Origin of the sequence: Companilactobacillus keshanensis, from assembly GCF_003946205.1 — a bacterium.
Taxonomy (GTDB): Bacteria; Bacillota; Bacilli; order Lactobacillales; family Lactobacillaceae; genus Companilactobacillus; species Companilactobacillus keshanensis.
Window position 1 is genome coordinate 173,015 of the sequence record NZ_RHOS01000002.1, and the last position, 57,671, is coordinate 230,685.

The 57,671-nt window shown below is 35.5% G+C and carries 56 protein-coding genes and 1 pseudogene (2 of these 57 running past the window's edge); 11 read left to right on the plus strand and 46 right to left on the minus strand.

Translation table 11 applies throughout. The features are described 5' to 3' along the window. From EKM64_RS02130 to EKM64_RS02210, 17 genes are all read right to left on the minus strand, one after another. Positions 1-464: the 5' portion of a helix-turn-helix domain-containing protein gene (locus EKM64_RS02130; RefSeq protein WP_125675100.1), read on the minus strand. It extends 400 nt beyond the left edge of the window; 464 of the gene's 864 nt are visible here — the first part of the coding sequence; it begins with the start codon at positions 462-464; its stop codon lies off the left edge, out of view. A 226-nt stretch (positions 465-690) separates the two neighbouring features. Next, the gene (locus EKM64_RS02135) at positions 691-1,551 is read right to left on the minus strand and encodes a glycine betaine ABC transporter substrate-binding protein (RefSeq protein WP_377769372.1); all 861 of its coding nucleotides are present in this window, start codon (positions 1,549-1,551) and stop codon (positions 691-693) included. A gap of 58 nt (positions 1,552-1,609) precedes the next feature. Then, entirely contained in the window at positions 1,610-2,455 is an 846-nt protein-coding gene (locus EKM64_RS02140) for an ABC transporter permease (protein WP_125675103.1), read from the minus strand. Further along, positions 2,448-3,647, minus strand: coding sequence for a quaternary amine ABC transporter ATP-binding protein (locus EKM64_RS02145; RefSeq protein WP_125675105.1), 1,200 nt, complete (start codon positions 3,645-3,647; stop codon positions 2,448-2,450). Before EKM64_RS02145 ends, EKM64_RS02140 begins: the two co-directional genes overlap by 8 nt. Positions 3,648-3,917: 270 nt before the next feature. Beyond that, entirely contained in the window at positions 3,918-4,892 is a 975-nt protein-coding gene (locus tag EKM64_RS02150; RefSeq protein WP_125675107.1) for an electron transfer flavoprotein subunit alpha/FixB family protein, read from the minus strand. Continuing rightward, on the minus strand, positions 4,893-5,690 hold the full coding sequence (locus tag EKM64_RS02155) for an electron transfer flavoprotein subunit beta/FixA family protein (protein ID WP_125675109.1): 798 nt from the start codon (positions 5,688-5,690) through the stop codon (positions 4,893-4,895). Positions 5,691-5,699: 9 nt separating this feature from the next. Further along, the gene (locus tag EKM64_RS02160; protein WP_125675111.1) at positions 5,700-6,824 is read right to left on the minus strand and encodes an acyl-CoA dehydrogenase family protein; all 1,125 of its coding nucleotides are present in this window, start codon (positions 6,822-6,824) and stop codon (positions 5,700-5,702) included. A gap of 279 nt (positions 6,825-7,103) precedes the next feature. Then, the gene (gene dltD, locus EKM64_RS02165; protein ID WP_125675113.1) at positions 7,104-8,360 is read right to left on the minus strand and encodes a D-alanyl-lipoteichoic acid biosynthesis protein DltD; all 1,257 of its coding nucleotides are present in this window, start codon (positions 8,358-8,360) and stop codon (positions 7,104-7,106) included. A 3-nt stretch (positions 8,361-8,363) separates the two neighbouring features. After that, a complete protein-coding gene (gene dltC / locus EKM64_RS02170; protein WP_125675115.1) occupies positions 8,364-8,603 on the minus strand; it encodes a D-alanine--poly(phosphoribitol) ligase subunit DltC in 240 nt (79 codons plus the stop codon). Between the two features lie 14 nt (positions 8,604-8,617). After that, on the minus strand, positions 8,618-9,835 hold the full coding sequence (gene dltB / locus EKM64_RS02175; protein WP_125675117.1) for a D-alanyl-lipoteichoic acid biosynthesis protein DltB: 1,218 nt from the start codon (positions 9,833-9,835) through the stop codon (positions 8,618-8,620). After that, positions 9,828-11,348: a D-alanine--poly(phosphoribitol) ligase subunit DltA gene (gene dltA / locus EKM64_RS02180; RefSeq protein WP_125675119.1), complete on the minus strand. Its 1,521-nt coding sequence runs from the start codon at positions 11,346-11,348 to the stop codon at positions 9,828-9,830. Before dltA ends, dltB begins: the two co-directional genes overlap by 8 nt. A 20-nt stretch (positions 11,349-11,368) precedes the next feature. Next, entirely contained in the window at positions 11,369-11,518 is a 150-nt protein-coding gene (locus EKM64_RS02185; protein WP_125675121.1) for a teichoic acid D-Ala incorporation-associated protein DltX, read from the minus strand. Between the two features lie 673 nt (positions 11,519-12,191). Next, positions 12,192-12,623 (minus strand): RbsD/FucU family protein, encoded by a 432-nt coding sequence (locus EKM64_RS02190; RefSeq protein WP_125593216.1) that lies wholly within the window; start codon positions 12,621-12,623, stop codon positions 12,192-12,194. 3 nt (positions 12,624-12,626) lie between these two features. Continuing rightward, positions 12,627-13,967, minus strand: coding sequence for a sugar porter family MFS transporter (locus EKM64_RS02195; protein ID WP_164505268.1), 1,341 nt, complete (start codon positions 13,965-13,967; stop codon positions 12,627-12,629). A 12-nt stretch (positions 13,968-13,979) separates the two neighbouring features. Next, the gene (locus tag EKM64_RS02200) at positions 13,980-15,482 is read right to left on the minus strand and encodes a rhamnulokinase (RefSeq protein WP_225420931.1); all 1,503 of its coding nucleotides are present in this window, start codon (positions 15,480-15,482) and stop codon (positions 13,980-13,982) included. 20 nt (positions 15,483-15,502) lie between these two features. Next, on the minus strand, positions 15,503-17,290 hold the full coding sequence (locus tag EKM64_RS02205; RefSeq protein WP_125675125.1) for an L-fucose isomerase: 1,788 nt from the start codon (positions 17,288-17,290) through the stop codon (positions 15,503-15,505). A 174-nt stretch (positions 17,291-17,464) separates the two neighbouring features. Next, a complete protein-coding gene (locus EKM64_RS02210; RefSeq protein WP_125675127.1) occupies positions 17,465-18,220 on the minus strand; it encodes a DeoR/GlpR family DNA-binding transcription regulator in 756 nt (251 codons plus the stop codon). A 188-nt stretch (positions 18,221-18,408) separates the two neighbouring features. Between EKM64_RS02210 and EKM64_RS02215 the strand changes: the two genes are divergently transcribed. After that, a complete protein-coding gene (locus EKM64_RS02215) occupies positions 18,409-19,182 on the plus strand; it encodes a class II aldolase/adducin family protein (protein ID WP_125675129.1) in 774 nt (257 codons plus the stop codon). 579 nt (positions 19,183-19,761) lie between these two features. Here the strand turns inward: EKM64_RS02215 and EKM64_RS02220 are convergent. The 4 genes from EKM64_RS02220 to EKM64_RS02235 all read right to left on the minus strand — a co-directional run bounded on the left by EKM64_RS02220 (position 19,762) and on the right by EKM64_RS02235 (position 22,318). Beyond that, positions 19,762-20,271: an SLAP domain-containing protein gene (locus EKM64_RS02220; protein WP_125675131.1), complete on the minus strand. Its 510-nt coding sequence runs from the start codon at positions 20,269-20,271 to the stop codon at positions 19,762-19,764. Positions 20,272-20,578: 307 nt separating this feature from the next. After that, positions 20,579-20,848 carry a 30S ribosomal protein S14 gene (rpsN, locus tag EKM64_RS02225; RefSeq protein ID WP_125675133.1) on the minus strand — a complete coding sequence of 90 codons (270 nt, stop codon included), beginning with the start codon at positions 20,846-20,848 and terminating at the stop codon, positions 20,579-20,581. A 105-nt stretch (positions 20,849-20,953) separates the two neighbouring features. Next, positions 20,954-21,577 (minus strand): GyrI-like domain-containing protein, encoded by a 624-nt coding sequence (locus EKM64_RS02230; RefSeq protein WP_125675135.1) that lies wholly within the window; start codon positions 21,575-21,577, stop codon positions 20,954-20,956. Positions 21,578-21,586: 9 nt separating this feature from the next. Next, positions 21,587-22,318: a GntR family transcriptional regulator gene (locus EKM64_RS02235; RefSeq protein ID WP_125675137.1), complete on the minus strand. Its 732-nt coding sequence runs from the start codon at positions 22,316-22,318 to the stop codon at positions 21,587-21,589. A 189-nt stretch (positions 22,319-22,507) separates the two neighbouring features. Here EKM64_RS02235 and EKM64_RS02240 point away from each other — a divergent pair, with 189 nt between their 5' ends. Then, on the plus strand, positions 22,508-24,373 hold the full coding sequence (locus EKM64_RS02240; protein ID WP_125675139.1) for a glucose PTS transporter subunit IIA: 1,866 nt from the start codon (positions 22,508-22,510) through the stop codon (positions 24,371-24,373). Between the two features lie 5 nt (positions 24,374-24,378). Further along, positions 24,379-25,494, plus strand: a complete 1,116-nt coding sequence (locus tag EKM64_RS02245; RefSeq protein ID WP_125675141.1) for an SGNH/GDSL hydrolase family protein — start codon at positions 24,379-24,381, stop codon at positions 25,492-25,494. Between the two features lie 96 nt (positions 25,495-25,590). Here the strand turns inward: EKM64_RS02245 and EKM64_RS02250 are convergent, their stop codons facing one another. The 9 genes from EKM64_RS02250 to EKM64_RS02285 form a co-directional block, all read right to left on the minus strand. Beyond that, a complete protein-coding gene (locus EKM64_RS02250) occupies positions 25,591-26,433 on the minus strand; it encodes a DNA/RNA non-specific endonuclease (RefSeq protein WP_377769374.1) in 843 nt (280 codons plus the stop codon). Continuing rightward, on the minus strand, positions 26,433-27,074 hold the full coding sequence (locus tag EKM64_RS02255) for a sunset domain-containing protein (protein WP_125675145.1): 642 nt from the start codon (positions 27,072-27,074) through the stop codon (positions 26,433-26,435). Before EKM64_RS02255 ends, EKM64_RS02250 begins: the two co-directional genes overlap by 1 nt. Positions 27,075-27,086: 12 nt before the next feature. Then, on the minus strand, positions 27,087-27,536 hold the full coding sequence (locus EKM64_RS02260; protein WP_125675146.1) for a threonine/serine exporter family protein: 450 nt from the start codon (positions 27,534-27,536) through the stop codon (positions 27,087-27,089). Positions 27,537-27,545: 9 nt separating this feature from the next. Continuing rightward, entirely contained in the window at positions 27,546-28,310 is a 765-nt protein-coding gene (locus EKM64_RS02265) for a threonine/serine exporter family protein (protein WP_125675148.1), read from the minus strand. A 143-nt stretch (positions 28,311-28,453) separates the two neighbouring features. Next, complete coding sequence (locus EKM64_RS02270; RefSeq protein ID WP_164505269.1) at positions 28,454-29,419, minus strand: DMT family transporter; 966 nt, start codon at positions 29,417-29,419, stop codon at positions 28,454-28,456. Positions 29,420-29,554: 135 nt separating this feature from the next. Next, entirely contained in the window at positions 29,555-29,719 is a 165-nt protein-coding gene (locus tag EKM64_RS11355) for a hypothetical protein (RefSeq protein ID WP_164505270.1), read from the minus strand. Between the two features lie 175 nt (positions 29,720-29,894). Next, positions 29,895-30,728: a hypothetical protein gene (locus tag EKM64_RS02275; RefSeq protein WP_125675160.1), complete on the minus strand. Its 834-nt coding sequence runs from the start codon at positions 30,726-30,728 to the stop codon at positions 29,895-29,897. A 505-nt stretch (positions 30,729-31,233) separates the two neighbouring features. Continuing rightward, entirely contained in the window at positions 31,234-31,674 is a 441-nt protein-coding gene (locus EKM64_RS02280) for a universal stress protein (RefSeq protein ID WP_125675162.1), read from the minus strand. Between the two features lie 456 nt (positions 31,675-32,130). Continuing rightward, on the minus strand, positions 32,131-34,032 hold the full coding sequence (locus EKM64_RS02285) for a heavy metal translocating P-type ATPase (RefSeq protein WP_125675164.1): 1,902 nt from the start codon (positions 34,030-34,032) through the stop codon (positions 32,131-32,133). A 118-nt stretch (positions 34,033-34,150) separates the two neighbouring features. Here EKM64_RS02285 and EKM64_RS02290 point away from each other — a divergent pair, with 118 nt between their 5' ends. Continuing rightward, a complete protein-coding gene (locus EKM64_RS02290) occupies positions 34,151-34,510 on the plus strand; it encodes an ArsR/SmtB family transcription factor (RefSeq protein ID WP_125675166.1) in 360 nt (119 codons plus the stop codon). 171 nt (positions 34,511-34,681) lie between these two features. On the opposite strand, the gene pgtP is transcribed toward EKM64_RS02290, so the two are convergent. The 3 genes from pgtP to EKM64_RS02305 form a co-directional block, all read right to left on the minus strand. Continuing rightward, on the minus strand, positions 34,682-36,031 hold the full coding sequence (gene pgtP / locus EKM64_RS02295) for a phosphoglycerate transporter protein PgtP (protein ID WP_125675168.1): 1,350 nt from the start codon (positions 36,029-36,031) through the stop codon (positions 34,682-34,684). Between the two features lie 90 nt (positions 36,032-36,121). After that, complete coding sequence (locus EKM64_RS02300) at positions 36,122-36,928, minus strand: glycosyltransferase family 8 protein (protein ID WP_125675170.1); 807 nt, start codon at positions 36,926-36,928, stop codon at positions 36,122-36,124. Between the two features lie 66 nt (positions 36,929-36,994). Continuing rightward, a complete protein-coding gene (locus EKM64_RS02305; RefSeq protein WP_125675172.1) occupies positions 36,995-37,585 on the minus strand; it encodes an NADPH-dependent FMN reductase in 591 nt (196 codons plus the stop codon). Positions 37,586-37,732: 147 nt separating this feature from the next. Between EKM64_RS02305 and EKM64_RS02310 the strand changes: the two genes are divergently transcribed. Next, entirely contained in the window at positions 37,733-38,143 is a 411-nt protein-coding gene (locus EKM64_RS02310; protein ID WP_125675174.1) for a peptide deformylase, read from the plus strand. A 323-nt stretch (positions 38,144-38,466) separates the two neighbouring features. Here EKM64_RS02310 and EKM64_RS02315 read toward each other — a convergent pair whose 3' ends face one another. Beyond that, positions 38,467-38,892, minus strand: a complete 426-nt coding sequence (locus EKM64_RS02315; RefSeq protein WP_125675177.1) for a MarR family winged helix-turn-helix transcriptional regulator — start codon at positions 38,890-38,892, stop codon at positions 38,467-38,469. A 103-nt stretch (positions 38,893-38,995) separates the two neighbouring features. Here EKM64_RS02315 and alsS point away from each other — a divergent pair, with 103 nt between their 5' ends. Both alsS and budA read left to right on the plus strand, forming a co-directional pair. Continuing rightward, the gene (alsS, locus tag EKM64_RS02320) at positions 38,996-40,672 is read left to right on the plus strand and encodes an acetolactate synthase AlsS (protein ID WP_125675179.1); all 1,677 of its coding nucleotides are present in this window, start codon (positions 38,996-38,998) and stop codon (positions 40,670-40,672) included. Positions 40,673-40,688: 16 nt separating this feature from the next. Further along, on the plus strand, positions 40,689-41,402 hold the full coding sequence (gene budA / locus EKM64_RS02325) for an acetolactate decarboxylase (protein ID WP_125675181.1): 714 nt from the start codon (positions 40,689-40,691) through the stop codon (positions 41,400-41,402). An 84-nt stretch (positions 41,403-41,486) separates the two neighbouring features. Here the strand turns inward: budA and EKM64_RS02330 are convergent, their stop codons facing one another. After that, positions 41,487-41,957 (minus strand): glutathione peroxidase, encoded by a 471-nt coding sequence (locus EKM64_RS02330; RefSeq protein WP_125675183.1) that lies wholly within the window; start codon positions 41,955-41,957, stop codon positions 41,487-41,489. Positions 41,958-42,464: 507 nt separating this feature from the next. Here EKM64_RS02330 and EKM64_RS02335 point away from each other — a divergent pair. Further along, a complete protein-coding gene (locus EKM64_RS02335; protein WP_125675185.1) occupies positions 42,465-45,647 on the plus strand; it encodes an LPXTG cell wall anchor domain-containing protein in 3,183 nt (1,060 codons plus the stop codon). Between the two features lie 164 nt (positions 45,648-45,811). On the opposite strand, the gene EKM64_RS02340 is transcribed toward EKM64_RS02335, so the two are convergent. From EKM64_RS02340 to EKM64_RS11360, 5 genes are all read right to left on the minus strand, one after another. Next, positions 45,812-46,591 (minus strand): hypothetical protein, encoded by a 780-nt coding sequence (locus EKM64_RS02340; protein WP_125675187.1) that lies wholly within the window; start codon positions 46,589-46,591, stop codon positions 45,812-45,814. Continuing rightward, the gene (locus tag EKM64_RS02345) at positions 46,584-47,294 is read right to left on the minus strand and encodes an ATP-binding cassette domain-containing protein (protein ID WP_125675189.1); all 711 of its coding nucleotides are present in this window, start codon (positions 47,292-47,294) and stop codon (positions 46,584-46,586) included. Before EKM64_RS02345 ends, EKM64_RS02340 begins: the two co-directional genes overlap by 8 nt. After that, positions 47,287-47,661 (minus strand): GntR family transcriptional regulator, encoded by a 375-nt coding sequence (locus EKM64_RS02350; protein ID WP_125675191.1) that lies wholly within the window; start codon positions 47,659-47,661, stop codon positions 47,287-47,289. The genes EKM64_RS02345 and EKM64_RS02350 overlap by 8 nt, the downstream gene beginning before the upstream one ends. 168 nt (positions 47,662-47,829) lie before the next feature. Next, positions 47,830-48,312, minus strand: coding sequence for a hypothetical protein (locus tag EKM64_RS02355; RefSeq protein WP_125675193.1), 483 nt, complete (start codon positions 48,310-48,312; stop codon positions 47,830-47,832). 108 nt (positions 48,313-48,420) lie between these two features. Continuing rightward, positions 48,421-48,615, minus strand: coding sequence for a hypothetical protein (locus tag EKM64_RS11360; protein WP_164505271.1), 195 nt, complete (start codon positions 48,613-48,615; stop codon positions 48,421-48,423). A 76-nt stretch (positions 48,616-48,691) separates the two neighbouring features. On the opposite strand from EKM64_RS11360, the gene EKM64_RS11725 reads away from it, so the two are divergent. From EKM64_RS11725 to EKM64_RS02370, 3 genes are all read left to right on the plus strand, one after another. Further along, the gene (locus tag EKM64_RS11725) at positions 48,692-48,871 is read left to right on the plus strand and encodes an LPXTG cell wall anchor domain-containing protein (RefSeq protein ID WP_125675251.1); all 180 of its coding nucleotides are present in this window, start codon (positions 48,692-48,694) and stop codon (positions 48,869-48,871) included. Between the two features lie 299 nt (positions 48,872-49,170). Next, positions 49,171-49,683, plus strand: a complete 513-nt coding sequence (locus EKM64_RS02365; RefSeq protein WP_125675195.1) for a hypothetical protein — start codon at positions 49,171-49,173, stop codon at positions 49,681-49,683. Continuing rightward, on the plus strand, positions 49,677-50,978 hold the full coding sequence (locus EKM64_RS02370) for a glycosyltransferase (protein WP_377769376.1): 1,302 nt from the start codon (positions 49,677-49,679) through the stop codon (positions 50,976-50,978). The genes EKM64_RS02365 and EKM64_RS02370 overlap by 7 nt, the downstream gene beginning before the upstream one ends. Before the next feature lie 107 nt (positions 50,979-51,085). Here the strand turns inward: EKM64_RS02370 and EKM64_RS02375 are convergent, their stop codons facing one another. The 6 genes and pseudogenes from EKM64_RS02375 to yaaA all read right to left on the minus strand — a co-directional run. Further along, a complete protein-coding gene (locus tag EKM64_RS02375) occupies positions 51,086-51,976 on the minus strand; it encodes a DMT family transporter (protein WP_125675199.1) in 891 nt (296 codons plus the stop codon). A gap of 38 nt (positions 51,977-52,014) precedes the next feature. Further along, the gene (locus EKM64_RS02380) at positions 52,015-53,223 is read right to left on the minus strand and encodes a GGDEF domain-containing protein (RefSeq protein ID WP_125675201.1); all 1,209 of its coding nucleotides are present in this window, start codon (positions 53,221-53,223) and stop codon (positions 52,015-52,017) included. A gap of 274 nt (positions 53,224-53,497) precedes the next feature. Continuing rightward, the gene (locus EKM64_RS02385; RefSeq protein WP_125675204.1) at positions 53,498-53,761 is read right to left on the minus strand and encodes a helix-turn-helix domain-containing protein; all 264 of its coding nucleotides are present in this window, start codon (positions 53,759-53,761) and stop codon (positions 53,498-53,500) included. Between the two features lie 27 nt (positions 53,762-53,788). Further along, positions 53,789-55,774 (minus strand): annotated as a pseudogene (locus EKM64_RS02390) (glucose PTS transporter subunit IIA). 153 nt (positions 55,775-55,927) lie between these two features. Further along, complete coding sequence (locus tag EKM64_RS02395) at positions 55,928-57,058, minus strand: GGDEF domain-containing protein (protein WP_125675206.1); 1,131 nt, start codon at positions 57,056-57,058, stop codon at positions 55,928-55,930. 111 nt (positions 57,059-57,169) lie between these two features. Beyond that, positions 57,170-57,671 carry the 3' portion of a peroxide stress protein YaaA gene (gene yaaA, locus EKM64_RS02400; RefSeq protein ID WP_125675253.1) on the minus strand. 248 nt of this gene lie beyond the right edge of the window, so only the last 502 of its 750 coding nucleotides appear in the window; its start codon lies off the right edge, out of view; its stop codon occupies positions 57,170-57,172.

The window sequence follows — 57,671 nt, forward strand, 5'->3', positions numbered from 1 at the left end:
GTATACGCTAAAAAAGTAAAGATCGTCTTGCCATCAGGGTCGAGGTCGGTCAAGATCTGGTTAAAATCAAAGACAGCCTCAAAGAGATCACCGTTTTTATCAAGGATATTTAAAAACCCTTTCAAGTAGTAGTATTGCATTAAAGCGTCCTTATCATCCTTTAAAAGCTGAGCATCAATCCTTTTCATGATCTCCCAAGACTTAGTGAACTCACTTATAATCAAATTGAATTCAACTTCATTCATCGAAGTAACCAATTTTTTAGAAGCACTGTCGCTGATCCCCATGATATCATCTAAAGAAATATCCAAACGATTGCATAGCTGAATCAAAATTCTTAATGATGGTATCTGTCCGTTGTTTTCAAACTTACTCAAAGTTGCTTGGGTACAAACACCGTCACTAAGGTTTCTTTGCGATAGTCCTAATTTTTTTCTTCTATCTACAAAATACTGTATGTTCATTCGGCGAACACCTCTATATAAAATTATAATATCCTCATATCTAGAATTATATACTCATCGGTAATCGCTTACCATATTCATTTGAGTAATTTTTTAAATATACATTTTATATATCATACAGTCATATTTAATATTCCATATATATGTAAAAAGGTCATGATACAATTATTAAACATACGACAAAACATAGCTTTTGTCTTAATGCTCGAAAGTTGATCATATTTTACTATTTATTTTTTAAATCTTCGATTGAATTAATATTCTTCATATATTTTGGTACGGCCAAACCTACTTTAGCACCCTTCAAATTTGGTCCTAAATCATCAAATCGACCCTTATAGTCTTTATAGTAAAGACCGGATGTTTTGGGCAACCAAGCGCTAACTTGTGCATCAGCCGCCTTTGTAGCAATTGCAGCCCAAGTTGGCTGTTGCTCCATGGCTTGAATAGTTACCTTATACCCTTGATCACGTAATACTTGTGCGATCACATTGGTTGAAGCAATTTCAGAATCCCAAGCAACGTAAGTCATTTTTAAAGATTTCCCATGAACTTTTTTAACACCCTTAGTCCATTCATTGACTGATTCTGGATTGGCCTTGATCCACTCTTTAGCAGCCTTTTGAGGATCCATCCCATTATTTACTTTCAGCATAACTTCTGACATTTGAGCTGGTTTCCAATGGAAACGATCTAAGATCGTATATGCTTCTGGCTTATCTGATTTTAGACCTTTACGAACGATCGTATGAATACTTTCAGATTTACCAAACACATTTTTAGGATCTTTTAAGAATTTTATAGGATACTTAGTAAACATCCAATGTGGTTGCCAACCAGTAACAACAATGGGACGTTTATCTTTAATAGCTTTATCCAAAGTACTAGTCATAGCAGCAGTGGAACTAGTTTGCAATTGCCAGTTTTTATCCTCTAATCCATACGCTTTCAAAGCCTTTTGTGTTGAAGACATGATACCAGCTCCAGCATCGATCCCTGTGACCGTATAATTTATTTGCGCACCTAGTTTTTCCTTACTATTGTATGGTTTAGTCTGAGAACTACAGGCCGTGATCACTGGAATAATCAGTAATGTTACAAAGAAAAGACTTAAAAATTTTAATTTTTTCTTCAAACGATCCCTCCTATCCTCTATGATCTCTAGTTAATGATTGTGTCAATCTATCTAGGATAATTGCCAAGATAACTATAGCTAATCCAGCAGCAAAGCCACCACCAGCATCATTTCTACCAACGGCAAAATAAACTTTAGTTCCAAGTCCCATCGCACCGATCATAGAAGCAATAACAACCATCGATAGTGATAGCATCATACTTTGGTTAACTCCAGCCATCAAACTTGTTTTGGCAATTGGAAGTTCAACCTTAAATAGCTTCTGCCATTCAGTTGATCCAAAAGAATCAGCGGCCTCGATCAATTCTTCTGGAACTTCACGAATACCCATGTTTGTCATTCTAACTGTTGGAGGCATTGCAAAAATAACTGAGGCTACAATACCAGGTACCATCCCAATACCAAACAGTGCAACCGCCGGTATCAGATAAACAAAAGCTGGCATTGTCTGCATGAAATCAAGAACAGGTTTCAAAATAATTTCAGCAATGTGACTCTTAGCCATCAAAATTCCCAAAGGAATACCGATAACTAATGCGATCAAACTAGAAGTCAAAACTAATGTCAAAGTTTGTGTCATATCACGCCAGAAATCCAAATTCCAAATCAACAATAAACCTAATAATTCAAAAATCAGTAAACTCCAACGCTGATCTTTTCGATTAACATAAAATGTTAAAGCTAAGATTAAAATAATGAAGAGCCAAATTGGTATTAGATCAAAAATCCATTGAAAGGCATTATTTATTCCACCAATAAAATTGGTTATAGCATTGAAAAATCCTGTAAATTGTACCAACCAATTGACGAAACTATCGATCCAATCAGCTAATGGTAATTGTGGAATACTACTCAAATTCACTCACCTCATTTCCTGCAAGAGCACCAAGTACGGCACCACGAACAATAATTCCTTTGAGTTGTCCTTTGTCATTAGTTACGGCAAATGGAATACCTGTCTGTGAAATATCATCCATCAAACCAGAAATAGGAGTTTCTTCATTAGTAGTAGGAACATCGGTCTTAACTACCGAACGAAGATCACTACTATCATGTCTAACCAAATCAATAACATCATTGGCATCAACAATACCGACCAGTTTACGTTTGTTATCGACAACATAAGCGGTTGAAACTTCATTATTCTTCATACGTTTCAAGGTAAGTCTAGGACCGGCCTTGTCAATATTGATCGTTACAGGACGGATCATAACGTTACCAGCGGTTAGGACCTTGCTACGGTCAACATTCTCAATAAACTCTTCCACGTAATCATTGGCAGGATGTGTCAATATATCTTCTGGTGTCCCGGTTTGGATAACCTCCCCATCACGCATTATCATAATGTGATCACCAAGCTTTAATGCCTCGTTCAAATCATGACTAATAAAGATGATTGTTTTCTTCAAGCCTTCTTGAATATCCAATAACTGATCCTGCATATCTGTTCTGTTCAATGGATCAAGCGCTGAGAATGCTTCGTCCATCAAAAGTATCTGTGGATCATTAGCTAAGGCACGGGCAAGACCAACACGTTGCTGCATTCCACCAGATAGTTGATCTGGATATTCATCGTTATAACCAGTTATACCGACTTGTTCCAAAGCCTTCTGTGCTCTTTTACGACGTTCCTCTTTATCAACACCTTGAATCTCTAACCCATATTCAGCATTTTCCATAATGGTCCTATTAGGTAATAATCCAAAATTTTGAAAAACCATACTCATTTTCTTACGGCGAACTTCTCGAAGGGTCTTCTTATCCATCCCCATTAGATTCTCACCATCAATTAATACTTCACCATCAGTTGGTTCGATCAAACGGTTGATCATACGAACTAATGTAGATTTACCACTACCTGAAAGTCCCATGATAACGAAAATTTCACCATCTTCAATTTCAAAGTTGGCTTGATCCACTCCCACGGTGGCTCCAGTTTCTTTCAGAATTTCCGATTTAGATTTACCTTGCTTGATAAGCTCCTTGGCACGACCAACATGCTTACCAAAAATCTTAGTTAAATTCTTAACTTCAACTTTCTTACTCATTAAATCCTTCTTCCCTATTCTGTTATATACCGTTATGAATAAAATTAGCCCTCAATAATGAGAGCTATTTGGTCATAATCTTGTTCATTTAAAACTCAAAACAAGTTTCATAAGTTATTATTCTATGTAATAAAATTGCTATTATCTATAAGTTATAAATAATAGCAGCACAATATCACGATAACAAATATGAATTTCTTTTGCAAATATTAGATATTATATAAACTAAATAAAGCGATTCCCATCAAATGATGAAAACCGCTTTATTTATTATTGGAGTACCTTTTCTAATGCCTTAGAAAATTCTTCAGCATTTCCGACAAAGTAATAATCAGAATACTCAAAAATTGGAGCATCTTTATCAGTATTGGCGGATACAATAGTTTTGGCATTAGAAATGCCAGCTGTATATTGAACCGCTCCGGAAATTCCTAGATTTATCAAAATATCTGGTGAAACACTCTGACCACTCTGACCTATCTGATCATTAATATTGAACTCTTCAAGATCAGTCAATGGGCGAGTAACTCCGATCACCGCATGTAATTTATCAGCTAATCTCTTCGCATTTGTTAAGTTTTCTTCGGTTTTGTCACCACGACCTACAGCAACGATACGTTTTGCATCATTAATACTTTCTGCGTTCTCCTGTGGCAAAGTCTTACTTGAGATCGTCAGTTGCCGATCAGAAATAACTTTTAAATTAGTAATATTAATTACCTTAAGCATTGGATTATTTAATTTTTTAGCTTCAAAAACATTTGAACGAACCGTTGCCATTTGTGGACGATGGTTAGGTACTACAATTTCACACATAATATTGTCACCGTATGAAGGTTTTGTTTGTATCAACGTATTATCATCTTCAAAATGGAGATCTAAACAATCAGCTGTCAAACCTGTTCTCAATCTGGCTTGTAGTCTGGGTGCAAGTGAACGACCAACTACTGTTGCAGCAAAAACGAAACTATTAGGACGACCAGTTTTTTCTATTAAAGTATCTAAAGCATTCGTCATCTCTAAATCATTACCTTGAGCAAGTTGATCATTTTTAATGATAATGATCTTGTCAGGGCCATATTCTTTAATTTCATCTTCTAAATTTTCAGAAGTACTCTCAATGAGGACCACCGTAACAGGTAAATTACTAATTTGATTCATTTTAGTAATTAATTGGTAAGTTATCGGATTAACTTTATTTAAATCTACTTCAGCAAAAATCCAATTTTCTTTTAACAATTCCATTTATTTGTCCTCCATTAAGATATTTTTCTCTTTTAAGATCTTAACTAATTCATCGGCAGCATCCTGAGGATTGTCAGCCAACTTATGATTATCTTTTGCGACGGCCTTAGGGGAAGAGATACTCCTAACAATTGAAGGAGATCCGGCTTGACCGACACGGTCGTCATCAAGATTCAAGTCAGTAGCATGCCATGTTATAACTGGCTTTTCAAAACTCTTAGTAATTTCTACTACATTTACGTATTTGGGATCATTAGCTTGGTCTGTAACAGTCAACAATAATGGTAATTTAGCGGTAATATCTTGCTCGACCGTTTCAAGATAGCGTTTAATATGAAGAGCTCCGTCGGCAATATCTATCTTACTAGCATAGGTAACTTGTGAAATATCTAAAAACTCTGCAACAATTGGACCCATTTGACCAGTGTCAGCATCAACCGATTGTTGTCCCAGAATAACTAGATCTACGTCATTTATTTTTTGAATGGCTTTACTCAAAACATAGCCAGTTGCCAAAGTGTCAGCACCCGCAAAAGCACGATCAGATAAAAGTACAGCTGAATCTGCACCTAGTGCTAGAGCTTCTTGCAATGAAACTACAAAGTCATCTGGACCCATAGTCATGACAATAACTTCTGCATTAGTTTTAGCCTTTATTTCAAAAGCAGCTTCCAAAGCGTGACGGTCATATTGATTGATCACACCATTAATGCCGCGACGGTCAATATTTTTAGTCTTCTCATTTATTTTAACGTTAGTTGTTTCTGGTACTTGTTTGATTCCTACGACTATTTTCATAATATCCTCCTAAGCGCGACTTTCTGCTTCTTTTAGTGCAATTGCGGTTCTCATTTTCTCAACAGTTCCTTCAGCAATCTCCATTGCACGAGCATCTCTGATCAAATGTTCAATTGGATAATCCAAGCTGTATCCATATCCTCCAAGAATCTGTAATGAATCATCTCCAGCCTTAACGGCACTTCTTGATCCATACGCCTTAGCCATTGCAGCTTCCTCTTCATAATCTTGACCATGATCTTTCATCCAAGCGGCTTTTTGATAAAGTAATTTCGTTGTTTCTTTTGAGATGGCGATGTCAGCAACTTTTCTTTGAATACCCTGCATTTGAATAATTGGTGTATCGATAGCCTTTCGATGAGTGGCATAATCAGTAACTAGGTCAAGTTCATGTTCCATTATCCCAGTTAAAACGGCTCCCATTAATACACGAGCGTCATCATGAGCACTATCACCAATCTCTTTTCCCATACCAACTTTTCCGAGTAAGTGGGAATCGTCAACTTCGATATTATTCATAACGATTTCGCCAACTGGAACACCCGTCAGTCCTAGGAAATTCTCTTGTTTACCATATTCAAAGCCTTCCATTTCATTATCAACTACAAAAATTGACAATTCAGTTGGGGCTGTTTTGACTAGTACACAATAAATTTCAGCCAAACCACCGTTAGTGATCATAATTTTATCACCATTGATGATCCATTTATCTCCGTGCTTTTCAGCATGTGAATTAATTCCCATCGGATTGGATCCACCACTTGGTTCTGTCATCGAAAAGGCTACGATACGATTTTTAGCCTGTGGCAAGTATTCATTTTTTAACTCATCATTACCATATTTCACAATCTGGTCGATCGACTTAAAATGGCCCTCTAAAGTAACGGCCAAACTAGCGTTACCTTTAGCGATCTCATTAATTACTTTAGCAGTTGTACGTCCATCAAAACCGGCACCACCATATTCTTTGGGCAACATCAGACTCAAAAAATCATTTTGTCTAACTTTTGCTAATAGGTCATTCACGTAAGAACGTGTGTGATCTATTTCCATATCATATGGAGCCACTTCATTTTTTACGAATGATTTAACCATTCTTAGCAAAATTTCCTGGCTGATTGTTTTTTGGTCCATAGTAACTCTCCTTTTTGTTAATTTTTTCACATATATAGGTAAAAAAATATTTGTTTTCCTTAATGGTTTCTGAATTCCACTTTATGGAGTTCATCATATAACATATATTATCAAAAGTAAATAAAAATAATATATTATTCTATATTCTTAAAATATATCGCAGAGAACACTAAAAAGGCCTCCAAAATTTTTTGGAGGTCTCGGATACATTGCTTGAGGGGAAACACAGTATCCAGTTATTGCGGGCTTTACTTCCCTCACCTGCCAGGTTTGGGAAGTTTAAAACTTCGTATTATTGGCCCATGTATCCGTCAAGAAATAATTATTCATTTGATAGTTTGTCTGACTTGGATCAGCATTTTTATCTTTATAGAAGTTCTTCAAATGTTTATCCAGCATTAGCCAACCACGCCATCCCATATGAATAGTATCTTCAGCAATGTAGTTTTGATTTTTAACATCAGTTAAATCAACGATGTCTTTGAATCCTTGTGATTTCAATTGATAAGTTATCTTCTTATCAAAGTTGATCAAAGCACTTTTTGGCATTCCAGTATATTTGACCCACTTTGGGTTAACTGGTTGAATGACAAACATTACCTGAACATGGTTTTGTTTGAACATATACAACAGAGCCTGAAAGTCATTATATTCCGGAGAATGCAGATAATCAGCATGAGTATGTGAATCCTTAAATGTGTACATCCGCTTCATCAATTGTCTCTTATAAAATGAATCACCGATCTGCAAATCATTCTCATGTGAATGTTTCTTAGCCATTTTAGCCGCTAATTTGTTTAACTTCTTATAATCATATTCATCAGGTAATTTTGCGGCTGCATTATTAATTTTCTTTTGATGATCATTTAAGAAGGCCGTTCCAAACAAATTATCTTGGCTTTGGAGACTACTTCTAGTGAAATGTTCGATGTAGAATCGTTGTACTTTAGTTATCTTTTGACCGTTTGCAATTCTTTGAAGGGCTTGATTTTCAATCGGTCCTTCTTTAATGCCTAAGTCAATTGCACGACGGGCAACATACTCATTCATTTCTTTATTTCCATGATTAGCATTCAAAATAAATCCACTTAATTGCATTGGTGATAGGAAATATTTAAAAGCATCGTTTCTAATTCCCTTTTTGGTGAACCACTGCGGTGAAATTATAAATACTGCCTTTTTATCTTTCAAATTAGTCATTCCATTAACATTGAACGCTTGTGTGAGCGATGCTGTTCCAGGATTACCCAATAAGAAAGGCTTATTTTTCCAGTGATACTTTTGTGCCATGGAAGATGGATGGAATGGATCCATTCTGGAAAGTTCAGATGATCCAATAATAGGAATGTAGTTTTCATTTTCAGCCGCATTCTTTACATCCTCTCCCTTTAAAACTCTAATATCTAGAGAGGTAGACGCCTGATCGATTTTTGTCGGTGTGATTGTCTTAAATTTGATCGGTGTCCATAAAAGCAATAACAGGGCGACAGCTGCAACTATTACAGGTCCAAAAGTCATCCACAACTTTTTTTTCATAGTTTATTCCAATTCTGCTACACGTGCAGAAATTTTGTTAACAGTTGACCATTGTGAACGATCAAACTCTGATACGGGAACTTGAATACCGAATTCATCCTGTAATGTTACAAGTACTTCGACCGTTGCCATTGAGTCTAAAATCCCATCAGCAAATAGATCTTCATCTGGGTTGCTGCCGACATTATCTAATCCTGTTACATCTTGTAAAATACTGATAATTTTTTCTTCTTTTGTGTCCATAATTGTTCTCCTTATTAGAACCATAATTTATCTAGAAATCCTGAGAAAATCAGAAAACTGAAGCAAACTACGTGGAAAGTTAAAACGATTGCGAATGCTTTAGTAAATTTATTACTTGGAATCTGTTTACGATGCTTCTTTTTATACCTTAACCAAGCATCATTTGTGATCATGGCTGTAGCGTGGAAGATACCATAAACGATGTAATACCAAGTCTCCCCATGCCAGAATCCCATAATCAGAAACAATGTGATATAGCCGATATTGGCCATTGTTATTCTACTTTTGATCAATTTTTTCTTCATCATGAAAAACATCAAACGCATATAGATAAAATCTCTGAACCAGAAGGATAAAGTGATATGCCATCTATTCCAGAAATCTTTGATATTAACTGACTGGAATGGACGCTTGAAGTTCATCGGTGTATTAACACCCATGAAGTTACTGATTGCGACAGCAAAAAGTGAGTATCCTGCAAAGTCAAAGAATAAATACATACTATAAACGTACATGTAGGCTACTAAGGCCCAAGACAATCCTAATGGCGTCTCGCCTCGATATGACAGTGCCAAAATTGAAACTTTTGGCAATAATAACGTACCGAAGAAGTAACCAATAATAAATTTATAGACTAACCCTAGCATCAACTTATTGGTTCCGCCTTTTAGCATCTCCATATATTTATCACGACTAGGAATATTTAAAACATCTTTTTGAAAACGTGGAAATCGATCAATTGGTCCTGAAGAAATTGTTGGGAAGAAGAGAATAAATCTCAGAAAATCAGTTACCTTAATTTCTTTTATGGCCCCATCACGAATTTCCATAATCATCTCAACCGACTTAAAGGTTAAATAACTGATACCTAAAAAGCCAAATAATGAGATTGTGGCGTTCTTTAATAATGGATCTAATTTTACAAAGACTAAAGGAACGATTGCTAGAATAACTGCGGAAGTAAAAATCCAGAAGCTATTCTTATTATTTTCATTCCTGCGATATTTCAGATACGAGAATATGATCAACATTTCAAACAAAATATAGAAAATCAGTGAAACACCTTGTAATGACTTATCTCCGAAGAAGGTAATCGACAAAATAATTAATGTTGCAATGGATTCATACCATCTGAAACGCTTGCCGAAAAATAATCCGACCATGATAGGAAGAAGTAATACGGTCAGATAAATGAAATAGGCTGGGCTGCTATACGGTGTAATGTTATGCATTAACTTTGCCCATTAGAGCCTTACGGTCAATTTTTCCATTACTACTGATCGGTAAGGTTTCAACAAATTCCAACACGTTAGGAATCATGTAATCCATTGTTGTCTTCTTCAATTCGTCTTTTATCTGGAGATTCAGCTGTTGTTGGTCGAGTTCTTTAAACTCATTCTCTAAAACAATGTGAGCAATGATCTTGCTGACTTGTTTCTTATTATTATAAAGTGGCACAGTACAAGACTGCTTAACTTGCGAAAGATTTCCTAATAAGGAATCGATCTCTTCAAGTTCGATCCGATAACCGTGCATCTTAATTTGAAAATCAGTTCGGCCTTTGTAAAAAAGCATTCCATCAGTAGATTCACTGACCATGTCGCCTGTATGATAGTAAATTCTATCTTCAACTTCCTCAAAGGCACGTGATGTTTGTTGTGGATTGTTTAGGTATCCTTTAGACACATCTGGTCCACTTACAAGCAGTTCACCAGTTTGATAACCATTAGGTTCATTAACAGCATTGTCTAAAAAATGATGCATATTATTTTTTAAATAACCAATTGGTAAACGATCGTATTTAACTAGAACTTCTGGAGTGATTTGAACCGAAGTTATTGCAACCGTATTTTCAGTTGGACCGTATGTGTTATAAAGTTTTGCCTTAGGAAATCTTTTAAGTAATTTTTGAGCCGTGGCATGAGTTAATTCTTCACCACAGAAAATAAATTTATGAAGATTTTGAACGTGTTCATGATTAAAGTTTCTAAACAAGAGACACATTTCAAAAAATGATGGTGTAGATACCCAAGTATCAAAATTAGAATTTAAAATGGCACTTTCCAGTTTTCCAAAATTCTTTGTTGTATCTTTGTCGACTATATCTAAAGTCGAACCACTCACTAACCCTGGATAAATGTCAAAAACAGATAGGTCAAATGAGAACGGTGCTTGCAGAAGTAACTCATGATTATTATCATAATCAAACTCTGAACAAGCCCAGTCAACAAAGTCGAGTAAATTATGAGTAGTGATTTGAACACCTTTAGGAGTACCAGTAGTTCCAGAAGTAAAGATGATATAAAAATTATCTTCATCGCCAACACTTAAAGCAGAGTCATAAATATTGTTATCAGAGTTCAATGCCTCTTTGATTTCCGCTTTTGAAACTATTGGTGTATCAATATTAAAGTCATCAACTTCACTAAAATTCAGAACTAACGCTGGTTTTGCAACTGAATTAATTTGAATGATTCTCGATGGATCAGAGGCGTCGTCAACAGGAATGTATGGATGTCCAGCCTTAATGGCACCCAGGAACATTACTAACATTTCAAACTGTTGGCCACCAAAGATTATGATAGGACTTTTCTTTGGAAGAAATTTACCTTGCAATAAGCTGGCAATTCGATCTGATTCTTGAATTAATTCTTGATACGTTTTTTGTTCTGAGCCGTTTTTATAACAGATCTTCTTTGGATCTCTCACCGCGGCTTCAGTAATTCTTTCAATTACTTCATTCATGTGTTTCCCCTTCTTTCTCGCTAGAACTCGTTATAAATAAACTTGGCGCTACCGACCCCGCTATATCCATAGATATACAAAAGCACTATGAAAATTACGAAAAAGGTAACCGTTTTGATAACGAACATCGTAGCCGGTTTTTTTAAAAAAATAAATAAATTATTTTTCATAATCTACACCTCTTGGGAGAATCTCTTTCGTGAAACTATCTACCATTCAAAAAAACATACAGTGTTAAATCAAAGCAATTAATACAATCTAATAGCGATTAATATTTATTTACTTGATTTATAATCATTATAATAAAAAGGCCTCTTATAAAAGAGGCCTTTTTTGTAAACGAAATTTGCGATTTTTGACGCATTCTTAGCCTCTCTAGGGATTTTATCGTTATTTGTTTAAACAAATAACTTAATATTTTTATTATTGAGGTAAATCTACTACTGCCTCATTTTATTCAGATACTAAATCCCCAGTTCAACATTAAACAGAATACTTACTGTTAATTTGTATTAGTTTCGTCGTGTCATAAACCAATATTCATATTTACTGAAATATTCCCCAGTCTAATGACTTCGACAAATTCAATTTTATCTTATTATTTCCCGGTTTCAAGCTAATTGACAATATGGCAACTTTTCAATTTCACTATTTTCAATATTTTTGATGCTTTTTCAGTAAAAGTGATTTATTCCTAATTGCTATTTACTCAGCCTCCCATCCAATTATTATTGTTATCCTATTTGACAAAATGGTAACTGCAAAAAATTGATTTAAACAAAAAAAAGAGGACACGTTTTCCGTCCGTGTCCTCATATGTAGAAAGCAACTTATGCAAATTTATTAATCTTTAGGAATTACTACACCCTTTTTAAGGATCAAGTTCCCGTATAGAGCAGTTTCACCGGTTTGAATAATTGCAAAGCATCCCTTGGAATACTTGTAAAAGTTTTGTCTTTCAATAGTTTTAATATTATATTTTGGAAAGGCGTCTCCGATATCCTTCTTGTATGTGTCCCAAATATCTGGACGAGGATCCCCTTCGACTGTTTCCATTAGAATGGCTTGATAGTCTGAATATGTATCAAGTGGCATCAACTTGAGGATTCCTTCCAATAGCGTTGGAACTCCTAAACCATCGGCACGAATAACACGATCGTTATTTGTCAAAGCAGGATAATTTCCATCAGCTAAGAGGATCTCATCTCCATGTCCCATTTCCATAAGACACTTAACTAGTTCTGGAGATAATTCCTTAGGAATATTGTTTAACATATTTTAAGCCTCCTTTTGTTCCCAATAAGATTCAATTTCTTCCAATGACTTACCTTTTGTCTCAAGGACATATTTATGAATGTACCAAACGGCAAACAGTGATAAGGCAGCGAAGAAGTAGAAAATATTAATTCCGATTGCTTCCAAAATGATAGGGAAAACTAATGAGAATAAGGCGTTGAATAAGTATTGTGTAAAGGTAATAACACCCATTCCTAGGGCTCTAGCCTTTAAAGGAAGAATTTCTGGAACGTATGACCAGAAAACAGGTCCTAAACCAAAACCGAACATAAATACATATAGGAAGATCGAAATAACAGCGATGGTAGCATTATTTGACCAAATACACATGGCAATGGCAGGTAACACTTGACCACCTAAACTAATTTCAAGTAATTTTTTACGACCTAAACGGTCAATAAATGGTAATGATACAAAAGTAGAGATAACTAAGGCTGCACCAACACCGAAGTCAGCAATAATACTTGCATGTGCTAATCCTAAGTTATGGAAAATCTCTGGTGCGTAATAAACAGCAGCGTTAATACCTGTGAATACTTGGAAAGCTGTTAGTACGAATAACAAAGTTAGAACTGGTCTAAACTTACCGAATAACTCACCCAATCCAGCTTCTTTAGTCTTTAAGCTGTTTTGAACATCAGTAATTTCATCTTCAACTTCTTTGTCTGTAACACGAACCTTCTTAAGAACCCTTCTAGCTTTATCAATTTGTCCATCTCTGATAAGCCAACGTGGACTTTGGGGACTGCATATCATACCAACTGTGAAAATAACGGCTGGAACTACTCCAAGTCCTAATGTCCAACGCCAAGCGTTATTTGCCAAATTATAGGCACCAACACCATATGCACCTAAGATACCGATGTTAACACTCAATTGGTAAAGTGATGACATTAAACCACGAATATTTTTAGGAGCTAATTCTGATAAATAAATCAATCCATACATATTGGCGATACCTGCGGCAACACCAAGTACCAATCTAGCAAACATTAAGAATGCTGTTGATCCAGCCAGTGCCGACATAATACTACCAATAATAAAGATGATACCTCCGACGATCAAAACATTACGCCGTTCAATTTTCTTTTCAAGAGCTGTAAAGACAACGATTGATGGTAAAGCACCGAATAGAAGGAAACTTACAACCAAGCCTTTTTCTGCGGCGTTCAAACCGAATGCACTAGTAATCGATGGAAGTGCCAATGAGATAGCACCTGAATCGTAACCATAAAGTAATCCGGCAAATCCGCCTAAGATAGCAAAGACATAAACTATGGGTGCAGTTTTCATCTTCTTTTCTGTATCTTGGACTTCTTCCATGATTTGACCCCCCTAAATAGCAATTTCTTTCTTCAAAATTTTTGTAAAACCGTCGATTCGATTATTCAATTCATCTGAATCCATAGCTTGTGGGGTTATTACTCTAGTGTCAAAAGAACTTTTAACAATACTTAAACGCTCAGCATCGTCTTTGAAGTATCCAAGTGCCTTATATTGAGCTAGTACATTACCTGTAACACTGGCCTCAGTTGGTCCTGTTTGAATTTCTTTCTTACAGAAGTTAGCCGTTAATTGTACAAGTAATCTATTTTTGATCCCACCTCCAAACATATAAATTCGTTTAATTTCTTCATTAGTAATATTTTCAAGATTATTGATCGTATCACGATAACTTAAAGCTAAACTTTCAAATACTATTTGTAGCAATTCACCACGTGAATTTGGAAGTTTTTGATCAGTTTCTTTCAAGAATTTAACAATTTTTTCTTCCATATTACTTGGAGTGGCAAATAATGGATCATTTGGATTTATATAACTACCGATATGTTCAGCACTTTCAGCTTCGTCAACCATCTTACTGAACTCAACCATTTCACCTTCGAATGACCATTCTTTTTGAAGCTCCTGAACTATCCAAAGTCCAGTGATGTTTTGGAGTAGACGATTTCCACCGTCAAAGCATCCCTCATTAGTTAAACCAGCTTCAAAGGCTTGTTCAGTTACAACTGGTTTATCAGTCTGTTGGCCAACGATCGACCAAGTACCACAACTGATAAAGGCAACATTTTTAGCTTCTTGACTTGAAATAGGCAATGAGTAAACTGCAGCGCCAGTATCGTGTCCAATTCCATTGATAATTTTAATGTCAGAATCCAAATGTACTTCTTTGGCAATATCCGGCAATACATTACCTAGAACATGTCCACCACGTTGTATATCTCCGAACCATTCTTTCTTAAATCCTAAACGGTTAAAGACATCATCGCTTAATTCCCGATTGACTCCATCTAGGAGTCCACTTGTTGAAGCAATTGTAAATTCATTAGACTTAACTCCGCTGAAGAAGTATTCTACCAAGTTCGGCATGAACATGATATTTGCAACTTCATCTTTTAGATATGGATGTAAATTCATATCAGCGAATAATTGGAAGTTAGAATTAATTAAATTAGGTTGTACACCAGTTAAAGCAAACAATTCTTTAGGCGTAAGTTTTTCATAAAGTTTATTTTCAAACTCTTCCGTTCGCGTATCACGATAACTATGAGGAGTTAAAAGCATCTTCCCATCATGACCTACTAATCCATAATCGACACCCCAAGTATCAACACTTAAACTATCGATTTTTTTTAGATCACGCTGAGCGATCATCAAGCCGTATTTGATTTCTTGGAATATTTTTAAATAATCCCAATATAGTGAATCGGTCAATTCTATCGGTTGATTAGAAAAACGGAACTGTTCTTTCAGTTCCATTTTTCCATCTTCTAAAGATGCTGAAATTATTCTTCCTGAACTTGCACCTAAATCAACCGCGATTACATTTCGTTTCATTAGATACACATCCATTCATATTAGTCGTATAGTGGTCCAAATGCTTTACATGCATTAAAATCAGCAGCTTCAAGGTTAGCTGTACCAAGTGAAGCCCATGAACGTGGTCTGAAGATCTTGTCTTCGTCAACGTTATGCATATTGACTGGTATACGTAGAACAGATGCTAATGTGATAAGGTCGGCACCAATATGACCATAACTAATTGCACCGTGGTTTGCACCCCAGTTGTTCATTACGTCATATACTGACTTGAATGCGCCTTTACCAGTTAGTTTTGGAACGAAGAATGTTGAAGGCCAGCCCGGATCAGTACGTTTGTTGACAGCGTCAAAGACGTTTTCTGGTAAATCAACAGCATATCCTTCAGCAATTTGTAGTTCTGGTCCAACACCCTTAACAAGGTTGATACGTGACATTGTTACAGGCATACCTTCTGGTCCACCTTTTGTAACATAGTTACTTGAGAAACCACCGCCACGGAAGTAGCCGATATTTGCAGGGATCCAGCGTGTATCTTTAAGGTTTGCTTTAGCTTCGTCTTCTTCTAGGTCATAGAATGGTTTGATAGCTGGTTTGCCATCGATCTTTTCATCACCTGTAGCATCAAGTGTTTGAGCACCTGAGTTTGATAGATGTAAGAATCCATCTTTAGCGACACCTGTTAATTTAGTTCCTGTAACTCTTTCAACGGCGTCTGCACTCCAAAATGTACGTACATCAGCAAAAATTTGAGGTGTATTTGTCAATAAGTAGTTGAATAACATTGATGTACCATTCAAACTATCATTTTCAGTAGCAAATACGTGTGGTGCGTGAATTCCATTCCAGTCATATTGTGAATTCATCATTGTTTCCATGTAGTCACCATTAGGGAAGTGATCAGTCCATTGACGTTGGCCTTGGAATCCAGCAGCAATTGCGTAGTGTCCTTCTGACTCTTCTTTGTAACCTAACTCTTCAAGAGTTGTGTTACCATCCATCAAGTCTTTGGCAATCATGTACATCTTGACACATTTTTCTAGTTGAGCTTCTTTTTCTTCATCAGTAAATTTATTAGGATCGTCTTCGTTATATACATCTGGTCCAACTGGTGTATATTCTTTAGCCCATGCAAGAGCCTTCTTGAATTCTTCTGGATCGTAGATCTTTTCGTCCCAACGACGAACGATTTCTGACATATCTACGTATTCATTACGCATACCTAAGTAGTCTTGGAAGAAATCAGCATCTGTGATTGATCCACCAATACCCATGGCAACATTACCAATTGATAGGTAAGCTTTATTGTGCATAATACCTGTAGCGAAAGCAGCTTTAGCAAAGCGAATGATCTTTTCTTTGACGTCGTCAGGAATTGACTTGTCATCTGCATCTTGTACATCTTTACCATAAATACCGAATGCTGGAATACCCTTTTGAGTATGTGCAGCAAGAACCGCAGCTAGGTAAACAGCACCTGGACGTTCTGTACCATTAAAGCCCCAAATAGCATGAGGTAAGTTCTTGGACATGTCCATTGTTTCACTACCGTAGCACCAGCAAGGTGTAACAGTTAAAGTACCACAAACATTTTCTTTATCGAATTTTGCTTTTGCCATAGCGGCTTCACGTACGCCACCAATTGTTGTATCGGCAATAACAGTTTTAACAGGAGTTCCATCTGGATATTTCAATGTGCTTTCAATCAACTTAGCAGCTGATTTAGCCATTTCCATTGTCTGATCTTCAAGTGATTCACGAATACCACGTCTACGGCCATCAATCGTAGGACGGATACCCAATTTAGGAAATTCAGTTTTTAACATAATGTAAACCCTCCAATTTTTGTGTTTGTACTTCATCCACGCCTAGAGTATAAAGCGCTTACACCACATCAATCAATGAGTTCCAACACTTTTGAATAAAGTGCACAAATTACTCAGATAAGCTGTTCATTTTTTGAACATATTTTAACACCTTATCCATACTAGTTCATTTTTCTAATAGACAATCTCTACATTTTGATCTTCGACCGATTGTATGAATTCCTCCGGTGGACATTTGTCAGTTACTATCACGTCGATATCTTCATGCCCACACAATCTATAGTAGTCGACGCGGTCTATTTTAGTATGGTCACATAATAAGATCGTCTTTTCAGCCTGAGCTAACATTTGTGACTTAACGGCTGACTGTTCATCACTAGCCATATAAACTCCATTTTTATCGACCCCGGCACAAGAGATGATCGCGATGTCAGCATGAAATCCTTCCATAAATTTTCTAGCAGAATCCCCTACTATGGAACCCGAAAATGGACGTAATCTTCCGCTAGCAATAAAAGTTTTGATTTTAGGATTGCCATTAAGGCTCATAGCTAAATGCAATCCATTAGTAATGACGACCAGATTATTTCGTTTGCTTAAATAAGGCTCTAAATAGGAAGCAGTTGTACTGGAGTCAATTATTAGTGCCTGATTATTGCCTATAAAAGTATCGCAAACACTAGCAATATATTTTTTATCGGATAGATTTTCTCCGACACGTACTTGATAACCAAATTCAACATTGTTATCACTAACTAATTCAACTTGTCCAAAATTTCTAGTGATCTTATGTTCGCCTTCTAGAACGATCAAATCACGTCGCAAAGTAGAACGGCTCTCATAAGTAAGATCCTCAAGGATTTTCATATCTACAATTTTCTTTTTACTCATTATTTCCATTATTTTATCTAACCGCTCTTTTCGATACATATCTAAACTCCTCCAAACTCTGAACTTTTTTGAACACCTGTGAACTGTATTACGGTTACCATCTGAACTTTATTCAATCTCTTTAACCAATGACTCTATTCTACTCCAGCAGGCTATAATGAGCACTGACATCAAGTATTGTATTTTATCCATATAAAATAATATTTCATTAGAAGGAGTCTTTTATTATGAAAATGATGTTTCAAACAGAACGTGAGGACCTAGCTCACACAGTTCGTAAGATGTTCGATAGAAAAGATACGAATATTGCCGGTGGTAACATGTCAGTTAAAGTCTTTGACCAAAACGACCACCCCTACATCTTAATGACACCAACATTTATGTCAGAAACATACTTTGCTGAATTACATGCTGCACAAATCATGGTCATTGATGCCGAGACTTATGAAAAAATCGACGGTGTCGGTGATGTAACTAGAGAAGTTAATATGCATGAAGAAGCCTATACAGCACATCCTGGAATCCGTTGTGTCTACCACTCACACGCTCCTAAAGCAATGTTCTGGGCAACTTCCGGAATGGATATGCCAAATGTTACTGAAGTAACACGTGAATTAGGTGAGATCAAATGTCTACCATTCGCACCAGCATGTACACAAGAATTAGCCGATACAGTACACAATGCTTTGACAAAGATCGGTGACAAAGCTATGGAAAATGTTTTCCTATTAAACAGTCACGGAATCTTAGTTACGGCTACTGACTTGCACGTTGCTACAAGAATCATGGAAACACTAGAATGGAATGCTGAAATTGCTTATCAACAAACAATCTTTATCAAGTTAGGCATCCTTCCTGATTATCAATCATGTGGTAAGAATTATAAGGAACCAATGCCAAAAGGTGCTCTACCTGGAATAGCTATGCCACAGATCAACAAGGTTGCTATGGAACATCCATTCCCTGAGCATATCCAAAGACCAGATGAAGATAAATATTAGTTAACTATCCTGTGCGGCTGATCTCTGCCACCTTAGAGTATATAGAATAAATAAATTTATGATCCTTTTGTAGTTGTTGAATGAAATAATTCATTTAACATCTATAGAAGGATTTTTTGTTTAGAAATCACCAATTATATAAGGTAAAATATCGATCACCAAATCTTAAACATAGACAAGATGAACTGTGACAAAACACATTTAGAACTAATTTCATGACAAGTAACAAGTAAAAAAAGAAAAGATCATAATGATCTTCTCTTCATTGGTCTAATCGCTTATAAGTCTGATTGACAAAATAAGGACAATATTTAAACTCTTTTATCCTATATATTTCATAATTATAATCTTCTAAAACCTCATAAATAGGCATTTATTAAAAAATCCCATTTTTTGAAAGAATCTCTTTCAAAAAATGGGATATATAAAATGACTTATGGTTGTATAGTAATAACTGTAATAGATGTTAACCCTCGAAATAAAAAAGTAACGTACACACACATTTAACAAGTAACATAAAAGCCCACTGACCACACATCAGCAGGCTTCCCACACACATAACACACACATTTAAGTATATTACGAAATTGAAGATGTAACTTTTTGTTCAATGACATCGTACATTGAAACATAAGCATCTGTAGAAATACGTACATAAGGTATTCCAGATTGGCTAGTGATAACTGAATCTGAGTACCATGAACTTCCAGGAGTAACAGATAAGTCATCTCTCTCTTCGAAGTTATGATTATAAATAGGAACTGAGTGATCTGAGGCTACTTTGATAACCTCAGGTCTTTTTTTGTATAAATAACTATCATCTGAGCTTAAATATGCTCCTGTAGAAACTTCATAGTAATCTTTACCATTGATATTAGTGACATTACCGACAGCCCACGTACTGTTAGCCGGTAAAGCTACGTCAATGTTATCACCGGAATCATCATATAATGTTGCTTGATTTGATGAAACTTCTGCGGTGTAATTTTTAGCGGTAACTGAACCAGCCTCCGCTGTTGTTGCTGTTGCAAATGCTGATCCGATTCCCAAAACGGACGCAGCTATAAATAGCATAGATGATTTTTTCATGTTTGTACCCTCGACTTTATATTTAAATTACGTATAACGTACACAGAATAACCACACATTATTCTGCACACACAAGAGATCGACCACACACGTAAATCTCTTTTCAACGTTTATATTACACACCCTAGAAGTAAAACACAACGAAAAAATTCACTTTTCGTAAGACACTCTTACGAAAAGTGAAATAAATCGTACACATTATTGTGATATGGGCATTTTTGGGTTTTCTCAAAAAGTATTAATTTTTTTATATAAATCTAAATAAAAGAGCAACTCAGTCAAAAAACGGCTGAATTGCTCTTTTTTATTACCAACTTGCTTTTTTAACACCTGGAATTTGACCAGCATGTGCTAATGAGCGGAAATTCAAACGAGACATTTTAAATTTGCTCATATATCCTCTTGGCCTGCCATCGATTAAATCACGCGAACGTAATCTTGTCGGTGAAGCATCCCTAGGAAGTTTACTTAGCTCTTCATAATTTCCAGAAGCTTTTAATTCTTGACGTAAATCGGCATACTTAGCGACTGTTTCTTGTAGTCGTTTTTCACGCTCGATTTTTGCTTTTTTTGCCATATCTATCTACCTATTCCTCTATATTTTATGAGGAAGTCTCGCTAATTAATTCTCGAATCATGTATGACAATAGCAAAACCATAATAATATAGCAAGTAATTTATCCTATTCGATTTCATATCTCAAAACGGTTTTTAATTTATCAGATGAAACCCTTCTGGCATCTGATAAGTATATTTCACGATGAATCATAGAAATTCTTGTTTTACCTAGTTTTGCACATTCCCGATCCATCATTTCAAAACTATCTAGCTCATCGTCGTATCTTCCAATATGTAATATTTCCATAACTTGATTTGCAGGATAAGTTTTTTGTTCTAATTCATCCATTAATGGATGATATTTTTTCTCTTTAACATTTTTTATAGCATTTTGAACAACTTCTTCTGGTACAAAATCAGGAATACGCATCATAATATCGTAAACAAATTCATTTTTATCCAAATGATCCAATTTTTGACCAGCATCGGTCAGTGACCAGACTCCTTCTAAAGGAAAAACGACATAATCGTCAAACTCAACTTCTTTATCATGGCAATATTTACGATAAACTGCTTTTATACCATAAGAAATAGGATAAAGAACTTCTATGCGTTCTTTAAATTCAGGACCATTAGGATCCCCTACGCCCTTTAAGAAAATAAATTTTTGTTTAGGAATCTCTAAAGCTATCGGTTTTTGCTTAGGTAAATAAAATTGTTTTTCTTGTTTACGCCATTCGTATTTCATACTTTCCCCCTAGTAATATTGGAACCCTAACATTGAGAAATTGTTAGGTACATAGCGAGTTTCCGTATATTCAAACAGGCTTCCAGCATCAGTATACACAAATTTTGTTAATGAACCGACACAATTCAAGTTACCTAACTCCAAAACTTCTTTGTCTCTTTGATCAGCTGAAACTACTGAAGAAAGCGAATGCTGAGCAGCAACCTTGAATAATTCATTATCGCGAATATATTGGTAGACTGAACCTTGCGCATCTTCTCTTGTAAATCCACCCAACACATCTGATCTAAAATAACTGTGATCAATTGCCAGTCCTTTTCCATTAAATAAACGTAACCTTTCCAGGTAGAATGCTTTATCATGAACATTAAATGAAGTTATGTTAGCAATTTCTTTGTCAACTTCAACTTCTTTAAAATTTAAAACATCTGTATCTAGCTCTTGAATGAACTTATTTTGTGGAAATGAACGTAATCCTTGAAATCCTTCAGAATTATTAGCTGAGAAAACTACTCTATCGCTGTGAACTGGTTCTAAAACTACAACTCCGCGTCCCTTTACCGCATAAACAAGTCCCTCTTCTTGCAGCTGCTTTAAAGCACGTCGGACTGTGTTACGAGTGACGTCAAAGCGAGCAGAAAGATCCTCTTCTCTAGGGAGTGAGGTCTTAGGTTGATATACATTAGTATGTATTTCCTTTTTTAACGTTTCGTAAATTTCTGTATATAACTTCTTTGGCATCAGATTTTCCTCAACTTAGATTTTGAAAGAATAATTTGTTTAAACAGAACTATTATAATATGTTTAAACATGGTATTATAATAACAGTGAAACCGCTATCAATGAAACCTAAATTTTTCAATTTTTTTAGAAAAATATACTTTTATTATAAACCATAAACTTAACCTTTATTGATACGGAGGGAATATTATGCCTAAAATGACTGAATTAATTTTGTTGTCACCGGTATCTGGAAATGTTATTCCTCTTACACAAGTAAATGATCCCGTTTTTTCTCAGGAATTAATGGGAAAGGGCTTTGGGATAGAGCCTGATAATAATAAAATCTATGCTCCAGTTAGTGGAACGATTGCTTATGTTGCTGACACTCTACACGCCTTTGGAATTAAAACTGAAGATGGTGCCGAAGTATTAGTCCATATGGGGATCAATACTGTTGAATTGGCGGGAAAACCTTTTACCTTAAATATAGTTGCTGACCAGATAGTAACTGCTGGAGAAGAGATCGGTACGATGGATGTCGAGCAGATCAAAGCCTCTGGACGACCAACTACTGTTATTGTTGCCATTACCAATACAGCTGACTATTTAAAAGATATTCACATACAAACTGGTCAAAAAGAGGCCAAAAAAACTGCTGCGATCGTCATTTCTAATAATCAGAAATCTCAAACTAAGGAAAAAGTTTCTTACTCACAAATTGCAACGGATATTATCAAAAATGTTGGTGGCAAAGAAAATATCAATTCCTTGATTCACTGCATTACCAGACTGCGTTTCTATTTAAAGGATGAATCCTTAACGAATAAAGAAGAACTCAAGAAAATACCCAAAGTTATCGATGTTGCTCGAGGTGGCGGTCAATATCAAGTAGTCATTGGACAAGAGGTAACTAACGTCTACGATGAAATAATCAAGCAGATCGGCAGTGATCTGGCAAATGCTCCAGTTGAAGATAAACCTACGAAAAAAGTTCCTTTTACTCAAGAAGTAAAACGTGAATTTTCACGTTTTCTAAGTGTCTTGACTGAATCTATTGCCCCTTTAGTAGGAATACTGGGTGGAGCCGGAATGTTCAAAGGCGTACTAGCTATTTTAGTCCAATTCGACCTGCTCAATAAAACTGGTGGAACTTACATGATGCTAAATTCCATCCCCAAGGGTGTCTTCTACTTTTTACCAGTTCTTCTAGGTTATACGTCAGCTAAAAGATTACATTCTAATCCAGTCATTTTAGCCGTTGTAGGTGCAATATTAGTCTACTTTTCAACCGTAGCTAGGTACTTACCATTTCCTACTATTCTGACGAATTATGTTTCTTCAATTTTTCCAATCATATTTGCGGCCTGGTTTGCAAAACATCTAGAAAGATTGCTCAAAAAAATCATACCGAAAATGTTGCAGACCACTTTCTTACCAATAATAGAAATTATCATTCTATTACTAGTTATCGTCACGATAACCGGGCCTTTGATTCTAATTGCCAGTTATCAATTATCAGATGGTGTTAATAGCCTATACAATCTGAATCCGGGAATAGTTGGTCTAGTAGTTGATGGCTCGTATCAATTCTTAATAACTTTAGGGTTGCATTGGATAATAATTCCAATCGTCGTCAACGACCTTGCTACAAACGGCCACAGTTATCTAAATGCCCTCTTGTCGATCACTATGGTCGCTCAGGGTGGTGCTGTCTTAGCATTAGCCGTAAGAACACATGACAAAAAAGCTCGCAACAAAACGTTTAAAGCAGCTGCATCAGCATTTTGTGGCATAACAGAGTCTGCAATGTATGAATTTATCCTAAAATACCAGCGTGTTTTCATTCTATCTAATATCGGTAGTGGTATTGGTGGTCTGATCTGTGGTACGTTGCGTGTGAATAATTATGCTTTAACTGGATCACTTGTTGGTATTCTCTCCTTTGTTGATCCAAAGGCAGGAATAAATTCGAATTTCTTAAATGCTATCATTGCACATCTAACCACATTATTAATTACTTTTATTTTAGTTTACTTCTGGGGAGTTAAAAAAAATACAAATGATCAAAGGTGAAAATTATGATTACTACTGACACGTGGTTACAAGAATTTTCCGATTATAATAATATCTATAATATTAATGAATCTGGTCATCAAGAAATCACCATTTTTAAGCCCTTAGCTACCAAAAAAATCCGCTTATTATTAAATAATCTTTATGACGATGTTCCTTTAAAATTCACTCGACTAACCATGTGTAAAGAAGGACAGACTGAAATTGTCGTTCATATTGATGGTGAGAATTCCTTTGAAATAGCACCACACACAACTAGATGGACTGATTGGATCGATATTGACATTCAGGCAAATGACTATCTATCAATTGAAATATATTCACCTAATAAGACGATTCACTCTTTAGGCTCCAATATGTCCGAATCATTTACTAAAGTACACAACTTTACCGATCGAGATGACGGATTCTTTTTCGGTGTTTCGGCCGTCCAAGCACAGGTTAAAAAAAAGCCGATCAAAATTGCTTTCTTTGGTGATTCATTAACTAATCAAGGTTTCTTCAGTGCCCCCCTCTCAAAAGAACTTACCTATATCAACCGTATCGTTACAGCAAATTATGGTATTTCTGGAAATAGACTATTGCATTCTGGAAGTGGAAAATCGCAATGGGTCAAGAGTTTTGGGCCAGCAGGAGTTGATCGATTTGACGAAATGATTGAAGAATTTAAACCCGATATTGTTATTTTTATGGAGGGTGTTAATGATCTTTTGCACCCTGGTGCCGGTAGTCCTATTTCTGAACTGCCCACTAGCCAAGAGCTGATCAACGGCATTAATAAACTAAACCAAAAATGTTCACAACATAATATCGTATTTGTTCCAATGACGGTTACTCCATTTCGTGGAAATATCAATAATGGCATTTATGCTTGGAATCCTAAGAAAGAAGTTGTTCGTCAAGAATTTAACAGATATATCATACAGTCATTTCCCTATGCTGTTGATCTAGCACCATTTGTCAGTGACTCATCCCAAACACGTTTGGAATACGAGTTCGACAGTGGTGACCACATACACACTTCTAAATGTGGTGGTAAGAAAATTGCCCGGTTTATTGAACGTAATTTGATCGATCGCGGATTGGTCGCCGTTGTTAAGGCTAATAGAAATTTAATTTGATACTTGCCGACTAGAAAAGGTTAGCAAATAGGAGCTGTATCACGCTTGAGACAAATCAAGCATGATACAGCTCCTATTTTTGTTATAGAAATATTTTTAACCTATTTGACTAGTTCCATCATTATAATTTAGAGTCACACCAGACTCGACATTAAAAATATAGACATTAAAGTGAACTGAATTATCACCGATCGACTGTGCTTCCATCTGCACACCGCGAGCTAATAATTCATCATTACGAAAGATCGGCGTTACTCGATATCTGATAAAATGACTATTACTTTTTTTCAAATAATATGCTACATCCATCTCATGAACCTGCATTTCAGGGCTGTTCAATGAACGCGTTCCTGTGATCAGATTCTTAGGATTATTATTTTGCCCAGTCAATTGATAACCGATCAAGTGACTCCGATTATACAACCAGCCCGAACCGATTTTCTTATTGTGCCAACCAGTAGGAGTCCAGTTCAGCCTTTCTCTTTTGGCACTCGGCATCAACGAAGTATTAAGTAATGCATTAGCGACCGTGGGACGATTCAAGTTATCCAGATCACCGTACGTTTGCCATGCTCCCTTAGCCGTGGATAAATCATCATCAGAAAATTCTGGCTGATTATTATTCACAACGATTTCTTGGCTGCCTGTGTAATCAAGATTAGACAAATTGTCTTTAGATGTGTCCGAACTATTATTACTAAATGTTTCTTGATCATTTTCGCTCAAGTAGTTTTGATTTTGCGTAATTTTATTTTGTAGTTCCTTAATATCAGATTTTAATCTCTTATTCTTCTTAGCCAACTTATCGGCCTTTTTCTGATATGAATAGTCCTTAACTATTCTTGTTTTCGGAGCTGATTCAGTATTAGAACTGCTACACCCTGCCAAGGTAAATAAAAGTATTAGTGACATAAAAATATTGAATGATTTCTTCATAATTATACCTTGGCCTTTCTATATCCGGCCGCAATGGCATCTTGCTCAGATTGGAAGTAAACTGCATTAGATGAATTCATATTGTATCCTCTTTGACCAGGTACATGATAAATATGAGAATTCTTGTTTCCAACTATCTGACCAGTATTAGATGTGTTCATATCCCCTTTGGCACTATCATTGGCAGGCATTGTTATCTGACTTTGCTCTTGGTTCTTTGATTCATCTTGCGCTTGTTTTTCAGCTTGCTTTTGGGCATCTTCTTGCTTTGATTGTTCTTTAGCAGCAGCCTCTTTTTCTTGATTCTTCTTAGCGACTAAATCATCTTTTTTATTTTGAGTCTTATCCGATTCCTTAGTTAATTTATCCTTTTTAGTAACCAATGCTGCATGTTCTTCTTTAGCAAGATTGTACTTATCTTTTCCAATATATTTCCTAACAACTTTGACATTGTCATTTGAAGAAGATTTAACTTCATTAGTTTGGTTCCCCAATAGACCTAATAATAAAAATACAAACAAACTCGAAAAAAATCTTTTTTTCAATCCTTGTTTACGTTTATTTTTCGAGCGTAAAAATTTTACCCCATAATAAACCGTCAAAATCATAAAAATGATCTCGGCAACTTTAAATATAAAATTCATCCCCATATTCTCCTATAATTTTAATTGTGTCTTGTAGTACCACTCACCTATAATTTGAGCAATCATAAATCCAGTTGCTATTGACCCAGCAACCATCGAAACCTTTACCAACAATGCTATTGCTTGGTCAAAATTCCCCAAGACTAAACTGCTGACTGCTTGATAGGCAGTCGCTCCTGGAACTAATGGTACCAATCCAGGAATATTGAATAAGATAACCGGCATTCGTTTAATATGAGAAAAAATTATTCCGCCGATACCAACAATGATACCTGCCACCAAATTGGCAAACATTCTTCCTGAACCTGCTTCAAATAAAACCCAATATGTCATCCAGCCTAACGCTCCAGACCAACCAGCTAAATTAAGCGCTCTTTTGGGGATATTTATTATTAGTCCAAAACCAGCTGTACCTACATAGCTAAGTACAACCTGAATTATTAATTTTACAAAATAGTTCATAACATCCTCCTAAAAGTATCTGAATAACACGGCGATACCGACTGAAATTGCACAGGCACTCATTCCGGCTTCCAGAGCTCTTTCAAGTCCTGACAATAAATGTCCTGCCAACATATCACGTAAAGCGTTAGTAATGGCTACACCTGGAACTAGTGGCATAACCGCTCCGATCAAAATACTATTTAAATTATGACCCAATCCGAAATGAACCCCTAGCATGGCTAATGCTCCTAAAATAAACGATCCCAAGAAATCACTGATGAAACGAATTGAAGTAGTTCTTGTAACGTAAAATGCCACTAAATAACCGATAGTACCTGTAATTCCGGCCAATGGGATATCGAACCAATCATATTTTTGAGTAAAGATGATCATCATTGTCGCACTGACCAGAAATGCTCCCAACAACTGCATCCACATTGGATAAGTTGGTAAGTTCTTGTCTAACTTTTCCAGTTCGTTCTTTAACTGATTGAGAGTCAATTCTTTATTACCATAACGGCGTGACAGCGTATTGACCCGATCAACCTTTTCCATATCGATACCACGATGATTAACAGCTCCAAACTGAGTAACCGGCTGCCCCTTAATACTTATCATAACGCCTGTCAGAGTAGTAAAAGAAGCACTATTCTTTTGACCAGAATTATAGGCAATTCGTCTGACCGTATCTTCCACACGATACATTTCTGATCCACCCTCGATCATCAAACGTCCCGCTAAAAGACAAGTATCGACAACTTCATTTGCATCTGCATTTTTATCCTCACTCATTGGTGTCACCTCACTTCATTAAAATTAGTATAATTTGTGAATACTAATACTTCAATCTTAAAGAAAGTAACATAACTAAAGCAACTAATTTCTAATAAAAATAAAAATGACCAGCACGCATGCTGATCATTTGAAATAATTATTTAACTATTAGGTGTTGTTCTTTTAACTAACGCAATAACACGATAGGCGATATCCTCACCAATAAGAGTAATTGCTGAACCAGCTAAGATAATAATAATTCCGATAACTGTACGAGGACTGATTTCCTCGCCCAAGATAAATAATGATAATACAGGTGCCAAGGCTGGTTTGATCAAGAAAATCAATGAAGCTTGAACAATCCCAACTTTTTCCATTGATAAGAAATACAATCCAAAGGCAACACCAGTAACAAGAACAGAAATATATAAGATCAATGGCAATGTTTGTAATGTTAGTCCCTTAAAGAATGGTACATTGATAAACTCACTGTATCTAGCTGGCAAATTGCTGACTAAACTAGTATGAGTTAAGCCCATTAAGACACCTAATTCACCGGCACCGAACAAGAATGCCAAACAAGTCATCGACAAGCCGTTAATACCGATCTTACCGCCATAGATACGGGACATAACTCCATAAACTCCAAAGATAATAGACGATAGTAGACCTAAGATAATACCCATAGGTTTGCTTAAATTGAATGGATTAATAATAACTAGCAACCCTACTAAAGTAAGAACTAGGGCAAATGTATTGGTACGAGTTAGTTTTTCATGTAGAAAAAGGAATCCAATTATCAAACCAAATATTGGATTAGCACTCAAAATAATCGCAATCACTGAGGCCTTTGATATTTGAATTGAGAATTGATATAAGGTCATGCTGACAACCACGATGACAAAACCAGTCAACGCACATAACAACAAATCTCGCAGCGCCAACTTGATATGATTCTGTCGCAAATGCATGATTGTAAATGGTAAAAGTGCCAAACCACCGATCAAGAAACGAATAAAGTTCAATTCAATTGGATTAAAATGCCCCCCGGCTATTTTCAATGCAATTTCCATGGAACTAAATAGAAACATTGGTATGACTATATATAGAATAGATTTTATCTTCAAAACTTCAATTACATCCCCTAATTTTTAGTAAGTAAACAATAACAGTTTACTACTTTATGGGTAGTGAAATTAAGGGCAAATATCAAATTCCTTAGTGTATTCGGTTTCACAAGAAATAAAAAAAGGACTCATAGCTTACGAGTCCTTGTCTCTTAGAACTTCAACTTTTTGAATCAAATTATCTAAAAGCGTATCGTCAATGTTACTTTGTTCCAATAAATGGTCGATAGAACAATTCAATCTATCAATCGACTTGCATTCTAAGAGTGAGTTTAAATCTTTTTGTTGCTTTGTAGACATAGTAATCACCCACCTAAACACAATTTGCACACCACAATGTAAACGATTACATACACACTATACCTTTTTTGGGTAGGTTTTTACAAATTTTTCTTTGATTATAGGCCAAAAAATAGACAACTATCATAATAGTAGCCTAATCCTACTTTACATTAATAATTAAAAGTCTAATTATTTACTTTTTGTTCCTATAAGCAATTGAAGATTTTTTAAATCTATTTAAGTAATTCAATATGTCTTCGCCGCTCATATCAGTAATTATTTCAATCAAATATTCATTTGTAGAAACATATTTGTTTAAAACATTCTCTTTAAATTGTTTCTGTTTATAAGCCTTCTCCCCATTCTTCTCTCTTTGTGCATTTAGTTTAGGTAACCAGTAGTGAAAGAGAAAATTACGTGCTGAATAAGGTAAAGAGCTTAATAAAATATCCTCAGGGACAATCAAATGAAACGTATCCATATCAGAAAATCTAGCTAACACAATGTCAGAATTTTCCCAGCCATTATTATCCGTATTCCATGCTCGGGCCGAGACGATTTTAGTTTCGAGTGATTCTTGAATTGCAATTTTTTTAGTGTATTCGCTAAATTGTCTTATGGACAATGCTATTAATAAGTCAGAATTTCTATCCTTATCATAATTTTGAACAAGAATAGGAGCAAATATATTCCCTTCAATTAACTCTTTAGAAAACTCTTTAGATATTAATATATCTAAAACTTTAATCAAGCTTTTTTTTGATACCCCACGGCCATTGCCACCCTTCAAAGAAAAACCTAGACATGGATAATATGGTTTTTCTGATAATCCTGAAAGTAGACCAGAAACTTTATCCTTTTTTCCCTTAAGATACTCTATTCTGCAAAATTCCATAAAACTATTTATAGTGGAAATGGCAGATTCACCATCGATCCCCTTACATGACTTTATAAGATTGACGTCAATAAACATCTTATCTTCCGCACCATTATGGTTTCTATGAAAATCTAATTTCTTCTGTAACATATAATATCCTCTTTTCTATTTTGAGCAAAGAGAATGAAATATTAAATTAAATGTTTTTTAAATTGTATTGAAAAAGTATTTAATTTCAGTAGAATATAATTGTAATGTGTATATATTTCATTCAGACGAGGCTCTAACCTCGTCTTTTTTGCTTCTTAGCACTATTATATCATCAGTGCTAATATAAAATCCACACTATTTACTATTTATACGCTCTAGTTAACCTTGTAAGACATTTTTAGGATTTTAGATGTACCATGCATGGTACATTATAAATTCGCCATGTGTCCATTTTTGGAACACATTTCATCTAAATTATATAATTTCCTTCATTCAATTTGCATAATTTGCAAAAACATTTATTGCTTTATGCAAAAAAAACAAAAAAAGGCCTTATTATTTGGAATAATAAGGCCTTTATTAAAATCTTTTAATATTTTAAAATGCAAATACAATATAAAAAAAACTCAATACCATCGCGTTAACCATAATATTGTACATTTTACTATCTTACTACCATAACTGATATTGGAGCATATTTTGCCATATAGGCGGCCTGTGATCCAAAGTATTTTTTTATACCTTTTTTAGAGTTTGATCCGACTATCAACAAATTCGCGTCAACATAAGGGATAACTTCTTTAACAATAGTTTCACCGGCCTCGCCTTCAGCTACATATATCTCAACATTTTTAACTCCGGCATCGAGTGCTACTTGCCGATATTTTCTAATATGATCTTCCAGCTCACTGCGCTCACCATGAACATAGTCTTTGTCCAAGGCTTGATAAACATTCATATCCTCATCTTCCAAAATCGAAGTAATAATTAATGTAGATTTATCTTTTAAACAATATCTTAGGGCATACCGAAAGGCTAATTGAGCATCCTCAGAGTCATCAACTCCTACTAAAACTCGCTCAGATGAATGATCTTTTTTTGACATAATAAGTGCCTCCTTGTAATAATCGAAGACGTCAGTTTACTCATCTTTGCCCAACATTCTAGTACGTTTTTTCTGGTTGTAAAGAATTTGAAATAGGATTCGTACGTTCTTGTAATTTCCAGGTATGGAGATATTTCATCCATACTGATTTCTTTGATTATTTAACAATTTAATTTCAAAATACAACCATAATAAAAACCTCTCAATTTGAAAATATTCAAATTAAGAGGTTAATTTTAATTTCTAGATAAATCCACTAGATAAATCCAGTCGGAAGGACTGAGAATATTCATCAGCTATGAAAATGTCGTTATGGCTTTAGCCATTACAACATCGGGCGAGTTTTAAGACTTGTCGAGCTTTACAAGCCTTAAAACCGAGGTACGAGACCACGGCTCGGACCGGTCCGCATAGCAGGTAAATTATTCTCAGTCCTGGAGACGACTAGAAAACCTATTAAAACTTCTTCAATTGTAATCTAACAGCATTTAAAACGGCAATGATCGTTACTCCGACATCAGCAAAGACTGCTTGCCACATGCCGACGATCCCAACCGCACCTAATAATAGGAATAAAATTTTAATAACTAAAGCTAAAGTTATATTTTCAACAACTATTTCTCTAGTTTTCTTAGCGATATCCATTGCTTTAGCGATTTTTGAAGGTTCATCACTCATGATAACCATATCGGCTGCATCAACAGCTGCGTCAGATCCTAAACCACCCATGGCAATACCAAGATCAGCCTGTGTTAATACAGGTGTATCGTTGATACCATCACCGACAAAGGCAACCTTACTGTTACTATCAGATCTCAATTTATCAACGATTTTAACTTTATCTTCAGGCAACAAGTCAGTATACACTCTATCTAAATCTAATTTCTTAGCAATATCTTCTCCAATAACTTTGTTGTCACCGGTCAGCATAACTGTCTTAATACCACGTTTCTTTAAACTGTCGATAGCATTTTTAGCATCAGATTTAGGGCTATCAGCGATGACGATATTCCCTAAATATTGTCCGTTTCTACTTATATATACAATCGTACCTACATCGCTAGATTCATCGACATCAATGCCATTAGCCTTCATAGCTTTATAATTGCCAGCAATGACTGGCTGATCATCAATCATAGCACTAACACCATAACCAGCAGTCTCTTTATAATTATCGATAGTTGAAGTTATCTCTTTATCAAAAGCTGCAACAATAGATTGTGCAATCGGATGATTAGAATTACTTTCAATAGCAGCCGCAATTTCTAATAATTCATTTTTTGAAATATTTTGGGGATTGACATTTGTTACAGAAAATTGACCCTTAGTTAATGTCCCTGTCTTGTCGAAGGCAATTGTGTTAACCTTGTTCAGTGATTCTAAGTAATTGCTGCCCTTAACTAAGATGCCTTGTTTTGAGGCGGCCCCAATCCCACCGAAGAAACTCAGTGGAACTGAAATAACTAAGGCACATGGACAAGAAATAACTAAAAATACCAAGGCACGGTAAACCCAATTATTCCACTCACCTTGGAAAAATAGTGGTGGTACTAGTGCTAAAACTAATGCCATTGCAACAACGATCGGCGTATAGATTTTAGCAAATCTAGTAATAAATTTTTCTGTGTTAGCTTTACGTTTGCTTGAGTTTTGAACTAAATCCAAAATTTTAGCAACTGTTGAATCGTCATAGATTTTATTTACTTTAATTTGAAGAACTCCCGCTTGATTGATCGAACCGCTTAAAGCATCGTCACCGATCGTAATTTCACGTGGCATAGATTCTCCGGTTAAAGCAGATGTGTCGACGCTTGATTGTCCAAGGATAACTTTTCCATCAAGAGGAATTTTTTCGCCAGGTTTAACTAAGATCGTTTGACCGATTTTTACTTGATCAGGACGAACAACTAAAATCTTAGCACCATCCTTAATAGTTGCAAATTCCGGTTTAACGGACAATAATGCAGAGATAGAACGTTTAGAACGGTTAACCGCAATATCTTCAAACAGATCGCCGACCTTATAAAAGTACATAACCGCTACAGCTTCAGGATATTGACCAATAATCAAAGCACCTATAGTGGCGATACTCATCAAAAAGTTCTCATCAAAGACTTCTCCCTTAAAGAGATTCTTGATGGCATTCACAACGATCTCTCCACCGATGATAGCGAAAGCAATTAAGTAAAGTCCGATCGAAACCGAATCAGCAAATGAATCATTCATAGCTAGTACTAGAAAAATTGCAGACAGAACTAGTTTAATAATTGTCAATTTTGACTCTCTGGTCAGGGCATTCTTGATCGGATGATTTTTTTTGTCAGTTTGATAATCTGATTCGACTTTGTATAATTTCATCACGTTATCCTCCTCGTGTAAAGCGTTTACATGAATATATGAGCAATCATTCATACATCAATTATAATATAATATTCGGTGGTAAACTTCAACCATCTAGAGTAAGAAAGGTGATTTTATGACAGATAATAATTTCGAAAACGAACACATAAAATCTCTACACAATTTGAACAACGAAATACCCAATAATGACGAGTTAGAAGCCATGGTCAATGTCTTCAAGGCTTTCGGCGACATGACTAGAGTTAAGATCATATTGGCACTGTCACAAACACCGCTAAGTGTTGGTGAAATAGCCGATTCACTAGAAATGAGTCAGTCTTCTATTTCACATCAATTGAGTTTGTTAAAACAGTTGAATCTCGTTTCCAGCATGAGAAAGGGACGTAATATTCACTATCGTTTGAGCGATCAGCATATTATTACTATTTTTAATCAGACTAAGGAACATATTGTAGAGGATGAGAACGATAACTAATTATTTTAAAATCGGACGGTCGTAATGACTGGCCTATTTTTTTTGGTTAAATTCAGAAATATGATGGTGGGATTACTGAAAGGCTTGCCTACGGTTGGACAAAATATATAATTTTAATTCAAATGAAAAAGCATGATTCCCCGTCGAAATCATGCTATCAAAATACACTATTTATTTTTTAACAATTTCTTGTCCTCTAAGATTCCAGGTCAACGCAAACAATCCAGCTGCAATCAAACAAGACACCATAACAGTGATAAAGCCTGAATTCCAACCTAAATGATCCACAATAACACCCATGATCGCATTAGCGGCAACAGATCCAAATAAGTATCCAAACAATCCCGTTAATCCGGCAGCTGTTCCGGCAGCTTTTTTAGGTACGGAATCCAAAGCTTGTAAACCGATCAACATAACCGGTCCATAGATTAAAAAGCCGATCATGAATAATGCGGTATTGACCATCATAATATTAGTTGAACGCCAATACATAAAGACGAAAAATGTCACTACTAACATGAAGGAAAATCCTGCAGGTCCACGACGTCCCTTAAACAGCTTATCTGATACCCAACCGGCAAAAATCGTACCCGGAATACCAGCTATTTCGTACAAGAAATACGATCCTGAACTTGCAGCCAACGATATATGACGAACTTCTGTTAAATATGCTGGTGCCCAGTTCTCAATTCCATATCTGACAAAATAAACAAAAATATTTGCACAGGCAATGATCCAAACCCATTTATTATTCAAAACATATTTGAAGAGAATTTCTTTGGCAGATAATTCTTTTTCATACATAATATGTTCCTCATTCGGATAATCATCCTTATACACTTCAATTGGTGGCAGCCCTTGTGATTCCGGCGTATCACGAATCAAAAAATAAGCGATAATGGCGATAACTATCCCGACTATAGCCGGGATAATGAAGGCCCCATTATATGATTTTGTTCCCGGGATCCTTGAGGCAAAGAACGCTATACCGACAGCAGCCAGTGGTGCCATTGCAGCTCCACCAACATTGTGAGCCACATTCCAAACTGACGTCCAAGAACCACGTTCTGACACCGAATACCAGTGTGTGATAACACGACCAGACGGCGGCCACCCCATACCTTCAAACCAGCCAATCAAGAATAATAGAATAAACATCGACGTGATAGATTTGGTTAAAATAGGAATAAATCCAAATGCCAAATTGATCAAAGCAGTCAAAATCAATCCTAGTGGTAAAAATATTCGAGCATTACTCCGATCTGACACGATACCCATAAAGAATTTACTGAATCCATATGCGATCGAAACAGCTGAAAAAGCAAAACCCAATTGTGTTTTAGAAAAACCCTCATTAATCAATTTAGGCATAACTATCGAAAAATTATTACGTAATAAATAATATCCAGCATAACCAATAAAAATACCAAAGAAAACTTGCCAACGTAATTTTTTATATGTTGGATCAATTTTAGATGACTCGACTTTTTTCTTAGCTACTGGAGGCGTCAAAAAATTCATGTGCTTCCCTCCCTGATTTAAAAGTTCACGAACCTTTCTATAATATTCTGATAGCGCTTGCAGTGCAACACTTTTTCAAAATAAAAAGCCCTACATTAGGGCTTTATGCATATAGTGTTTGTATAACCCGGCATAACGTCCGCGATAATCACTCTTCCAAGGCTTATCACGTCCACAGAAATGAAGTACTACAGTATGATCGATCACCCAATCAAGATCCCACTGTCCATCACCAATAGCAAAGTATAAAGCACTCATTCGAGCATCAAAATTATACAATTCATCAGGTATTTTCATGATTTGATGACCGTACAGTCCATTCAAAACATCTTGATCTGGTAAAAATAATGTCAATTTATTTTCTTCAATATATTTAAAAATATCTTCGGCACTGATCGTCTGACGTATTCTAGGTAAATTAAATAATAATACACCTGAATTATAATAACTTTCGGCTTCATAATTACCTAAACGTACTTTGTTAAACGGCTCCGTCATATTATTCGACAACGCCGAATGACTGGCAGCAGCATAGAGACTATCACCGAGATCCAAATTATAAAGTTTACTCAAATCATTGATGATCAAAATATCGGCATCCAGATATAAAATTCGATCCAAATCTGGTAAATATTCCTGTGCCAATAGACGATAATAAATCGTAGCCGGGTAACGATCCGTTATTGGTGCATCTTTGAAACGTGTCCCATCCACAATGATAGGATGATACATCATCCCATATTTTTTACAAAAAGTCTGAATCCTCTCTGTTTCTTTTAATTCATCTTTTTGAAGAACATATATTTCAAAGCTACCTTCCGTATTCATTTTAACGGAATACAAAGTCGTCAGCATTTGTTTAACCACATTATCGTCAATCGCAAATAATAGATTCATATCAGCCCACCTCTAAAACTAGTATAACAAACAAAAAAGCCACGACGATTCGTGACTTCATACACACTATTTGTAAGGATTATCTTTTAAAACCTTTGCATAAAAACCGATATCGTGGAAAGCTTCACCAAAACGTTTCTCAAAATGTTGACTGTTCTCTACGTCTTGATTCAAAGTTCCTTCAGCTTCAAAATTTGGTTCGGCATTCCAAACAAGAACAGGTTTAGGTAGAACGATCATATTCATAATTTGTAAAATTGGAACCATTGAGGCAGCAGCCAGCATACCACCATCACTGAAACAACTGTAACTAAGGATCTGAACAGGTTTATTGCTTACTTGAGATCCCACCAGATCCAAAGCATTCTTAAAACCACCTGGAATCGCATGATTGTATTCCGGAGTCATCATGATATATCCATCTTGCTCATCAACAGCACTAAGCCATTTCTCTTCCATTTCAGTTGTACCCGTTACTTTCGCCATTAAAGGAATCTCTTCATGGTCATAAACTGGCAAAGGAAAATCATGCAGATCCAACCAAGTATATTTAACATCATCCGTATTCTTCATTACCGATTTAAGATGCTTAAAAATTTTACTTCCTAATGCATCACCACGCACACTACCTAAAATAATTCCAATTTTTGTACTCATCAAGTTGCCCTCTACTATTCTTAAAATATATATCATAAATTCTTTTATTATATATATTAAGATTAGAGTTGAAACTTTAATAAGTCAACCATTATGCTCATGATATATTTTTGATATGATTAATTTACATTACTAAAGGAGAACTCCATGATAAAGCCAATTAATAAAGATACAACACTGCTTTCACAAAAATCAACACCAGTTACACCTCAAGATACTCAAGTTGTGACTGATTTAATAGATACACTGAAATCACATAAAACAGATTGTGTTGGCATGGCCGCAAATATAATCGGTATCAATAAATGTGTTATCGCCCTACAACTCGGAGATTTAGTCATGCCCCTGATAAATCCTAATATCATCAGTAAATCAGAACCATACAATGTAGAAGAAGGTTGCCTGTCATTGACTGGAGAAAGATCAGCTAAAAGATTTATGAAAATAACAGTACGTTACTTAGATGAGTCATTTAAGCCTCGCAAGCAAGCTTTTGAAGGCTTTGCAGCTCAAATTATTCAGCATGAAATGGATCACTTGGAAGGAATATTGATTTAAAAAAGTCTTGGCAATTTTGCCAAGACTTTTTTACTCGCTTTTACTCGCTCTTACTCACTTTTACTCGCTTTACCCTGAAGTAAAGCTTTATTACTGGAAAAATAGTGCATAAATCACAATAAATTTATATTTACTCGCTTCTACTTACTTTTACTCGCTTTTACTATTATGTAATATTGATTTAAATCCGTTGGTGAGATATCTACACATTCAAACATTCGCCATTATGACATGGTCAACAAATCTTTAAAATTATCATATTCTAATTTCAATATAGGACTCCAACTGTTTTATTTATTCCGTTTTAATTATATCAGCTAACCTTACTCAACTGGTTCCACAATTCCATCAACAACACATTCAATTGCCTCAACTAATGGACTATCAGCCTGAATACCAGTATCCGCAAAACGTTTTTCCCACCAGTCGACACGAATTTGCTGAACCTTTTCAACAATCTTTTTCCCAGTATCAGTCAACTTCAAAATTTTAGTCTTACCAACTCCATCTGATTTGCTCAAATAATCAAGCTTTTGCATCTTATTGATCTCTCTGGTTGCTAGACCTTTATCAACGACCAACAATCTGGCAACTTGATTTTGACTAACTTCTTTATAATCACCAATTGACAGCAAAATACATGCGGCCGTAGGGTTAAGTTTTAATTCATCAAATTGTTCTTTTGTATCTTTATAGTATTTTCTATGCAAGATCGATATGTCCTGGGCTAAGTATCCAATGTTTTTCATTTTTAAAATTCTCCAAGTATTATGTGTTGACAAATCAACACCCACGATTTATATTAACTACAATAACATCATGAACTCAGATACTCAAGGAGGATACACATTAATGTCAACTGAAAAAAACGGTGCTGAAGCTTTATTCAATTCAATGGTCAATCAAGGAGTTAAGTACGTCTTCGGACTTCCTGGTGCTAAAGTCGATAAACTTTTTGACTTATTAGAATATAGCGATAACCCTAAGGCCCCTAAACTTATCATTACACGTCATGAACAAAATGCCGCCTTTATCGCATCAGGTATTGGTCGTTTGACTGGTAAACCCGGAGTAGTTGCAACTACTTCAGGTCCTGGCGTTTCAAACTTAGCAACTGGTTTGATCACAGCTACTTCTGAAGGTGACCCTGTCGTTGCCCTAGGTGGTCAAGTGCCTCGTAATGATGTTGCCAGATTGACACATCAAAGTATTCCTAGTAAAGAGCTTTTAAATTCGGCTACAAAAGATAGTGTCGAAGTGCAAGATGCTAACAATATCTCTGAAACTTTTGCTAACGCATATCAAACCGCTATGGCTCCAAAATCCGGTGCAACTTTTATCTCCCTTCCAAAAGATGTCCTAGATGATACCGTTACTGATGATGAGATCAAGACACTTGCCCCTATTCAACAAGGTGGCGCGGACAACCAAACTATCGACCAAATTATTGATAAGATCCAACATGCTAAATTACCAGTTATTTTGGCTGGTATGCGTTCATCAAGTGAAGAAGTAACTGAAGCCATCCACCATTTATTACATAAATTCTCAATTCCAGTTGTTGAAACTTTCCAAGGTGCCGGAGTTATCTCCAGAGATCTTGAAAAAAATTATTATGGCCGTGTTGGTTTATTCAGAAATCAAATCGGTGATGCAATGCTTAAAGAAAGTGATTTAGTTATTGCCATTGGTTATGATCCCGTTGAATATGAAGCTAGAATTTGGAATGTCGATCGTTCAGGTGAAATTATCAATTTAGATAGTATTGCCCCTGAAATTTCTAATGAATATCAACCTGATTTAGTTGTTCAAGCAGATATTGCTAAAACGATCAGAGATCTAGCGCATAATCTTCCTGAAAATATTGGTTTAAGTGACGACTTAAAAGAACATTTGCATAACATGCAAGTAAATTTTGTTTCTCAAGATAAAGTTCCTGAAGAAAAATCTGGTAAGGGACTACATCCACTTGAAATCATCAACGCTCTACAAAATCAAGTTAACGATGATACAACCGTTACAGTTGATGTCGGTAGTCACTATATCTGGATGGCCAGACATTTCAGAAGTTATAAGCCAAGACATCTACTATTCAGTAATGGTATGCAAACACTTGGAGTTGCATTACCTTGGGCCATTGCTGCTGCTTTGGAACGTCCAGAACAACCAATCGTCTCCGTTGCTGGAGATGGTGGATTCTTATTCTCAGGACAGGAACTAGAAACTGCTGTCCGCCTAAACCTTAATATTGTTCAATTAGTTTGGAATGATGGTTACTATGACATGGTCAAATTCCAAGAAGTTGCTAAATATGGACGTTATTCAGGTGTTACCTTAGGTAATGTTGACTTTGCTAAATATGCCGAAAGTTTTGGAGCTACTGGTATGCACGCCGAAACAGCAGATGAACTAAAAGATAGCCTAAAAAAAGCATTTAAAACCTCTGGTCCAGTTATAATTGATATCCCTGTTGACTACAGTGACAATATCAAACTTGTTTCAACATTACTCGAAGACGTTTTGAACTAATAGGAAGGAATTTATTATGTCAAACACAAATATTCTTTATCAACATGGTACTTTAGCATTGTTAGTCCCTGGTCTGCTTGATGGAACTTTGACTATGAATGAGCTATTGCAACATGGTGATACCGGTATTGGAACCGGTGAAGGTCTAGATGGTGAATTGATTATTCTAAATGGCACACCGTATCAACTTGATGGTGATGGTAAGATCAATATCCTTAATGACGAATTTACCATGCCATTTGCTAACAGTCACTTTGCCGACTACGCCGAAATGATGGAGGTTGAAGATATCAACCGTGACGATCTACAATCACAAATAAAAGAAGCTGCCAATAGTACTAATACTTTCTTCTCCATTAAAATCACAGGTACTTTTAAAAATATAACTACCCGTGCAGTTAGAAAATCATCTGCTCCTTATGACTCACTTTCAAAAACGGCCGAGAAACAAAATACATTCAGTAAGGATTCTGTAACTGGTACATTGATCAGTTACCACTCACCTAGTCTGTTTGACGGAGCTGCAGTTGGTGGATTTCACAGCCACTTCTTATCTGATGACCGTAGTTTTGGTGGACATATCCTAAGTTTTGATTCAGTTACAGGTTCCGTTTCATTCCAACAATTTGATACGTTGGAACAGCACTTACCAACTGCTAATAAAGAGTATATGAATCATGATTTTTCAAAGGACAATATTATCGACGACGTACATAACGCTGAAGGATAATTCTATAAAAAGTTAACTATGGATCTTAAATAAAATTAATGGGATGCTCAACTGAAAAATCAGTTGAGCATCCCATTTTTAATTCTATTTATTCAAAGCTTTAATAATATCAGGTTCGACTTTATCAGGTTTAGTAACAGGTGCATAACGTTTTATCATTTGACCATCACGCCCCAATAGAAACTTAGTGAAATTCCATTTGATCCGACCATTACCTGCAGTTTCCTTTAAATAAGTGAATAATGGATCCTCACCTTCGCCATTAACTTTAACTTGTTTGGTCATAGGGAAAGTCACACCGTAGTGCATTTGACAGTATTCATTCGTTTCTTCATCAGAACCCAATTCCTGATGAAATTGGTTAGAGGGAAGACCCAGAACTTCTAATCCCTGTTCGTGATACTTATTATATAGCTCTTCAATGCCCTCAAGCTGTGGAGCTAAACCACATTTACTAGCAGTATTGACGATTAAAACCACCTTATCTTTGTAGTTGTTAAAATCGATCTTGTCGCCATTCATCTCTATTTCTGAAAAATCATAAATAGTTGCCATTAGAATCATTCCTTCCATATTAATGTCATTATACGTTTAATATACAAAAGTTATAATTATTTTGAATTTTTTTATTTGCAATCTTTTTGCTGAGTAGAGGGGGACCGCTGAAGGTTTCTAGTAACTCCACTTGCACAACTGGTTCCATTACTAAAAACCTTCAGCTAATATGTATTATATATAAATTGAATCACACAAAAATATAGCATTTTTCACACCATAAAACCTCAAGCCGGAGGCGATGAGATTTGCGGCAGCAAAGCTCATAATCGAGACGAGAGTCCTTGGCTCTCGTCGGTCCCACAGCAGACCGTAATTTTCATTGCTTCTGGTGACCCTCCCCCGAAACTAATCAATTTTGATAAATTTTCTTTCAAACTTTGGATAATTTAAATAAATATTTTTATGTTATTATTTAATTATGAAAATGCTGTAGACCGCAGTATTAACCAGTTTCTGTTTAAACAAAGCTAATGCCCGGCCTAAGTGCGAGAGGGAGAATCATCTATGAAACAATACAGGGAACTTCATATAGAGATCAATAAAAATACAAAACCTTTTAAAACAGATAAATTATGGCTAGCTGTACCAATAGTTACTGCATCTATTGTTGCCGGATTAGCTATTACAACACCGGTTAATGCCGCAGCTACCGATCCTAATTCTGCTGAACCTGAAGCATCTGAACCTGATACAAATAATCAAACTGTTGACGACCCTTCAATGAATGCAAATACATCAAATAATACTGACGAAAGCAAAGATGATACTCCAACGACACCAGAAAGCAATGACCAAAATCAAGTAAACTCAAACACAGTCACGTTACAACCTACGAATATTCATGTAAATAATAATCAAAACGATCCTATAAGTTATGCTTCTGCTGCTGCTCCAACAAATAATAGTGTCGATTCTGATACGACTCAAAATACGACAAATACTCCAGAATCATATACTCAAGATCAAACTACACAAACACCCACTGCTAAACCGATTGATTCCATTCCTTCGTTAAGTAATTTTTATGTAAATGTTAATTCCCAAAATAAATATGTACCTTATGGGGTTAACGGTTATGCTTCTGTTTTACCATACAGTTCGGAACATTGGATGGACAGTAGCAATAACAACCCTAATCAAGAACTATACGGTTTTTATATTGTTCTACCTACTGGTATAACGTCAACAGTTACTGATATGCAGGCTGGCGCTGATCAATATGTAAAGGACCTTACTGCTCGTGGATACATTCAAATAAATAGCCTGACCGCATTTCAATTAAATAACACATCGACGGAAAAAGGTAACAGAGAAGTATTTTACTTTAGACCAGATGATAACGCTCATCTACTTGGTACAGTCGACCCCCAAAAGGGATTTATCAATCAAACTAAAATGAGTGTGAAAATTCATACTCCAACAGCAGATTCTGGCATAACTGGGGTTAATATCAATGCCATGGAAGATGACGGAACAACTATCTTTCCATCTGGATCTATTCCTTACAATGATGTTTTGTATGCTGGAATTGGTGATAGTACATACAACATCGGTAATGGATATACAACCGTTTCCTCCAGTTATTTTGGTAGCGATTGGCTTGATAAAAATGTCGCAGGGATCTCCGTTTATAATGGTGCTACTCATCTTGACTATATCAACCTAAATGTTAACGACCTATATACTGTTTTCACTACAAGTACTGCAGGTAATAAAGCAACTATCATTTATCCAAATAGTAGTTCACCTCTTAAGACTGGCTCTGCAGGATCATCATATAATCTCGAAGACCAGGTCAATGATGACATAAATGCAAGTACAAACCTAAAAAGTTATAAAATCAATTATTGGTTACCATCCCTAAAATACATGGGTACTGATACGACGGTCACACCAAATTCAACAAGCCTAGCTTGGCCAGGTAACGTTTATTTAGAACCCACATCTTTAGTATTATCTAGTAACGCCGCCGTAAATGGAAAAACCTACGTTTTTTGGTTGGACCCTATTAAAACTAAATTAGTTCCCAATAATTCAACAATTGAGGTCAACACTGATACGGCTTTTGACCCCGATAATAATGTAGCAATAACAACACCAGGTGGAGATAGCATAAAAATTGCTGATATGACTGGAGATAGTACTAAACTGACCGCTCCTGGAACTTATACCTATACGGATTCTGAAAACAATATTTTAACGATTACGTCGCAATTAGACCCAACAAAAGTTGGAAACTATAATGTCAAATATGCATATACCGATGCACAAGGAAATACCTATTTTTCAAATGGTACCACTGGAAAGACTTCTTCCTTAAATACAATCGTCCATGTAACAGACGCGAAAATAGTTGGTACTGATACAACTTTAAACAAAGATACACCTTGGAACGCTTCAGACGGTGTCTCTGTAAATAATGTAAATGGTAACCCACTGAGCTCACAAGATATCCAAACGGCATTCAATAATACTGGCACCAGCAATGTTATTACTACAAAAATAACAAAAAATAATCCCGACGGAACTAGCAGTGACGAAACTAGTATTGATACCTCGACACCCGGAAACTATACCGTAATTTACAGTTATACTGACGCCAACGGCGGTACTGTACAGTCAGATCCTGTTACTGTAATTGTTGATAACAGCCAAATTGCTGCTACAAATGAGTCTATCTATCAAAACGGCGACTTAGCAACCGCTGTAACAACTTTAAAAGATAGTAATGGTGACAATGTTGATCCTGACGCTGCTCTAAAATCAGGAACATTGACAGTAGTTGACCAGAATAATGATCCAATTGATACGACCGTACCCGGAACATACACTGTAACTTTTAAATATACCGATCCAGATTCTAAACAAGTCGTCTCTTCAGATCCAGTAACTATTACTATTAAAAGTGATAAAAGTATCCTAACAGCTGCTCCTAAAACTATTAACACAGGATCAACATGGGACCCTTCACAAAATATAACTGAATTCAATGATTCAGATGGCAACCCAGTCATTGCTTCAGAGGCACTAAATAAAACTTTGACTACTACGATTACTGATAGTACTGGTGATCAAGTCGATGTAAGTACAATGAATACTCCAAAAGCCGGTAAATATGTGATCACCTATAAATATACTGATGCTGCTGGAAAGACATTGACCGCAACATCGATATTAACAGTCCAGACTCCTACTACTGGATCCAATTCCGGTTCTACCGGTTCAGATACAAACACTGATCCTGATAATAATTCTGGCTCAAACGGTTCTGGTACAGACACAGATAATAATTCAGGATCAAATGGTTCTGGTACAAATACCGATCCAAACAATGGATCAGGTACAACAACAGATCCTGACTCTGGTGGAAATAACTCAAATGCAAATTCTGGTTCCGTTAATAATCAAACGACAACTGGTCAAAATAATATCGATACAAATGTTGTCAATAATTCATCTAAGGCAACTAACGCTACAACTCAAGGATCTGTTACTGAAACTGGAATCAATTCAACAAATACTACTAATACAGTCAAATCCAATTCTACTTCAATAGCTGATCCTAATTCTGATAAGGCTAGTCAATTCCCACAAACTGGTAATCAGTCAGCCTTTTGGGCTAGTGGTTTAGGGATGTTATTACTTGCTATTGGTGGCGCGTTTGGAATTAGACGTAAAAAAGACTAGTTTTTGGTTAGATGTTATTGAATATATATGCTATATAAAATAATACTTTCATGAATTTTATGAAGGTATTTTTATTTTGAGTAAAAAAATAGCCGTATCCTGAAAAAACAGAATACAGCTATAAATATTTATTTGTGTACTTAAATCAAAGCCGTAGGCTTTTTCTATTCGGTAATCGTCTCGACCCATCTGTTCATGAGGTAAATACTTACTGCTGCTTCAACAGCCGCAACCAATAAGAATGCCCCAACATTTAAGAAGAATGTCAATGTATCATTAGAATTACTAATAAGCGACATTGAATTACCGATCTGTGTATTTAAGAAACTGACCACTCTAAGAACCAACCAAATTACTAGGATATACATAACGACATTTAAAACTCTGCGTCCTGTACTTGGTAAAAAGTTCCCGGCTGAGCGTCCAACTAAATGGATCAAATTAATAGTTGTCCAACCAAGTACTATCATTGCAAGCGTCAAAATAATAATTGATAATCCAGCTAGTGATACGTTTAAAGGAGTAAAGTTTGTTCCCGGATTCATTAATTTCATATACGTTGACATTTCTTGAATACTCTTCCAGTTCATCGCTGCAACAATGCCATAAAGAATCCCTTCAACCACGATTACATATATGAAAGAAACTAAGGTTGAAGCCAAATTACCAAGATAGAATTTTATATCACTGATCGGTATTAATCGATAACTATCTCGCGTAAAAGTTCGTTCTTGAATAACCGCCAAACGGATGAATGCAACTATAAATACAACTGATGACCAAGAAAATACGATACTTGAAAATGTTGCTGAACTTAACGTTCCTGTAATTGCTATCCAAATTGATGTAACGGCGATCGCAATCAAATCGATCAGTAGAATGAAATTCATTGCTCTGAATCTTTCACCAATTGTTACTTTAAAGAATTTTCCAAAACTAGTCATTTTGATCACTCTCCTCATATAGACTTTCATAGAAGTCCTCAATACTTTGGCTATCGTTTTCGCGGATCTCATCAGTCTTCTTGTGACAGTTAATGGTTTGATCTTTGACCACAACAATTTCATCCAAAATTGGAGCAATTTCAGTTACATAGTGATCACTGATGATCATTGTAGATTCTTCAGACTTCCATTTGATGATACTGCTGATGATCTTTTTACGACTCATACTGTCAATTCCGCCAAAAGGTTCATCCAACAAATATAAATCAGCTTTACGTGCCAAAGTTAAAGTGATAATCAACTTTTCTTTCATACCTTTTGATAATGAAGAAATTTTAGATGTCTTGTCTAATTGCGAAAATTCTAATAATTCATCAAAACGCTTTTCATCAAAGTCAGGATAAACATTTTTATAGAAGTCACGTAACTTCTCTATCTTCATTCCCGCTGGAAATCCACCTAGATGTTCAGTAAAACTGACATGACTCTTTCTATTAGTAGCCGTAGTAGCATCCTTAATAGAGATACTGCCTTTACCATGTGCACTACCAGTTATTAAACGCATTAAAGTAGTTTTACCTGCTCCGTTCTCACCTAATAATCCAATGATTTTTCCACTATCGACGGTCAAATTAACATCGTGCAAAATGGTTTTTAAACTATGATTATAATTTAAATTTTCTATTTTCAATAGTTCAGTCATTTATGTCACTCCTATTTTTCATATATTTTTTAAATTCAGTTATTATTTCCGTATCAGTTAAGCTTAACGCATGTAATTTCTTATAGGATAAAGAAATCTGTTCAATGACTAACTTATCCTTCAATTGTTTGATACTATCAATATCTTCGGTGACAAAATTGCCTTTGCCACGCTTAGATTCAATTATTTTTTCATCCAGCATCTCTGTTAGAGCATGTTGCACCGTATTAACATTGGCCGTTACATCCACAGCCAATTGTCTAACTGATGGTAATTTTACACCAGGTGCCAGTGTTCCGGCGACTATCTGGTAATAGAGGTGATTTTTAATTTGATAATAAATTGGAATCTTGTCGTCAAAATTCAAAGTAACTTCTCCTCTCCAGTACTGTATTAGTTCACTAATACACTATAGATCTATAAAGAAAATAATACAAGAAAAAAGCAAAAAAAACAACTTCTTGTAATTAAACAAAAGAAGTTGTTCTTTGTTACTCGCTTATAATAAAAATTTAATGAATTGTGTAGTACGATTTTAATCTAAAACCATTTCTCGATGAAAGAAAGACATAACCAAACGAGCAATGGGTTGTGCAATAAAGGCCTCAACTATCAAGGCAATTGTATAATTTCTAGGCCACTTCTCAAAGAAATGAACGAGTGGATCAATCGTTACACTTCCTGTTCCGATCCATGTTCCTAAAACTGTCAATACAATTGACATTAAAAAGACATTGCACATTGCCGTAATCATCATGGTAGATCTGAAGCCGGCATTTTGATCCAAAAACCAACTGGCCATTTTTTCGGCCGGTTTCTGTGTTAGAACAACCAAAATGATCACACTGATCCATATAAATGGTAACTGTCTAAGTACCATTATCCAATGATCCACTGAAAATCCTACCTCTAATCCTGTAATAATTGGTGCAATCAAATTAACAGAAATAATTGATATAACCGCCATGAATACAATCGTTTCACGTAAATTTTGTGGTAGCTTTTGTTGAAATTCCAAAAATAATTCACTCCTTTTATTCCTAAAAGCACAAAAAAAATCAGCACGCTGACTGTTGTCAACGTGCTGATCAATTATACGCACTTTTAAATTAGTTACAGCATAACATTAATCAAAAAATATTTCTAAGTATTTTTTCGGTGATTCGGATAATAATACTAGTGATACAGATGATAATAGTGGTTCGGATGGAAATGACGAAAACTCTAACAACGGAAGTTCCACTGATGGTTCTGTAACTGATCCCACTGATTCAAAAGATTCAGATAATTCAACCGGTGCTGTTAATGATTCAGCAAACAATCAAGCTAACCAAACTTCTCCAATTATTCAAATGTCCACATAAAATCAGAGCAAATCACAATTAGCGGACAACTTAATTGAAGTAAATAAATCTTCAAATGAAAATTTAAATACATCCGCAACAAATAACAATGATGCAAAACAAACAAATTCTCAATTTCCACAGACTGGTAATGAATCGACTTTCTGGGCAACTGGCTTAGGTATGTTTCTACTTGCAATTCTTGGAGTATTTGATTTCAGACGTCGTAACTAATAGAGTAAGAAAAGTCCTGTAAAGGGACTTTTTTTGATCCATTTTTCTTGCATTTAGTAAAGAAATATTTATTATTAGAGGAAATCAAAGGGCGTCATATCAAGGATTACGGGGCTTTTCAAAAAGAGACTCATAAATATTGATTATAAATATATACATATTCAAAATCCTTTATAATCACAACATTTAGTGAATATTAATCGATTTTTGAATATCTATCATTCCCTTTAGATTTTAAAATATTATTTAAATATTACCTTTCAATAACCTATTTAGGTAAAAAGTTATGGGTGATGACAATGAGAATAAAGAAAAATAATAACCTTATGCAAAATTACATCCATGATGCTTTCTTTGAACAAGGTCACTGGTTATTAAAAATAAGACAAACATTAATTACCATTTTAGCCTGGATAATTATGATCATTCCAATTTACTGGACGTTATCCATGACTGTTTTTGTAAGCAAACATTTAGAAGGTCAACCATGGTCAGTTCCTGAAGGAAAAGATTTATTCAACTTCTTTGGGGGATTTTTATCTAAAGCCTTCATAATTCTAGCAATTATTACTATTGGGTTTACTTTGTATAATAATTACTACACTAAACATCATGTAAAACGTCACGCAATTTACGATGAAAAAAAGCTTTTTGCACGTCGTGAAGCTATTAAGGATTTTTATACTTCTAAATTTGGTGAACGTTATTATCGGCGCAATGACATTAGATATTATGTGGTAACTCCTGAAAATAATTTTGAGATCAAGGCTATCGATAAAATTTATAGTAAATTCGAAGGCGCAAAATTATGATCAATACAGGGATTTCTTCTTTTGATGCTGTGGCTAATTTTTTCCTATTGATATTGATTTCCTATCCAATACTAGGATCCTTTTGTTGGTTGATCGGAATGATCTGCTATCAATTTCTTTATGCACACAGAATTACAAATTATAAAAAAATAGATAAAAGTGTTCAACCTTTTGTAACGATCATGATCCCTACACATAATGAAGAGATAATGATTGAGGATACGATTAATTATTTAATGAACGATTTGAATTATTCAAATTACGAGGTTTTAGTTACTGACGATGGATCGACCGACGGTACCCTAGATATACTAAAACGATTGATGCTAAAGTATGACAATTTAAAAGTTGTCCGTATCGAAAAAAATCAAGGCAAGGCCCATGCTTTTAATGTCGGTGTTGCTTTTACTAAGGGCGAATTTATTCTAAGTAATGATGCTGATTCAATACCAGAACCAGACGCAATCTGGAAATACATGAACTATTTTAATACATCTGAAGGTCAAAACATCGCTGCAGTTACGGCCAATATGGACGTTCAAAATCGTGATACTATCATTTGTAAATCACAAACTGTTGAATTCTCAAGTATTGTTGGTATTATCAAACGCAGTCAGGTTGGGGTTTTTGGAAATATGTACGCATATAGCGGAGCCAATACTATGTATCGTCGAGACGCTTTGATCGATGTTGGATTATTCAGACAGGATCGTGCAACTGAAGACATAAGTATTGCTTGGGATCATCAAATCAGTGGTTGGTCTACCATATTTGCTCCCAATATAATCTTCTACATGAATGTTCCTGACAATTTAAGAAGTCTCTATCATCAGAGAAAACGTTGGGCCAAAGGAGGTACTGAAGTTTGGTTATCCAATTTCTGGAAAATCATTTTGCATCCTATAAAACGTACCAGACAAATTGCGTTCCTAGTTGATCAAACTTTTAGTATTACTTGGTCATTCTTCTACTTTATTAGTTTAATATCATTCATTGCTTCACTAATTGGTTTCATCTTCACTGGTGATTTAAAACAAGTTATCTTCCTATTCGCGATGTCATTTGTCTTCATAACTTTCGAAATGCTCGCAGGGATCTTGCAATTGGGTGCAGCCTTGATTGTCGATGAACGTGGTAAAAAATTTAAATATCTAATGTTTATGCCGTTTTATTCCTTAATTTATTGGCAAGTAAATGCTTTCTCCGTTGTTACAACCTTTATTCCAGCTATCAAAACTATAAGAGGACATGGACAAGGTACTTGGGAAAGTCCTAAACGTAATAAAAAAGTGTAATCAGACTTTTTGAATAAAACATCCTCAATACTACTACCAAATTAATATGATAAATAAAAAATACGTTACATATACAAATTGTATATGTAACGTATTTTTAATTGCTATTAATAACTCTCTTTTGTTCCTAAAAATTGTAATCCAGTTACACCGATGACAAGTACGGCTCCTAAAATCCCATACCCATTAAATACTACATGCATAAATAAAACACCTAGAATCATTGCCGTTAAAGGTTCTACTGCACCTAAAACACTAGCTGTGGTTGGATCTATGTAAGCCAAGCTTTGAAGATAGAATAAAAATGCCAACATTGTTCCAAAAATAATTACGAAGATAACCTCTAACCACATTACCATCGTTAATTGCGGAGTCTTATTCCAAACTTGATCAAATATACCGATCAATAAACCACCAATAAGCATCGACCACCCCACAATGGGGACTGCATCATAAATCTTCAATAAAGAAATTGGCATCAAAGTGTACAACGCCGCTCCCACGGCCGAAAGAAGTCCCCATATTAAAGCCGATAATGGAATTGCTAAACCACTAAAGTTTCCTTGAGTAACAATTAAAAATGTTCCAATTATAGCTGATATAACCGAAATAATTTCAACTCTAGTTGGTCTTTGCCAATTTCTTAAAGCTAGATATACGATCACCATAACTGGAGAGGTATATTGGAGAATCGTTGCTGTAGCAGCATTTCCTTTCGCTATCGCCATAAAATAAGTAACTTGGACTGATGTCATACCCAAAACACTAAACAACAGTAATTTTATGGTTGCCATTTTATTATGATAGACCTGAAAAATATCCTCATTTTTCAACATGCCGTATGCCAATAATAATATTCCTGATATCAACATTCTGATTGCTACTAACCAAATGGTATCAATTTTATGATTAAATAGATCCTCAGCTACTATTCCTGAACTTCCCCACAGAAATGGTCCTGCGATCGCCAGGAGTAATCCTAATAGTCTTTTTGACACAAGATTATCCCCCTTACATTGTATAAATTTAAGAAAGACTAAACCCCTGTTTCAAATTTAAATGTCTTGTCCTCAATTGTGATCCTATTACGTCCTGCCTTCTTTGATCTATAAAGATATTGATCCACACGTTGAAACAATTCATCAATATTTTTATCCGTTGATGCTAATTGAGAAACACCAAATGATATTCTGATATTTAACTCATTGCCGTCATAGTAAAGCGGATCGTTTATCAAGCTATTTCTAATCGAACGAATAATTTCAGATGACTCATCAACATTCATCCCTCGAAAAATAACAACGAATTCCTCCCCACCGTAACGAAACATCTGACCATGAGAAGTTTGTTTGAACATTTGATGATGAAAAACCTCTGCTACATGTTGTAAAACCTTGTCTCCTGCACAATGTCCATAATGATCGTTAAAATCCTTAAAACGATCGATATCAAACATCGCCATCGTTAAAGGAACACTATTCTCTTTTCCATATACTTTGAAGATCTCGTCGATTGTTTCATCAAAATTAGCACGATTCCTAACACCCGTCAGCTCATCGTAATTTACCTTTTTGGTCATAATATCGTAATCGTTAAATGAATTTCTGATCCACTTGGAAAACAATCGTATGATCAACATATATAAAATAAATCCAAAGATCATATAGATAGTTTTCAATGGTGAAAATTTATAAACTGACCAAATCAGAATCCACCAAATGCCACCATATATTATTTGTAGAGCTAGATATTTCCATTCATCAGCTTTAATTGATTTTCTATGACGAGCAATGTAAATAACTGTAATTGCCATCGCAATCAAAATTGCTACAAAGAGAATATTGAATTTTGTATTGTCTTCCGTTAAATGATGACCAAAAACATATAATGGAGCAATTATATTAACTACATCAATAAAGTGATTCTGCATCGTATAAAGACAATAAAGCATCAATGTCATCTGTGTCGTAGCATAAAACCAATTGGTTGAATTGCCGGCATTGATTGCCTTAAAAATATGCTGAACCAAAATCATACAGGCTACTAATGTTACGGCTTCCAATATGCCTAAGAGCATAATAAATGATCTGCTTTTGTGCCTTCGAGCCAGATCTTCAAAATAGTATGACATAAAAGTCAAAATTGTAATCAATCCAACCGTGATCAAGCCAATAATAATGGCATTAATATTAGCATCAATATTTAAAAGTTTTTGAAAAGTACCAGCCTCTAGCTGTGTTATCATTCCATACCTCTGAGATTAATATTTAAGTCTGTCACTAGTATACTACATGAATATAAATAAATTTTTTTATAAATGTATCGGATTTAAAAAATATATAATTTAGCTAAATATTTGATAACAAAAAAAGTATGATTCCAGAAAAGCTCTGGAATCATACTTAACAAATCAATCTTCGATTGCAATGGGGTCGGCCGGCGGTGGAAACATCTTGAGAAAATATTAACTACAGCAGACTGACCCCATCACAACCGAAGATAACTATTAGAATAAATATCTAATGGGCTGAGACTAATGACATTTTAATCTCCATACCTAATCCACGTGCATATCTGTTTAAAGTAACTAGTGTTGGCATTGAGTCCATTCGTTCAATTTTGGCTAATTGTGGTTGTTGCATTCCTATTCTTTTAGCCAATTCCTTTTGTGTAACGCCTGATCTAACACGATTTTTATGTAATTGTGATAATGTTTCAACCACCTTCATTTCATCTTCAGAAATAAGTGTAGTTTGGTCCTTTAAGTCATCCCATACTATCATTAGTCTTCTCCTTTCGATCAATTAAAATTAAGCATCTTTTACTACTGGTTCACGGCTTCCTAGTCTTACTTTATCAACCGCATGAATACTTTCTTCTAAGTCTTGCTCTTTAAATCCGAAGAAGTAAGTACATGTAAATGACACCACAAGTGCAACTGATGAAGCAATTAAGAATCCAGTGAAACTACTGTCTATCCCTTTAGGATTGATAAATTAAGCAAAACCGATCAATGATCCAGCAAAGCCCCACATATCGACGTGAAGTAAACCTGTTAATAGACCACCAATTGCTCCACCAATATTGGCTGTCCAAAAAACACGACCATACTTCAAATTAATACCGTACATAGCAGGTTCTGTAATACCGGCAAAGGCCGAAATGGTTGCTGCACCAGCAATTTGTTTCATACCTATATTCTTCTTAGTCTTGAAGAAAACCGCCAGAACGGCAGCACCTTGGGCAACCATTGTTGCAGAAATAATAGCATTCAGAGCACTATGTCCAGTTGTAGCAATCTGGTTGGCAACGACTGGAATAACGGCCCAATGCAATCCGAAAATAACCAGACATTGATAAAATCCACCAATAATCAAACCCGATATAGCTGGACTGAATTTAAGTAGTGCCACGATACCCATAGCAAGATATGAACTCATTACTGTAATAATAGGTCCAACGATAACTAGGATAATAGCACTGACTACGAATACCTCTATCAATGGACTAACAATCATTCTAATCGTAGCTGGAATACGTTTCTTTAGCCATGGCTCAATGATCGATGCTATCCATGCGGCCGCGATCATTGGAAAAATGGAATAAGTGTAATTAGCGACGTGAATCGGAATACCAAAGAAATCAGCGTTCATATTCATTTGTACAGTACTAGTTTTGGATGCCAATTGGACTAGGGTCGGATATGCCAAGACACCACCGATAACTCCAACTATTATCTGATTTGCACCCAATCTCTTGGCGGCAGTAAATCCTACCAATATTGGTAAGAAATAAAATACTGAATCGCCCATCGCATTAATGATCATATAAGTAGAACTTGTGGCCGATAACCATTTGGCCGATACGATCAAAGACAATAGTCCTTTTAAAATACCCGCAGCAGCTAGCAATCCAATAACAGGCATCATGCTGGCTGTTATAACACCAATCAAAGAACTGAAATAGTATTTTGTTTTGGGCCAAATTCCTTTTGGAACCGGTTCTTTCTTAGATTTGGCTTCATTATCATTAGTACCAATTCCTGGACCAAGATGATCAACGACAGCATCGAATACATCTTCAACCGCAGGTCCAATAACAACTTGGTATTGACCTCCGGCCTTTGCAATATCCAAAACACCATTTAAATTTTTGATTACTTCATCATTGGCCTTAGACTCATCCTTTAAATAAAAGCGAACCCGAGTTATACAGTGAATAACATTATCTACATTTTCGGCGCCACCAATATTCTTGATAATATCCTGGGCCAAAATATCAAAATCGACCTTTTTGTTACTTGATGCTTGATCAAGATCCTTTTCGCCTTGTGCTAATAAACTGACCGTGGCGGCCGAATCTCCAGCCTGAACTTTACCGGGGTGAATATTGATTTCTTTAAGTACCATTGCTGTATTGGTAATTGCTACGATAACATCGGTTACTTTACCAGCTGCTTTAATCATAGCAATATCCATTGTAGCGATTTGTTGACCAGCCTCGACAGCATCTCCCTCTTTTATAAGGATATTAAAAGGTTCACCATCTAAATCGACTGTATCAACACCCATATGGATCAGGATTTCCATCCCATTATCCGTATCGATACCAATAGCATGTTTAGTACTTGCAATCAAAACAATCTTTCCAGAAACAGGAGAAACAATCCTGCTATCATCGGGCATGACTCCAAAGCCATCACCCATAGCCTTCTCAGAGAACATGGGATCATGAACTTTAGCAATATTTACAAGTTCACCACTTACTGGAGAAAGCATATTTGTCGTGCCTTTCATGTTTAAACACCTCCTAGTTCTTATTTACTTATAAGATACTATATTTGAAAGATGTTTAAACATCATATTTGAATAATTTTTTTTATGAATTTTGTATAACTTGTTTAAACAAATAAAAAAAGACCTCATATACCAGAGATCTTAAAATAATTATTAAGTTATAGTTATCTGCATTCGCCCATTACGTTTGGAATGATAAAGGTTCTGATCCACTCGATTATAAAAATCAATTGATGATTTATCATCGGCCGTTATTTCTGATACTCCAACCGAGATAGAAATTTTGATGTTATATGTCTCAGACTTAACTTCCAAATGATTAATGGCAGTGAAAATTTGATTAACAGTTGTTTTTGTTTCTTCAACATCGTAACCAGGGAAAATAATATTGAATTCTTCACCACCAGTTCGATAGAACTTCACTTTAGGATCGTTAGCAGATAAAACAACTTGTACGACCGACGAGACTTGACGTAACACTTGATCACCAGCCAAATGACCATAAGTGTCATTTATCATTTTAAAATGATCAATATCAAACATCATCATCGACAGTGCTTGACCATTTTGCATGCTTTCTTCAAATAAATATTTAATATCATCAGTATATGCGGCAAAATTCTCCGTTTTTGTTAAAGCATCATGACTAGCAAATTTGGCCAATCTAAGTTTCAACTCAGTATCATTAGAAAGCATAGTTATATAAACATATAGCAATGCTTCAAAAATGATAAGATAAAGCCATTCTTGCCAAAATGTTCCCCAAACAAAATCAAATTTCAACTTCATCCAGATCCATAATGGACCTCCAAAACTAATTACCGTTAACATATATATAATAGGTTCATATCGATTATTATGAAATTTTAATCTGACAATGTTTAATGTCCAAAAGAAAGCCATTAATGTTATAGCGTGTCCCCATGATTGCCAATATCCGATCGACTGATTAAAAACCATATAAACTAATACTATAGGAAAGAAAAAGTAATACGGAACATGAATACTTAAAAAAAACGCACAAAAAGTAATTGCAATTAACTGGAAATTCATGAATTGCCACGAGTCACCTTTACCGACAACTAGCGTTTGAATACTGAATACAAAAATCAACATATAAATAACGCCATACCATGTACTTATTGTATCGTCTGAAATATTGATCCGTCTAGAATGTACCCAAGAAGAAATCCAATTAAATGTGACCCAATACAAGGTAAGAACGCCTAGAACAAAGAACACACTTGTCACAAATGGCGGTAGTTGCCAATCAGACCATGTCATCTATCAACCCTTCTTCATAAAAATTTATTGTAAAAATATTATATATACTATTTAATACGATAAATCTTATCATATGCTAATCAGAGCTATAAATAAAGAGTCTAATGATCCTTACCGTTTTTGATGGATAAATACAATCCGCTCATCAATTGAATCCTGTTGAGAAAATTGCCAATCTGGATTATCAAATTGTTTTATTTCATTAATATCTTTAATATTATTTTCTGCCATAAATCGAACCATCTCACCACGTGCCATCTTTGCCAGAGTGGCCTTAGTCCTTAATTTTCCATCAACAATACTTCCAAAGACAACTGTGACAAATCTTTGGCCTGACAATAAATACGGTGTGACAGTCTTAGCATATTCTTGGGAAGCCAAGTTAACTATAGGTTCTGAATCACTTGATAATGCCTGATAAATTCTTGATCCCCAAAGGTTATACAAGTTCTTGAATCCTGGAACCTCTAATTCAGATTGCATTTCTAATCGGTATGGAACAACTCCGTCAAATGGACGCAAAATCCCATAAAATCCTGACAAGATCCGTAAATTTTTTCGAACATAATCAAGTGCTGGTTCAGTAAATAAGTCTGGCGCCATGTACTGATAT

Bases quoted from the DNA above. Each gene is read 5' to 3' on its own strand.
- EKM64_RS02155 (WP_125675109.1), bottom strand. From the start codon at position 5,690: ATGAAAATAGTCGTAGGAATCAAACAAGTACCAGAAACAACTAACGTT.
- EKM64_RS02210 (WP_125675127.1), bottom strand. From the start codon at position 18,220: ATGTATCGAAAAGAGCGGTTAGATAAAATAATGGAAATAATGAGTAAA.
- EKM64_RS02220 (WP_125675131.1), bottom strand. From the start codon at position 20,271: ATGAAAAAATCATCTATGCTATTTATAGCTGCGTCCGTTTTGGGAATC.
- EKM64_RS02205 (WP_125675125.1), bottom strand. From the start codon at position 17,290: ATGTTAAAAACTGAATTTCCTAAATTGGGTATCCGTCCTACGATTGAT.
- EKM64_RS02245 (WP_125675141.1), top strand. From the start codon at position 24,379: ATGATTACTACTGACACGTGGTTACAAGAATTTTCCGATTATAATAAT.
- dltC (WP_125675115.1), bottom strand. From the start codon at position 8,603: ATGGACACAAAAGAAGAAAAAATTATCAGTATTTTACAAGATGTAACA.
- EKM64_RS02305 (WP_125675172.1), bottom strand. From the start codon at position 37,585: ATGAGTACAAAAATTGGAATTATTTTAGGTAGTGTGCGTGGTGATGCA.
- EKM64_RS02150 (WP_125675107.1), bottom strand. From the start codon at position 4,892: ATGGAATTGTTAAAAGAAAATTGGATTTTTGCTGAAGTAGATTTAAAT.
- EKM64_RS11355 (WP_164505270.1), bottom strand. From the start codon at position 29,719: ATGTCTACAAAGCAACAAAAAGATTTAAACTCACTCTTAGAATGCAAG.
- EKM64_RS02300 (WP_125675170.1), bottom strand. From the start codon at position 36,928: ATGAATCTATTATTTGCGATTGACGATAATGTGGTTAAACAAATGCTG.
- dltB (WP_125675117.1), bottom strand. From the start codon at position 9,835: ATGCATAACATTACACCGTATAGCAGCCCAGCCTATTTCATTTATCTG.
- EKM64_RS02200 (WP_225420931.1), bottom strand. From the start codon at position 15,482: ATGAAACGAAATGTAATCGCGGTTGATTTAGGTGCAAGTTCAGGAAGA.
- EKM64_RS02275 (WP_125675160.1), bottom strand. From the start codon at position 30,728: ATGTTACAGAAGAAATTAGATTTTCATAGAAACCATAATGGTGCGGAA.
- pgtP (WP_125675168.1), bottom strand. From the start codon at position 36,031: ATGAATTTTTTGACGCCTCCAGTAGCTAAGAAAAAAGTCGAGTCATCT.
- EKM64_RS02315 (WP_125675177.1), bottom strand. From the start codon at position 38,892: ATGAAAAACATTGGATACTTAGCCCAGGACATATCGATCTTGCATAGA.
- budA (WP_125675181.1), top strand. From the start codon at position 40,689: ATGTCAAACACAAATATTCTTTATCAACATGGTACTTTAGCATTGTTA.
- EKM64_RS02195 (WP_164505268.1), bottom strand. From the start codon at position 13,967: ATGGAAGAAGTCCAAGATACAGAAAAGAAGATGAAAACTGCACCCATA.
- EKM64_RS02290 (WP_125675166.1), top strand. From the start codon at position 34,151: ATGACAGATAATAATTTCGAAAACGAACACATAAAATCTCTACACAAT.
- EKM64_RS02230 (WP_125675135.1), bottom strand. From the start codon at position 21,577: ATGAAATACGAATGGCGTAAACAAGAAAAACAATTTTATTTACCTAAG.
- EKM64_RS02215 (WP_125675129.1), top strand. From the start codon at position 18,409: ATGAAAATGATGTTTCAAACAGAACGTGAGGACCTAGCTCACACAGTT.
- rpsN (WP_125675133.1), bottom strand. From the start codon at position 20,848: ATGGCAAAAAAAGCAAAAATCGAGCGTGAAAAACGACTACAAGAAACA.
- dltD (WP_125675113.1), bottom strand. From the start codon at position 8,360: ATGAAAAAAAAGTTGTGGATGACTTTTGGACCTGTAATAGTTGCAGCT.
- EKM64_RS02185 (WP_125675121.1), bottom strand. From the start codon at position 11,518: ATGAAAAATAATTTATTTATTTTTTTAAAAAAACCGGCTACGATGTTC.
- EKM64_RS02385 (WP_125675204.1), bottom strand. From the start codon at position 53,761: ATGATAGTATGGGATGACTTAAAGGACCAAACTACACTTATTTCTGAA.
- EKM64_RS02340 (WP_125675187.1), bottom strand. From the start codon at position 46,591: ATGACTAGTTTTGGAAAATTCTTTAAAGTAACAATTGGTGAAAGATTC.
- EKM64_RS02265 (WP_125675148.1), bottom strand. From the start codon at position 28,310: ATGAGTGAGGATAAAAATGCAGATGCAAATGAAGTTGTCGATACTTGT.
- EKM64_RS02335 (WP_125675185.1), top strand. From the start codon at position 42,465: ATGAAACAATACAGGGAACTTCATATAGAGATCAATAAAAATACAAAA.
- EKM64_RS02160 (WP_125675111.1), bottom strand. From the start codon at position 6,824: ATGGACCAAAAAACAATCAGCCAGGAAATTTTGCTAAGAATGGTTAAA.
- EKM64_RS02240 (WP_125675139.1), top strand. From the start codon at position 22,508: ATGCCTAAAATGACTGAATTAATTTTGTTGTCACCGGTATCTGGAAAT.
- EKM64_RS02345 (WP_125675189.1), bottom strand. From the start codon at position 47,294: ATGACTGAACTATTGAAAATAGAAAATTTAAATTATAATCATAGTTTA.
- EKM64_RS02280 (WP_125675162.1), bottom strand. From the start codon at position 31,674: ATGTCAAAAAAAGATCATTCATCTGAGCGAGTTTTAGTAGGAGTTGAT.
- EKM64_RS02255 (WP_125675145.1), bottom strand. From the start codon at position 27,074: ATGAATTTTATATTTAAAGTTGCCGAGATCATTTTTATGATTTTGACG.
- EKM64_RS02380 (WP_125675201.1), bottom strand. From the start codon at position 53,223: ATGATAACACAGCTAGAGGCTGGTACTTTTCAAAAACTTTTAAATATT.
- EKM64_RS02235 (WP_125675137.1), bottom strand. From the start codon at position 22,318: ATGCCAAAGAAGTTATATACAGAAATTTACGAAACGTTAAAAAAGGAA.
- EKM64_RS02310 (WP_125675174.1), top strand. From the start codon at position 37,733: ATGATAAAGCCAATTAATAAAGATACAACACTGCTTTCACAAAAATCA.
- EKM64_RS02365 (WP_125675195.1), top strand. From the start codon at position 49,171: ATGAGAATAAAGAAAAATAATAACCTTATGCAAAATTACATCCATGAT.
- alsS (WP_125675179.1), top strand. From the start codon at position 38,996: ATGTCAACTGAAAAAAACGGTGCTGAAGCTTTATTCAATTCAATGGTC.
- EKM64_RS02330 (WP_125675183.1), bottom strand. From the start codon at position 41,957: ATGGCAACTATTTATGATTTTTCAGAAATAGAGATGAATGGCGACAAG.
- EKM64_RS02285 (WP_125675164.1), bottom strand. From the start codon at position 34,032: ATGAAATTATACAAAGTCGAATCAGATTATCAAACTGACAAAAAAAAT.
- EKM64_RS02145 (WP_125675105.1), bottom strand. From the start codon at position 3,647: ATGAGTAAGAAAGTTGAAGTTAAGAATTTAACTAAGATTTTTGGTAAG.
- EKM64_RS02395 (WP_125675206.1), bottom strand. From the start codon at position 57,058: ATGACATGGTCTGATTGGCAACTACCGCCATTTGTGACAAGTGTGTTC.
- EKM64_RS02260 (WP_125675146.1), bottom strand. From the start codon at position 27,536: ATGAACTATTTTGTAAAATTAATAATTCAGGTTGTACTTAGCTATGTA.
- EKM64_RS02190 (WP_125593216.1), bottom strand. From the start codon at position 12,623: ATGTTAAACAATATTCCTAAGGAATTATCTCCAGAACTAGTTAAGTGT.
- dltA (WP_125675119.1), bottom strand. From the start codon at position 11,348: ATGAATGAAGTAATTGAAAGAATTACTGAAGCCGCGGTGAGAGATCCA.